Consider the following 56507-nt stretch of genomic DNA (forward strand, 5'->3'; position numbering starts at 1 on the left):
GGCGACGACGTCGCCAACCCGGCGCCGCAATCCGAAGCGCCAAGCCAGAAACCGTCTGCGCTGCGCCATGCCGGCGGCCTCGGTGCGGTCGATGCGCTCGCCGAACGCCTGCGTGGCGCCGGCTTCGACCCGGTCGCCATCGAGGCCGCGCCTGGCCTCTATTGCGAAGGCGCCGCCATCTACCTCACCGATGGCCGCAGCGCCACCGACCGCGCCGAGGCGGACGGCCATCGCGATACGATCCTGTTCGACCTGCTGCTCGACTCCGCGGGCGCCACCCGCATCGCGCTGGCGCGCGCCGACCAGTGCGGCGACGCCGCCTGGCAGGCCGCGGTCGGCTTGTTCCAGGCCGCCGGCTTTGCCGTCACGCGCCTGGATGACGTGCCCGGCATGGCCGTGATGCGCACCGTGGCGATGCTGGCCAATGAAGCCGCCGACGCCGTCAACCAGGGCGTGTGCAGCGCCCGCGCCGTCGACATCGCGATGCAAAAGGGCGTCAACTATCCACGCGGCCCGCTGGCCTGGGCCGATAGCATGGGCTTGCGCCAGGTCGTCACCGTGCTGGCCAACCTGGCCGCCACCTATGGCGAAGACCGCTACCGCGTGTCGCCGCTGCTGCGCCGCAAGCTGGCGTTTGATCCGCAGGGAGCGCGTTTCCATGCACGTTGATCCACAACGGCTGGCCGAACTGGCCGGCCGCACGATGTACGAACGCGATCCGGCCAGCCAGGGCCTGGGCATGCAGCTGCTCGAGATCCGCCCCGGCTATGCGCGCATGTCGATGAAGGTGAGGGGCGACATGCTCAACGGCCACGCCAGCTGCCACGGCGGCTACATCTTCATGCTGGCCGACAGCGCCTTCGCCTTCGCCTGCAACTCGCACAACTTCAATACCGTCGGCGCCGGCTGCACCATCGATTACCTCGCGCCGGGCCGTCCTGGCGACGTGCTGGTGGCCGAGGCGGTGGAGCAGGCGCTGCAGGGCAAGACCGGCGTCTACGACGTCGCCGTGACGGACCAGGACGGGCGCACGATCGCGCTGTTCCGCGGAAAGTCGCACCGCGTCGCCGGTACCCTGGTGCCGATGGACGCGTGAATCGCTACTAGAAAGGAGATCGAGATGGTCCAACGTATTCCCGCCGATGGCGAGCTGGAACCGATCGAACGCGCCAGCCGCGACGAGCTGCAGGCGCTTCAGCTGCAGCGCCTGCAATGGACGCTCAAGCACGCCTATGAGAACGTGCCGCACTACCGCGCCGCATTCGACGAAGCAGGGGTACACCCGAGCGACCTGAAGACGCTGGCCGACCTGGCGAAATTCCCGTTCACCGAGAAAAAGACGCTGCGCGACAACTACCCGTTCGGCCTGTTCGCCGTGCCGCGCGAAGAGGTGGTGCGCGTGCACGCGTCGTCCGGCACCACCGGCAAGCCGACCGTGGTCGGCTACACACAAAACGATATCGACACCTGGGCCAACGTCGTGGCGCGCTCGATCCGCGCTGCGGGCGGGCGCCGCGGCAACCTGGTGCACATCTCCTACGGCTATGGCCTGTTCACCGGCGGCCTGGGCGCCCACTATGGCGCCGAACGCCTGGGCTGCACCGTGATCCCGATGTCGGGCGGCCAGACCGAGAAGCAGGTGCAGCTGATCTGCGACTTCAAGCCATCGATCATCATGGTCACGCCCTCGTACATGCTCAATATCATCGAGGAGTTCGCGCGCCAGGGCATCGATCCTGCAAGCTCGTCGCTGAAGGTCGGCATCTTCGGCGCCGAGCCGTGGACCGACGCGATGCGGCGCGAGATCGAGACGCGCGCCGGCATCGACGCGGTCGACATCTACGGCCTGTCCGAAGTGATGGGGCCGGGCGTGGCCAGCGAATGCATCGAGAGCAAGGACGGCCCCGTGATCTGGGAAGACCATTTTTATCCCGAGATCATCGACCCCGACACCGGCGAAGTGCTGCCGGACGGCGAAGAAGGCGAACTGGTATTCACCTCGCTCACCAAGGAAGCGCTGCCGATCATCCGCTACCGCACGCGCGACCTGACCCGTTTGCTGCCGCCGACCTCGCGCGCGATGCGCCGCATGGGCCGCATCACGGGCCGCTCGGACGATATGCTGATCATCCGCGGCGTGAACGTGTTCCCGAGCCAGATCGAGGAATTGATCCTCAAGATGCCGGCGCTGGCGCCGCAGTACCAGCTGGTGGTGGCGCGCGACGGCCACCTCGACACGCTCGAAGTGCTGGGTGAATTGCGTGACACCTCGTTACCGCCAGACAGCGTGGATGCGCTGTGCCGCGACCTCCAGCACTGCATCAAGACCTATGTCGGCGTGACCACCCGCGTGACCCTGCTGCCGCCGCAAGGCATCGAGCGTACGCTCACCGGCAAGGCCCGGCGCGTGGTCGACCGTCGCCCAAGATAATGACAAACGCAATAACTGGAGATTTTCATGATCGACGCCTTCATCGTTGACGCCGTCCGCACCCCCTTCGGCCGCTACGGCGGCGCCTTGTCCAGCATCCGCGCCGACGATCTTGCCGCGCTGCCGATCGCGGCGCTGATGGCCCGCAACGAGAACGTCGACTGGACGGCGGTCGACGACCTGTTCTACGGCTGCGCCAACCAGGCCGGCGAAGACAACCGCAACGTCGGCCGCATGGCCGCGCTGCTGGCCGGCCTGCCGCAAGACGTGCCGGCCAACACCATCAATCGCCTGTGCGGCTCGGGCATGGATGCCGTGGGCACCGCCGCGCGCGCTATCAAGGCCGGCGAAGCGCAACTCGTGATCGCCGGTGGTGTCGAAAGCATGACCCGCGCGCCGTTCGTGATGGGCAAGGCCGACAGCGCGTTCTCGCGCGCGGCGAAGATCGAAGATACGACCCTGGGCTGGCGCTTCGTCAATCCGGCGATGAAGGCAAAGTACGGCATCGACTCGATGCCCGAAACCGCCGAGAACGTGGCGCGCGAGTTCGGCATCGCCCGCGCCGACCAGGATGCCTTCGCGCTGCGCAGCCAGCAGCGCTGGGCGCGCGCGAACGAAGGGGGATTCTTCAAGGACGAGATCGTGCCGGTGACCGTTCATGGCAAGAAAGGTGAGTCTCGTGTAGTGGATACCGACGAGCAGCCGCGCCCGGACACCAGCATCGAGGCCTTGACCAAGTTGAAAGGCGTGGTCACGCCGGATGGCTCGGTCAGCGCCGGCAACGCCTCGAGCCTGAACGACGGCGCCTGTGCGCTATTGCTGGCGTCCGGCGAAGCCGCCGCCCGCTTCGGCTTGAGCCCGCGCGCACGCGTGGTCGGCATGGCCACCGTCGGCCTGGCGCCGCGCATCATGGGCTACGGCCCGGCGCCGGCCGTGAAGAAGCTGCTGGCCCAGACCGGCCTCACGCTCGAGCAGATGGACGTGATCGAGTTGAACGAAGCCTTCGCCGCCCAGGGCCTGGCCGTCACGCGCGACCTCGGCCTGGCGGACGACGACGCCCGCGTCAACCCGAACGGCGGCGCGATCGCCATCGGCCACCCGCTGGGCGCTTCTGGCGCGCGCCTGGTGATGACGGGGGTGAACCAGTTGCACCGCACGGGAGGGCGTTACGCCTTGTGCACGATGTGCATCGGCGTCGGCCAGGGCATCGCCCTGATCGTGGAACGGGTCTAATCGATGGTAAAGGTCTACGAGATCGACGGCGTGCGGCCGGTCGTGCATCCGACCGCCTACGTGCACCCGTCGGCGGTGCTGATTGGCGATGTGATCGTCGGCCCGCGGTGCTATATCGGCCCCTGCGCCAGCCTGCGCGGCGATTTCGGCCGCCTGGTCCTGGAAGAGGGCGCCAACCTGCAGGACACCTGCGTGATGCACGGCTTCCCGGGCGAAGATACCGTGGTCGAAGTCGACGGCCACATCGGCCACGGCGCCGTGCTGCATGGCTGCCGCGTCAAGCGCAACGCCATGGTCGGCATGAATGCCGTCGTGATGGACAAGGCGGTGGTCGGTGAGGAATCGATCGTGGCCGCGATGAGTTTCGTGAAGGCGGGCATGGTGATCCCGCCACGCTCGATGGTGATGGGCGCGCCGGCCAAGGTGATGCGTGAACTCACCGATGAAGACGTGCGATGGAAAAGCTTCGGCACCCGCCAGTACCAGGAACTGGCCGTGCGCTCGCTGCACACCATGCGTGAGGTCGAGGCGGATACCGAAATGGAGCCGGACCGGCAACGCATCGCATTCGACGCCGACGGCATGCACAAGCCGAAAGCCTGAAGAGACAAACGAGGAGACAGAACATGGGTGACATCCCGACACTACAAAGCCTGATCGCCGGCCGCTGGCACGGCCAGGAAGCGCACACCGCGCTGCACAGCGCCCTCGACAACGCGCTGATCTATCACACGCATCTTGAACCAATCGATTTCGACGAAGCCTTGAGCTTCGCCCGCAAGACCGGCATCAAGAGCTTGATGAGCCAGGACTTCCAGAAGCGCGCGCAATGCCTGAAGGCGCTGGCGCTGTACCTCATGGAGCGCAAGGAAGAACTGTACGAGATCTCGCACCTGACCGGCGCCACGCGCCAGGACAGCTGGGTCGACGTCGAGGGCGGCATCGGCACCCTGTTCGCGTACGCCAGCATGGGCTCGCGCGAGTTGCCGTCGTCGAACGTGCTGCACGAAGGCCCGGCCATGGCGCTGGGCAAGCGCGGCGGCTTCGCCGGCACCCACATCCTGGTGCCGCGCGGCGGCGTGGCGGTGCACATCAACGCCTTCAACTTCCCGATCTGGGGCCTGCTCGAGAAATTCGCGCCGAGCTTCCTGGCGGCCATGCCCTGCATCGCCAAGCCGGCCACCGCCACCAGTTACCTGACCCATGCCGTGGTCAGGATGATGACGGAGTCGAACCTGCTGCCGGCTGGCGCGCTGCAGCTCGTGATCGGCAGCACCGGCGACCTGCTCGATCGCCTGGGTGGTTTCGATGCCGTCACCTTCACCGGCTCGGCCGACACCGCCGCCAAGCTGCGTTCGAACCAGCACCTGATCCGCGCATCGGTGCCGTTCACGGCCGAAGCCGACTCGCTCAACTGCGCGATCCTGGCGCCGGACGTCACGCCCGACGATCCGGAGTTCGACCTGTTCGTGAAGGAAGTGGCGCGCGAGATGACCGGCAAGGCCGGCCAGAAGTGCACCGCGATCCGCCGCGTGATCGTGCCGGAAACGCTGGTCGATGCGGTCGGCGAACGCCTGCGCGAACGCCTGGCCAAGACCACGGTCGGTAATCCGAAAGTGGAGGGTGTGCGCATGGGCGCGCTGGCCTCGATGGACCAGCACCGCGACGTGAGCGAGCGGGTCGAGCTGCTCGCGCGCGGCAACGAGGTCCTGTTCAGTGCGCGCGACGGCTTCAATCCGGTCGGCGACAATGTCGCCAGCGGCGCCTTCTTCTCGCCCACCTTGCTGCTGTGCCGTAATGCGATGGACAGCGACGCCGTGCACGACGTGGAAGCCTTCGGCCCGGTCAGCACCCTGATGACCTACCGCGACATCGACGAGGCATTGGAACTGGCCGCGCGCGGCAAGGGCAGCCTGGTGACGACGCTCGCCACCAAAGACCCGTCGATCGCCGCCTACGCCGTGCCGGTGGCGGCGGCCTCGCATGGCCGCGTGCTGATCCTGGACCGCGAAGCAGCCGTGGACAGCACCGGCCACGGCTCGCCGCTGCCGCAACTGAAACACGGCGGCCCGGGCCGTGCCGGTGGCGGTGAAGAGCTGGGCGGCATCCGCGCCGTCAAGCACTTCCTGCAGCGTGCCGCGGTGCAGGGTTCGCCGACCATGCTCGGCGCCGTCACGGGCGAATACGTGCGCGGCGGCGCCGTCAAGGAAAGCGAGATCCACCCGTTCCGCCGCTACTTCGAAGACCTGGAGATGGGCCATTCGCTGCTGACCCACCGCCGTACGGTGAGCGAAGCCGACATCGTCAATTTCGGCGGCGTCTCGGGCGACTACTTCTACATGCACTTCGACGAGATCGCAGCGAAGGACACGCAGTTCGGCCAGCGCATCGCGCACGGCTACTTCGTGCTGTCGGCGGCGGCCGGCCTGTTCGTGTCACCGGCGCCGGGGCCGGTGCTGGCCAACTACGGCCTGGACAACCTGCGCTTCGTGGCGCCGGTGGCGATCGGCGACACCATCCGCGCGCGCCTGACCTGCAAGCGCAAGGTCGACCGCAACCGCGCGGACGAGCAGGGCAGGGGGCAGGGCGTGGTGGCGTGGGACGTGCAGGTGACGAACCAGCGCGACGAGCTGGTGGCGAGCTATGACATCCTGACGCTGGTGTTGAAGCGAGATTAGTTCTCGCCCTGCAACAGGGAACTTAACTCAATGTGATCAGTCTAAATATGCTCTTGACGGAATAGTCTCTGGACGGAATAATGTCCGGACGGTGGGAAGTAGAATACACCGATGCGCTAGAGGTATGGTGGGCAGGTTTGACGGAGTCTGAACAGGAATCCGTCGACGTATCGGTTCGGCTTCTTGAGGAAAAAGGACCAAACCTTGGCTTCCCTCATAGTTCAGGAATCCAGGGCTCCCGGCATTTGCATATGCGCGAGCTTCGAGTGCAGCACGAAGGACGCCCATACCGGATCCTGTATGCGTTTGATCCTCGCCGATGTGCCATTCTTCTCATTGGCGGCGACAAGACGGGTGACAACCGATGGTACGAAGGCTACGTGCCATTGGCGGACAAGCTATACGACGCACATATCGGAACTCTGAAGAAGGAAGGACAAAGCGATGGCTAAGAAATTCAACGAACTGCGTGCTGGAATGTCGCCTGAAGCGCAGGCGCGAGCCGCTGCACGTGCGGAAGCCATGTTGGTCGAGATGCAGCTTCAAGAACTACGTAAGTCCAGGAATGTGACGCAGGTTGAAGTTGCTAGGGCGATGAGTGTAGAGCAAGCAGCAGTCTCAAAACTGGAGCGCAGGGACGATATGTATGTCAGCACGCTGCGTGATTATGTCAAGGCACTGGGCGGCGAGTTGAAGTTGGTCGCGTCGTTTCCCGATGCCGAGATCCAGCTTCATTCGTTTGAGCCAGCCCGCTGACATCAGAATCAATCGAGCCGGCGGGCGTAGCGGTCGTGGACGTGTTGGCTGATGAAAGTTGACAGGCCGCGGCCCTCTGCGGCCAACTGGCACATGCTGGCGATATTCGAGGCGCCTGCGCTGCCAATGGTATAGACATACCGAACACCACCTGTGAACTCGACAGTGATCGAATCCGCCCCGATCTGATAAGCGAGGACACCCGATTGCCCGCTGCGATTGGCATAACGCTGCATGACCTGCTCCAGAAGTGAACATGGACCCGAGATGGGTCCATGTCTTTTTTCTACAAGAACAAAAATCAGGACCGCGTGCGCTGCAGCCGCAGCAGGCCTTCCGGCGTGCGGATCGCGCGCAAGTCGTCGTAGTCCGGCACGCCGGTCACTTTCGTCTCGAGCGGCTCGTGGTGGGTGGCGGTGACGACGATGCTGTCCATCCCGGCCGCCTCGGCCGATTGCAGGCCGGCCAGCGTATCCTCGAACACCAGGCAGTCCTGCGGGCGCATGCCCAGCTTTTCGGCGCCCAGCAGGAAGGGATCTGGCGCCGGCTTGCCGCGCTGGACGTCCTCGGCGGCCACCATCACGGGCGGCGTCGGGAGCCCGGCCGCGGCAATGCGCGCCTCGGCCAGCGCGCGCGGGGCCGAGGTGACGATGGCCCAGCGATCGGCTGGCAGGGTGGCCAGGAAAGCCGCCACGCCGGCGATCGCCTCGATGCCTTCCACGTCTTCGATCTCGGCCAGCGTGATGCGCTGCGCTTCGGCTTCCACGTCGATATCGGGCAGGCCGACGCCGCGCACCGTGTCGATGCTGCGCTTGCCGTGGATGGTGGGCAGGAAGACGTCGACGTCCAGGCCATGGCTGCGCGCCCAGGCGGCCCAGACCCGCTCGGCGGCGATGATCGAAGTGAGGATGGTGCCATCCATGTCGAACAGGAAGGCGGCGTAGTCGCGGGTGGGGAGGGCGGTCATTGAATCGTTGCTGTAGAAGGGTGAACAGAGGGAGATGGACCTTGGACGAAGGCCCAGATACGTCGTTCCCGCGCAGGCGGGAACCCAAGTGCTGCTGGCGTCGTCGTAACGCGAAAAACCTGGGTTCCCGCCTCCGCGGGAACGACGTGCGAGATTACTCGGCCAGCTGCTGGCGCACGCGCACGATCGCCGCGCGCACCTGGTTCGGCGCGGTGCCGCCCACGTGGTCGCGCGCCGCCACCGAACCCTCGAGGGTCAGCACCTCGAACACGTCCTGCCCGATCAGCGGCGAGAAGCCCTGCAGCGTTTCGAGCGACATCTCGGACAGGTCGCAGCCCGCCTGGTCGCAGGCGCGCACCGCATGCGCCACGGCTTCGTGGGCGTCGCGGAATGGCAGGCCCTTTTTGACCAAGTAGTCGGCCAGGTCGGTCGCGGTGGCATAGCCTTGCAGCGCCGCGGCGCGCATGTTCTCGGCCTTGACCGTGATGCCCGAGGCCATGTCGGTGAAGATGCGCAGCGTATCAAGCACCGTATCGACCGTGTCGAACAGCGGTTCCTTGTCTTCCTGGTTGTCCTTGTTGTAGGCCAGCGGCTGGCCTTTCATCAGGGTCAGGAGGCCCGTCAGGTGGCCATACACACGGCCGGTCTTGCCGCGCGCCAGTTCCGGCACGTCCGGGTTCTTCTTTTGCGGCATGATCGACGAGCCGGTGCAGAAGCGGTCGGCGATGTCGATGAAGCCGATGCGCGGGCTGATCCACATCACCAGCTCTTCCGAGAAGCGCGAGACGTGCATCATCAGGATCGAGGCGGCTGCGGTGAATTCGATCGCGAAATCGCGGTCGGACACGGCGTCGAGCGAGTTGTGGCAGACATCGTCGAAGCCCAGGGTCTTGGCCACGCGCAGGCGATCGATCGGGAAGGTGGTGCCGGCCAGGGCGGCGGCGCCCAGCGGCAGGCGGTTGACGCGGCGGCGCGCATCCTGCATGCGCTCGGCGTCGCGGCCGAACATCTCGACATAGGCCAGCATGTGGTGGCCGAAGGTGATCGGCTGCGCCACCTGCAGGTGGGTGAAGCCTGGCATGATCGTGTCGGCGTGGCGTTCCGCCAGATCCGTCAGTGCGCCGCGCAGGCCGTTCAGCAGGGCCAGAATGTCGTCGATGGCGGCGCGCACGTACAGGCGGATGTCGGTGGCGACCTGGTCGTTGCGCGAGCGGCCGGTGTGCAGGCGCTTTCCGGCGTCGCCGACCAGTTCGGTCAGGCGTTTCTCGATGTTCAGGTGCACGTCTTCCAGGTCGAGCAGCCATTCGAAGCTGCCGGCGTCGATCTCGGACCGGATTTGCGTCATGCCGCGTTCGATCTCCGCACGGTCGTGCTCGTTGATGATGCCCTGGGCCGCCAGCATCTCGGCGTGCGCCAGCGAGCCCTGGATGTCGTATTGCGCCAGGCGTTTGTCGAAGAACACGGACGCGGTATAACGCTTGACGAGATCGGACACGGGTTCGGAGAAGCGGGCCGACCAGGCTTCGGCTTTTTTGGAGAATTGTTCGGTCATGGTGGAATTCCGGTTGGGGATTCGACGATTATAAACCGCGCCGCCTCTACGTCTTCCGGTGGGCAGATTACTGCGAGAAAGCTAGCGAAAAAAAAGCTCCCTGCAGAGCTCAATCGAAACCAATACAGAGGCCAAACGGCGCTAGAATGGTTTTTTTGCCAGCTCTGCAAGCCCAATGATTACGAACGATTCCAGCTTCCAGGTCAGTACTGACCAGTCCCGGCTCGATATCCCGATGATCTACCGCTTCCTCAGTGAGCAGTCGACCTGGGCCGTGGGCATTTCCCGTCCGATCGTCGAGCGCGCCATCGAGAATTCGCTGTGCTTCGGCGGCTACCTCGACGGCCGCCAGATCGCCTTTGCGCGTGTGATCACCGACTACGCCACCTTCGCCAACCTGGTGGACGTGTTCGTCGTGCCCGAGTACCGCGGGAACGGCTACGGCAAGCAATTGATCGGCGTGGTGCTGGGCCACCCCAGCCTGCAGAAACTGCGCCGCTTCACGCTGGCCACCAAGGACTCGCACGGCTTGTACGAGCGCTTCGGTTTTACTCCACCGTTGCGTCCAGAGACATTGATGGAACGTTACTTTCCCAACATCTATCTATCCTGAGCGTACTCAACATGGCGACGTGAATCTGGAATCACGCTTACTCTGATGGCTCATCAGAGGAAGCCCTATGTTCCGATTCGTCGTCCATGCCGTAATCACGTTGGCATTGCTGGCGAGCAGTGCCAGCAATGCCGCTGACAAAGAACCAGTACCGCCGAAAGGCTCGCTCGTCATCATCGGCGGCGCCCTGCGCGCCGATAACGATGCCGTGTGGGAACGTATCGTCCAGCTCGCGGGCGGCAAAGGCGCCCGCGTGGCCGTGTTCGCCTCCGCCTCGGCCAGTCCCGAACGGGCCGGCAATTATCTCGTTGAGCGCCTGAACCGCCATGGCGCCGACGCCTTCTTCGTCCCGGTCGCCGAGCGCCTGGATGGCGCCGACGGGCGCGCCGCGGCCGACGATCCCAAGCTGGCCGAGGCCGTGCGCACGGCCGGCGGCGCCTATTTCTCGGGCGGCGACCAGGGGCGCATCACGGGCGTCCTGCGCCGGCCCGACGGCGGCAACACGCGCGTGCTCGACGCCCTGTGGGACATGTACCGGCGCGGCGGCGTGATCGCCGGCTCGAGCGCCGGCGCTGCCATCATGAGCAGCACCATGTTCGGCCATCCGCGCTCGATCCTGTCCACGCTCCAGCATGGCGTCGACGACGGCCGCCAGATCACGCGCGGCCTGGGCTTCATCGGCGACGACGTCTTCATCGACCAGCACCTGCTGGTGCGCGGACGCTTCGCGCGCATGCTGCCGGCCATGCTGGCCAAGGGCTACAAGATCGGCCTCGGGATCGACGAGAACACGGCGATGGTGGTGGGGCCGAAGCGCGACGTCGAGGTGATCGGCTACCGTGGCGCGCTGCTGGTCGACCTGAGCGAGGCCGCCACCCGCGACGGCAGTTTCAATCTCGCCAACGGGCGCCTGAGTTACCTCGACAATGGCGACCGCTTCAACCTGGCCACCAAGATCTTCACCCCTGCGCCCGAGAAGGCGCACGGCAAGGTCGATGCCAAGAAGCCGTACTGGCGCGGCCCGCTGTTCTCGGCCGACATCCTCGGCAACGGCACGGTGGTCGACCTGATGGCCAAGCTGATCGACAGCGACCAGGTCGACGCGATTGGCCTGTCGCTGGACAGCCCCAACGCCGAGCGGCCCGACCTGGGCTTCGAGTTCAAGCTCAGTCGCGTGGGGGAGAGCGTGGGTTACCAGTCGGCGTTCAGCGAAGCCTATTCGGTCTATAACGTGCGGCTCGATATCCGGCCGATCGTTGTGCAAAGGCCGCTGTATCAATACCGATAAGTCAGTATCGATGAGCTTAGAATAATGCGATCTTCTTATTGCCGAGGAATCGCGATGCGCAGTCTCCTGATCCAGTGTCTTGCCGCCCTGCTGCTGGGCGTGACGTTCCTGCCGGCGGTGCAGGCCGCCCAGCCGGCCACGGTCCGTCTCGACTACACCCACAGCGGCAATGCACTCTCCGACCAATACGCCATCGAGCGCGTAGCGATCGAACCGCTGCCCTGGCCGGGAAACATGGCGCGCAACCTCGACGACACCAACCGTGGCCAGAACCGGGTCGAGGTGGTCGATGCCAAGACCGGCGACCTGTTGTACTCGCGCGGCTTCTCGACCGTGTTCGGCGAATGGCGCACCACCGAGGAAGCGAACCGCATCAGCCGCTCGTTCCAGGAATCGGTGCGCTTCCCGCAGTTCGAGCAGCCGGTGCGGGTACGCATCCTCAAGCGCGACGAGCGCAACGGGTTCTCGGTGGCCTGGAGCATCGAGGTCGATCCGAATGCCCAGGACGTCATCCGGCGCCAGCCGCCGGCCCTGGCAAAACCGATCGCGATCCATTCCAGCGGACCGTCGCCCGACAAGGTCGACCTCCTGATCCTGGGCGATGGCTATACGCAGAAGGACATGAAGAAGTTCGAGCAGGATGCGCGCCGCCTGACGAAGCATCTGTTTACGGTGTCGCCATTCCGCGAGCGCGCGAAGGATTTCAATGTGTGGGCGATGGCGGTGCCGACCGAGCAATCCGGCATCAGCCGGCCGTCGACCGGCGTGCATAATCCGTCCGCGTTGGGCACGCGCTACGACATCTTCGGCAGCGAACGCTATGTGCTCACGCTCGACAACCGCGCGCTGCGCGACATCGCCCAGCACGCGCCGTATGAATTCATGGAGATCCTGGTGAACAACGAGACCTATGGCGGCGGCGGCATCTTCGGCCAGTTCAGCACCGCGGCGGCGGGCAACGATTGGGCCGACTACCTGTTCGTGCACGAATTCGGCCACCACTTCGCCGGCCTGGCCGATGAGTACTACACCTCACCCGTTGCTTACCAGTCGGCCAGCGGCCGCATGGAACCGTGGGAGCCGAACGTCACCGCGCTACGCGACCCCGCTAGGCTCAAATGGAAGCGCCATGTGAAGGACGGCACGCGGTTGCCGACGCCGTGGCCCAAGGCGCAGTACGAGGAAGAGTCGCGCGCCTACCAGAAGAAGCGCGCCGCACTGCGCGCCGGGAATCGCCCGGAATCCGAGATGAGCGCCTTGTTCCATGAAGACCTGCAGCGTACGAACGCATTGTTCGCGCAGCAGCCGCACCGGCACACGATCGGCGCCTTCGAAGGCGCCAACTACGAGGCCAGCGGCTACTACCGGCCGGCGATGCAATGCCTGATGTTCGACCGCAGCGACAAGTTCTGCCCGGTATGCCAGGACGGCATCGGCGACATCATCGACCTCTATGCAGGCGCTGTTCAGCGGTAATCTTTGCTTACAACTCTGACAATTTGACTGTGGGCTGTCTAACAGACCCGGCGCTGCGATCGGCTTATTCTGGAATCACTGAAGAACAACAACGACTGCACAGGCAACCCGATCTGTGCAGAGACCAACCAGAAAAGGAAACACATCATGAACAAACTGATCGCTACCCTCATCGCCGGCCTGATGGCTACCGCTGCTCACGCTCAAACCACCGCGCCGACCACCACCGCGGCAGACAACCGCATCGTCAAGGCGGAAGCCAATGCCGAGAAAGACGTGATCAAGGCAGAGCAGAAAGAAATCAAGACCGCCGTCAAAGCGGACGAGAAAGTGAACAAGACCATGGCCAAGGCTGTCGAGACCAAGTCGAAAGCCCACGCCAACCTGGTCGAGTCGCACACTGACGCAGCCGCGAAAGTGGCCAAAGCCGATCCGGAAGACCGCGCCAAGGCGATGGCCAAGGCTGAAGAGAAAGTGGCCGACGCCAATCTGAAAGCCGAGAAGAAAATGATCAAGGCCGACGAAAAAGTGCTGAAGGCACAAGTCGATGCGGCAGCCGACAAGGCCACCGCTGCCGCCAAGACCGAGCAGGTGCGTGCTGAAGCACAAGCTGACGTGCACAAGGCTGCTGCCCGTAACTAAGCACCAGGCTTGAAACAAAAAATGCCGGCTCGCGCCGGCATTTTTGTTTCTGAACGTTGAAAGCGGTCGGGATTACGAAGCGTCGGCCGCCCGCATCGCCAAATCCTGCGCCTTCAGCCTCGCCGACAACGCCTTGCCCTTGCGCGCCCGCTTGCCAAAGTGCGGCTCCAGTCCCGACGCAAACAGTTCCACCGTCCGCGCCTTGCCCTCAGCCCAAGTACCAACCACGTTCACACCCTTCTGGTTGATCGGCTGCGCCGCCAGCATCTTCTCTTTCGGCTCCAGCTCCATCAGAATCACACCGCGACCGCCATTGGTCAGCACCTTCATCTCGTCGATGCCGAACACCAGCACGCGGCCCTTTTCCGACAGGCAGGCGATCGCGCCGGCAGTGTCAGTGACGACCCGCGGCGGCAATGGCGTCGCGCCTTCGTTCAGGGTGATGAACGACTTGCCACCCTTCAGGCGGCTGACCATATCGCCGGCCTTGGTAATGAACCCGAACGCATCCGAGGTCGAGATCAACAGGCGCGTCTCCGGATTGCCCGCGAAGTAGTGCAAAATCCGCACACCGCCCGACAAATCGACCAAGGTGGTAATCGGCACGCCGTCGCCGCGCGCGCCAGGCAGCGCGTTCACCGGCACCGAATACACCTTGCCGTTGTCGCCAATGCCCAGCAGGTGATCCACCGTGCGGCACTCGAAGGCCTTATACAGCGAGTCGCCGGCCTTGAACGTGAACTGCGCCGGATCGTGTCCGATGCCGGTACGCGCGCGCACCCAGCCTTTTTCCGACACGATCACGGTCACCGGCTCGTCGATGACCTTCTGCTCGGCCACCGCGCGCTGCGCTTCCTCGATGATGGTGCGGCGGTCGTCGCCGTACTGCTTGGCGTCTGCTTCGATTTCGCGGATGATCAAACGCTTCATCGACGATGGGTTCTCCAGGATGTCCTCGAGCTTCTCTTTATCGCTGCGCAGTTCGGCCAGCTCCTGCTGGATCTTGATCGCTTCCAGGCGCGCCAGCTGGCGCAGGCGGATCTCGAGGATGTCCTCGGCCTGGCGCTCGCTCAGGCGGAATTCCTCGATCAGCGCCGCCTTCGGCTCATCCGAATTGCGGATGATGGCGATCACCTTGTCGATGTTCAGCAGGACGGTCTCGCGGCCTTCCAGGATATGGATGCGGTCGTTGACCTTGCCCAGCTTGAATTCGGTGCGGCGCCTGACGGTCGTGAATCGATAATCGATCCATTCCTGGATGATCGTGCCCAGGCCTTTCTGGCGCGGACGGCCGTCGCCGCCGATCATCACCATATTGATCGGCGCCGAGCTCTCGAGCGAGGTATGCGCGAGCAGCATCAGCATGAATTCGTTCTGGTCGACATTCTTCGACTTCGGCTCGAACACCAGGCGCACCGCGGCTTCGCGGCCCGATTCGTCGCGCACCGCGTCGAGCGCGCCCAGGATCGTGTTCTTCAGCGCCAGCTGTTCCGGCAGCAGCGCCTTCTTGCCGGCCTTGACCTTCGGATTCGTCAGTTCTTCGATTTCTTCCAGCACGCGCTGCGACGAGCAGCCCGGCGGCAGTTCGTACACCACCGCCTGCCACTGGCCGCGCGCCAGCTCTTCGATCTTCCAGCGCGCGCGCACCTTCATCGAGCCGCGGCCGACCGCATACATGTCGGCGATCGTCGATGCCGGGGTGATGATCTGGCCGCCGCCCGGGAAGTCCGGACCGGGGATGAAGGTCATCAGCTCGGCGTGGGTGATCTTGGGATTGCGGATCATCGCCACCGCCGCCGCCGCGACCTCGCGCAGATTGTGCGAGGGGATCTCGGTGGCCAGGCCGACCGCGATGCCCGAGGCGCCGTTGAGCAGCACCATCGGCAGGCGCGCCGGCAGCGTGCGCGGTTCGGTGGTCGAACCGTCGTAGTTCGGTTGCGAGTCGACCGTGCCCATGTCGATCTCGTCCATCAGCAGGCGCGAGATCGGGGTCAGGCGGGCTTCGGTATATCGCATTGCCGCGGCGCCGTCGCCGTCGCGCGAGCCGAAGTTACCCTGGCCGTCGATCAGCGGATAGCGCAGCGAAAAGTCCTGCGCCATGCGCACCAGCGCGTCGTACACCGACTGGTCGCCGTGCGGGTGCAGTTTACCGAGCACGTCGCCGACCACTGCGGCCGACTTGCGCGGCTTGGCGGTCGGGCCCAGGCCCAGTTCGTTCATCGCGTACAGGATGCGGCGCTGGACCGGCTTCTGGCCGTCCGACACGTCCGGCAGCGCGCGGCCCTTGACCACCGAGACGGCGTAGTCGAGGTAGGCGCGCTCGGCGAAGGTGGACAGGGTGAGCGTCTCGACGTCCGAGGGCTCGTGTTGTTGTTCAAAGAGACTTGGTTGATTCGTCATGATGTGTGTTCGATGTTCTGCGGGGGCGCTTGGGTGTGCGGAGAAACTTGGGTCCCCGCCTGCGCGGGGACGACGTGTTCGGGCCACTGGCCGAAAGACCGTCGTTCCCGCGCAGGCGGGAACCCAAGTTCAGCTAACAAACCACTAACCTCATCAGATATCCGCCTCCGTCTCATTGCCGTGTTCCTCGATCCAGGCGCGGCGCGCCGCGGCTTCGCCTTTGCCCATCAGCATATTGAAGCGCGATGCCGATTCGGCGTGGTCGTACTGGCCGAAGGCCACCGGCAGCAGGCGGCGGGTGTCCGGGTTCATGGTGGTTTCCCACAGCTGCTCGGCGTTCATCTCGCCCAGGCCCTTGAAGCGCGAGATGCTCCACACGCCTTCCTTCAGGCCTTCTTTCTTGAGCTTGTCCTCGATCGCCAGCAGTTCGCCGTCGTCCAGCGCATACAGCTTCTGGATCGGCTTCTTGCCGCGCGCCGGCACGTCGACCCGGTACAACGGCGGACGCGCGATGCAGATATTGCCGTTGCCGAACAGGGCAGGGAAGTGCTTGAAGAACAAGGTCAGCAGCAGCACCTGGATGTGCGAACCGTCGACGTCCGCATCCGACAGGATGCAGATCTTGCCGTAGCGCAGACCAGACAGGTCGGGCGAGTCGCCGACGCCGTGCGGATCGACGCCGATCGCCACCGAGATATCGTGGATTTCGTTATTGGCGAACAGGCGGTCGCGGTCGGTTTCCCAGGAGTTGAGCACCTTGCCGCGCAGCGGCAGGATGGCCTGGAATTCCTTGTCGCGGCCCATCTTGGCCGAGCCGCCGGCCGAGTCGCCCTCGACCAGGAACAGCTCGTTGCGCGTGATGTCGGTCGATTCGCAATCGGTCAGCTTGCCCGGCAACACCGCCACGCCGGACGATTTCTTCTTCTCGACTTTTTGCAGCGAACGCAGGCGCGACTGGGCCTGCTTGATGACGAGTTCGGCCAGCTTCTTGCCGTATTCGACGTGCTGGTTCAGCCACAGTTCGAGCGGCGGTTTGGTAAACGTCGACACCAGCTTGAGCGCATCGCGCGAATTCAGGCGTTCCTTGGTCTGGCCCTGGAATTGCGGGTCCAGCACCTTGGCCGACAGCACGAACGAGACGCGCGCGAACACGTCCTCGGGCAGCAGCTTGACGCCTTTCGGCAGCAGGCCGTGCAGCTCGACGAAGTTCTTCACCGCGCCGAACAGGCCGTCGCGCAGGCCGGCTTCGTGGGTGCCGCCGCTCACGGTCGGGATCAGGTTGACGTAGGACTCGCGCACCACGCCGCCTTCCTCGGTCCAGGCCACGACCCAGTCGGCGCCTTCGCCCTCGGCGAAGCTGTCGTCGCCCGCGGCGGCGAACTGCGCGCCTTCGAACAGCGGGATCAGGGTCTCGCCGCTGGAACTTTGGGCCAGCGCTTCGTTCAGGTAGCCGCGCAGGCCTTCGTCGTAGCGCCAGGTCTGGACGTCGCCGGTCTTGCCGTTGGTGAGCGTGACCGTCACGCCCGGCAGCAGCACCGCCTTCGAGCGCAGCAGGCGCTGCAGGTCGCCCAGCGGGATGTTCGGGGAATCGAAATATTGTCCGTCCGGCCAGGCGGTGACGCGGGTGCCGTTCTTCTTGCCGCCACGTTCGGCAGGGCTGGAAGTGAGCGGCTCGATCACGTCGCCATTGGCAAATACCAGCTTGTGCTGGCCGTTGCCCTGGTCGTCGCGCCGCCACACCTCGATCTCGAGGCGCTTCGACAGCGCATTGGTGACCGAGACGCCGACCCCGTGCAGGCCGCCCGAGAAGGCGTAGGCGCCGCCCGAGCCCTTGTCGAACTTGCCGCCGGCGTGCAGGCGGGTGAACACGATCTCGACCGTGGACACGCCTTCTTCCGGGTGGATACCGACCGGGATGCCGCGGCCGTCGTCCTCGACCGTGATCGAACCGTCCGGGTTCAGGGTCACGCCAATGTTCTTGCAGTGACCGCCCAGCGCTTCGTCGGAGGCGTTGTCGATCACCTCCTGGATGATATGGAGCGGATTCTCCGTCCGGGTGTACATGCCCGGACGCTGTTTCACAGGTTCGAGTCCCTTGAGGACGCGGATGGATGATTCGCTGTAGTCTGGAGCGGGTTTCTTGGAGGCCATCTTGAAGATTGATTGTCGAATGCTCCGGCATTCTAACTTGTCGGGAGGAAAAGGTTGGGCTTTTTTACTGTTTAAATATACAGTAGTTTGCGCTGTGACGTGCTTTTCGCTTCGCACGTTTGTGCTAGATTAAGCCAGATAATCACGGCAATGCCAGGGAGGGGCGTTACCGATGCACTTGTCCAGCTATCCGTTTACCATTCGCCTGATCGGGTTTACCCCGGCTGAAAGCGCGCGGCTCGACGCCCTGCTGGCGCGGGCGCCGGGCGTGGGGCCGTCGTATTCTTGCCTGCATGACGATAGTTTGCAAGAGCCGGACCTGTATATCGCCAACGGCGACAGCCCCACCGCGCTGACCCGGCTCGGCTGCCTGCCGCCGGGATCGCTGCAGCCGGCGCTCGTGATCGGCAACCCCGGCGCCGAGCCCTGGCGCACCCTGGCGCGGCCGGTCGACTCGCTGCAACTGTATGAAGCCCTGGCCGAACTGCTCGATAACCGGGTCCAGGTGCTGGTGCAGCAGAGCACCCGCACCGTCCGGCGCGTGCTGGCCGAACGCCGCCGCCGTCCGCGCCTGGCGCCGGACTGCGAAACGCCGGCATTCTACACGCGCCAGCGTCGTGGTCCGGTAGATGGGGCCGTCCTGATCGTCGACAAGGAATGCCAGCTGCGTAACCAGGTGGCGCGCGTGCTCGGCCCGCGCCGGGTGCCGGTGGAATGGACCGACAGCCTGTGCGCGGCGGTGCGCCTGTGCGACGAAACGAAGGTAGCGCTGGTGTTGATCAACACGGCGGCGGTCGGCATCGAACCGTATGAGGTGTGCAGCTCGATCAAGTCGCAGGACGGAGCGCAGCGCACGCCGGTGGTGTTCCTGGTCGAGCAATCCTTTTACTACGACAGCGTGCGTGCGCGCCGCGCCGGGGCGCGCGGCCTGCTCACGACGCCGGTCGCCGGCCGCCACTGGATGCTGACCTTTCAGAAGCTGCTGGATCTCCCGGTGTAGGGAAGACGCGACGTTTTGTAACAACTTTATATCGTGCGAAGCAATGGGGAAGTTATATTAATAACCATGGCTGAAGACGATCAAATCAAGCGCAAGGACGATCCAACCGCGGACATCGACGAGCGCCGCGAAACGCGCGTGCGCGTGCCCGATCGCCGTGCGAGCGGCGGCCAGACCGCGCGCGGGCCGGCGCGCTACCTGCGCGATGGCGACAATGCCGTCGCCCTGGCAGGCCGGGTCATTACCTCACGTTTCCGTTCGCTGCGCGAACGCTTCAACCGCGATTTCATGCAGCGCACGCTGCACATCGGCGTCTCGGCCCGTATCTTTCACCCCGCCACTGGCGCCAAGGGGCTGCTCAGCAAGAACCTGCAGTATCTCGAGGAATCGATCGCCCAGTGGGTGATGTCGCGCGACGTGCTGGTGTTCATGATTCCCACCGTCAATACCAACGGCCTGCTACACCCCAGCAATATCACCCTGCGCCACTATGCGCGCCACCTCGACGGCCTGGTGCTGCAGGGCGGGGCCGACGTGGCGCCGCAAACCTATTCCGAAACCCCGACCAAGCCCGAGTGGAGCGGCGACCGCGCGCGTGACGTCTACGAGCTCGAACTGCTGCACGAATTCGTCGACGCCGGCAAACCGGTGCTGGGCGTGTGCCGCGGTTGCCAGCTGATCAACGTCGCCTTCGGCGGCACCCTGCACCAGGACGTCGCCACCGACATGCCCGAGGCCCTGCCGCACGTGCACGATGTGTATGACGCGCACCGCCACGCCATCGTCTTCCCCAAGGGTTCGTCGCTGGGCCGCATGTTCCCCAAGGTCGAGCGGGCCATGGTGAACTCGATCCACCACCAGGCGGTCAAGGATCTGGGCCGCGACATCCGCATCGAAGCCATGTCCGAGCCCGATGGCATCATCGAGGCGATCCGCTACCAGCGCGCCAACTTCGTCATGGGCTTGCAGTGGCACCCTGAATTCCACCGCGCCGGCGGCGTCGACCTGCTCGATTGCACGCCGGTACTCGATGAATTCCTGCGCGCGGCGCGCGAAACCCGGCTGTAATTTCTCCCAATAATTGCCTCAAAGAATCAGCTTTCGTCCGACCTCAGCCGCCCCACGATTCGCTTGCCGAAAACGCTTGCTTTCGCCGCGTGACGCGTGAATAATGAAATGAGAATCATTCGCATCTCGTTGCAATTCACGTTACATCGTTGCGGACCGCAACCGCTATTCGGCTATTTTGGAGACGCTTGCATGACCATATCCACCCCACACACGACGCCGTCGGAACCGCGCAGCCAGGACGCGTTGCTGGTCGCTTCGCTGTTGCACCTGATGTCGAACTACACGACGCGCGGTGATGGCGAGCAGCCGTGCATCAAGCTGGCGTCGGTGATCGAGCGCCACCTCTGTGCGTTGTCGCGCCTGCCGAATCTCGATCCGGTCCTGCGCGCCACCTGCGAACAGCTGGCCGACCAGTGGGCAGTCGTGGTCGACGCCAAGCTGCCGCCGCCGGCGCCAACCCGCCAGCCCTTGCTGGCCCGCTTCATGAAAGGCGGCTGGGCCAGCAAGGCTGCCCCGCTGGCCGGCTAACGCGCCTGCAGTAGCTGCCGCAGACCATCGTCACGGCCCGGGATGCGTTCCAGCGCCGGATAGCGCAAGCCCCCATCGTAGGCGATCGTGACCGCGCGCTTCTGCCGATCCAGCTCGATGGTGAGCACGATGCCGGCCGGATCGCGGCGCGACACCGCCGCAGCCAGGCGCTCGATGCTGAACGGCTCGCCTCCCACTTCCACCAGCGTGGCGCCCGGCGCCAGCCCGGCCTTGAAGGCGGGGCTGTTCCAGCCGACCGAGCGCACCACACCTTTGCCGTTCACGCCGATCCCGAGGCCGTAGCTGAAGTCGGGAACTCCTTCGCCCTGCAGGGCGCGCTCGACGTAGCGGCTCGGCGTCGGCTTGTAGACCAGCCGGTAGCCGGCGCGTTCCAGGCCGTCGAGCAGGCCGGCGTCACTGTTGCCGTGCACGCGCTGTTCCAGGTAGCCGCGCCAGTCGAAGGGCGCGAGCTTGGATAAGGTGGCGCAGACGTCGTCGAAGGTGTAGTCCTTGCTGGTCTTTCCTTGCACGGCGAAGAACCTGGCGGCGAAGTCGTCCATGCCGAATTTACCCTGGCTGCGTTCGCGCAGGATGCCGTCGATGTCCAGCCACAGCAACACACCTTCGGCGTAGTAATCCTTGCGGCGCTGCCAGTCGGTCCAGCTGACGCCGGCGCCGCCCGGCATCGTGATCGAATCGAGCGCGCTGTCGCCGAGCGCCTTCCAGGCGCGGCCCGGCCGGTTCGCCATCGCGGCCGCGTCCAGGGCCAGCGCGTCGAGCGTGTCCTGGAAACCGCGCAGGCCCGAGCGTGCGCCGATCACCCGCCCCCAGAATTCGGACTGTCCCTCGTACACCCACAGCAGCGTGCTTTGCATGGGCACGTTGGGTGTGGGCGTGCGATGGTCCGCGGGCTGGGCGAACTTGCCATTCCAGGCATGGATGTATTCGTGGGCAAACAGGTCGATTTCCGCGGCCGAGGCATCGCGGTTGGCCAGGAAGTCCGGCGGCAGCGTGACTTCGGCGGAGCGGATGTGTTCCAGGCCGCCCGGTCCCGGCAAGCGGTCCGTCAGCGGCACCAGGTAATCGAAGTGGGGGAAGGGCGCCTTGCCGAATACCCTGGCGGTCTGTTCGACGATGGCGCGCAGCGGCGCGTCCATCGCCCCCGCGCCGGCAAGCTGCGCGGCCTCACCGGCGAAATAGGTCACGCGCACCGGGACCGGCCCGGCGGCCACGGTGCGTTGCTCCACATGGGGCGCGGCCAGCACGGGCGAGTCGAGCAGCAGGTCGAGCGGCGTCGGCGCGAAGGTGATGGTCGAGCCGGCGCGGCGCTGCTCCACCAGCGAGGTCCCCGCCACCAATCCCTCGGGCAGGGTCAGCGAGGCCGCCACCGGGATGCGGCTGGCAAACCATCCGGCCGGATACAGGATCACGTTCTGCCACTGCAGGTTGATCATGTCCGAGGCGATGTGGCTCATGTGGCCGAGCGGCGCCAGGAACTGGAACTCCAGCGCCAGCTCGCGCACGCCGGCCGGTACCTGCACGTGGAAGGCATGCGCGTCGAGGGGATCGCGGCGCCATGCCAGGCGCTGCCCGCCGCCCTGGATCGCCAGGCCGGCCATACGCTGGACCTGGATCGTCGGGCCGTGGCTACCGCCGTCCCACTTCGGATACAGCAGGGTCAGGCGGCCCGCCGACTGCACCGGCACGCGCTGCTTGACGCGGACGATACGCTGCGCGGTGTCGCTGGCATCGACCTCGAGCTGCAAGGTGCCGGAGAAGGCGCGGTCGCGCGGCAGGGGGATGGTCGAGGCGGGCGCACTCCACGGGGCCGCAGTCGACAGAGGACTGGAACACAGCAGGGCGGGAAGCAGAAGCAGGGTGGCGGTCAGTTTAACCATGTGGGCATGAATAATGAAAAACTGCAGGTAAGCAATCTTTCATTATCATGCAATTTGGATACCGAATGTAGGGGAAATTGTCAGCTCGTGCGGCCGCCACGGAAGTGCTGGATCGCCGCATTGACCATGCCCTCGACACTGCCTTCGCGTTCCACATGGCGGCGCAGGATGGTCGCGTCGCTGCCGTCGTGCACCGCCGCCGCCAGGTGTTTCAAGGCGTCCACGCTGCCCAGCGCCTCGGCATGCGGCAGCATGGTGTCGAGCGTCGCCAGGATGTCTTCGCGCATCGGCACATTCTCGTAGGTCTTCGGATGCGTGATGCTGCCGTCCAGGCCGAAGCGGCAGGCCTGGAAGCGGTTGTAGTTGTAGACCAGGTAATCGTCTTCCACCGGTGCTTCTTCTTTCCGCTCCAGCAGGTGCCGGCACAGCGCCTGCAGGTAACCGGCCAGCGCCGCCGCCCGCTCCACCGTGAGCGGCGTATCGCACACGCGCAGCTCGATGGTGCCGTATTCCGGCTTGGGCCTCAGGTCCCAGTAAAAATCCTTCATGCTCTTGATGATGTTGGTGCGTTCCATCTTGGCGAAGTAGACGTCGGTGAACTCCTGCCAGGAGAGCGTGAACGGCGCGCGGCCGCTCATCGGGAAGGCGAACACCGAATTCAGGCGCGCCGATTCGAACAGGCTGTCGTGGCCCTGGACATAGGGCGACGACGCCGACAGGGCGATGAAGTGCGGCAGGTAGCGGTTGAGCGCGTGCAGCAGGTAGAGCGCATCGTCGCCGTTGGCGCAGCCGATGTGCACGTGCTGGCCGAACACCGTGAACTGCTTGGCCAGGTAGCCGTACAGCTGCGACAGGTATTCGTAGCGCGGCTTGGCCGAGATGCGCTGGTCGGACCAGTGCTGGAACGGGTGCGTGCCGCCGCCGGCGATGCCGATATTGAGCACGTCGCTGGCCGCCACCAGGGTGTCGCGGATTTCGGTCAGCTCGGCCAGCAGCGGCGCGTAGGCCGTGTGCACGCTCGAGTTAATCTCGATCATGCTCTCGGTGATCTCCGGCGTGACGTTGCCCGGGAAAGGTTTGCGCTTCAGCAGGTGCATCAGGTCGGGACTGGCCGCGGTCAGGTTGAAATCCGACAGGCTGACCAGTTGCAGCTCCAGCTCGACCCCGAAGGTGAGCGGCTGCGAGGGGGTGAAGGCTTCAAGCGGCATGGGGCGACTCCGGTGCTTCGCGCGCCCAGATCAGCGCACGCTGGATGATGATCGGGCCGAAGACTTCGAGCAGCATCGTCACGGCCGCCATCGCATACAGTTCTTCGACCACTTTCAGGCCCGCATAGCGCGCGTGCTCGAGCAGCAGGATCACGAACACGGCCAGCGGCGCCAGCCCGAGGCCGGTGAGCGCGCCCTTGCGCCAGGTGACGCCCGACAGGTGGGCAAACGCCGTCACGCCCGCCACCTTCGCGAACATGCGCGCCAGCACCACGCTGATGGCGAGCAGGGCGCCGGCGGCGACCAGGCGCCAGTCGAGGGTCGAGGCGGCGTACACGAACAGCAGCACGGTCAGCACTTCGCCCAGGGCGCCGAAGTTGCGCTGGGTCTGGGTAAAGGCCACGCGCCGGTAGCGCACCGTCAGTCCGAAGGCCAGCGCCGCCACCACCGGCGTCAGGCCGGCGCTGTCGCACACGGCCACCAGCAAAATGATGGCTAATGCGAACGCGACGGTGGCGTCCTGCTGCTGATTGCCGATTGCGCGCAGCAGCGCCGGCACGATCACGCCGAAGATGGCCCCGGTCAGGATCGAGCCGGCCAGCATCACCAGGCTTTGCCACAGCGCTTCGCCGACGGCGTCATAGGTGCGGAACAGCCAGATGCCGATGATGGCGTTGAAGGCGAACACCGACAGCACGCAGTTCAGGGCCGACAGGTGCAGCACCCGCTCCGTCATCTGGCCCGAGCTTTTCTGTTCGTTGACGACCCGCACCACGGTGGCGGGCGAGGTGGCCATCGACAGCGCCGCCATCAGGAGGGCCGTCAGGCTGCCGACGCCGAAGGCGCTGGCGACGAAATAGACGAGGATGAAGGTCAGCGCCGCCTCGACCAGGCCGGCCACGCCGATCCAGGGATTGTTGACCAGCCAGCGCAGGTTGATGCGGTTGCCCAGTTCGAACAGGATCAGGCCGAAGGCGACGTTGGCCAGCAGCGAGACCGGCCCCATGTCGGGGGCGGGCAGGGCGCCGATCTGGGTGCTGCCGAGCGCGAAGCCGACCAGGCCATAGAAGCTGATGCGCGGCAGGCCGGTCCAGCGCTGGCCGAATTCGCCGGCCAGCCAGGCCAGTGCAATCGCCAGCGGCCACGCGAGACTAGTCAACAAGGACAGCAGGTCTGGCATTCGTTTTCCCCTCTGTTTTTATGCGTCTTGTAAGTGGTGCGCTTGCCGCCCGACGCTTGGATTCTACAAGCGGACGGCGCACGCACGATTGTCCTGGCTCGCCCGTCCACGCGCCTTGTGTTGAGGCACGGCGAGCGGCGGGCGAGTGGCTAGATCATAGCGATTCCAGCACGGCCGTCCGTGTCCGCACTAACACAGTGCGTAATTACATTGCTGGAAATAAATTGTTGCCTCGAAGACGTCGTACCCGCGAAGGCGGGTACCCAAGCGTGCTTGCACCGTGACTACGTTTGATAAAGCCGGCTGCGCAAAAGACTTGGGTACCCGCCTGCGCGGGTACGACGTGCATGCGCTAACAGGAATGGATGCCGCGCCTACTTACTGAGCAGCCGCATCGCCCGTTCCAGCCCTTCGAGCGTGATCGGAAACATGCGGTTGTTCATGATCTGGCGAATGAGGGCGATCGATTGCCGGTATTGCCACAGATGTTCCGGCTCCGGATTGAGCCAGGCAAACTTGGGAAAGGTCGAGACGAAGCGCGCCAGCCAGGCCGCGCCCGGCTCTTCGTTGTTGTACTCGACCGAGCCGCCCGGCGCCATCACCTCGTAGGGGCTCATGGTGGCGTCGCCCACGAAGATCACCCGCGTATCGGCCGGATATTTGCGCAGCACGTCCCAGGTGTCGAAGCGCTCACTGTGGCGGCGGCGGTTGTTCTTCCACAGGTAGTCGTAGACGCAGTTGTGAAAGTAATAGAACTCCATGTTCTTGAATTCGCTGCTGGCGGCCGAGAACAGTTCTTCGGTGCGCTCGATGTGGTCGTCCATCGAACCGCCCACGTCGAGCAGCATCACCACCTTGATCCGGTTCTTGCGCTCGGGCCGCATGCGGATGTCGAGCCAGCCGGCATTGCTGGCGGTGGCGCGGATGGTGTCGTCCAGCGCCAGCTCGTCCGCCGCGCCTTGCCGCGCGAAGCGGCGCAGGCGGCGCAACGCGACTTTTAAATTACGCGTGCCCAGTTCGCGCTCGTCGTCGTAGTCGCGGAAAGTGCGCTGTTCCCATACCTTGACCGCACTGCGGTTGCGGCCCGTGCCGCCGATACGGATGCCCTCGGGGTTGGTGCCGTCATGGCCGAAGGGCGAGGTGCCGCCGGTGCCGATCCACTTGCTGCCGCCGGCGTGGCGTTCCTTCTGCTCTTTCAATAATTCCTGCAGGCGCTGCTGCAGCTTGTCGTAGCCGAATTTTTCCAGCTGCGCCTTCTGTTCCGGCGTCAGCTCGCGCTCGAAGCGCTTGATCAGCCATTCCAACGGGATCTCGGCCTTTTCGTCGAACACCGCATCGACCCCCTTGAACCACAGGCCGAACACGCGATCGAACTTGTCGAAGTGCGCCTCGTCCTTCACCAGCGTCAGGCGCGCGAGGTAATAGAACTCGTCGAGCGAGGGCAGGATCACCTGGCGCTGCAGGGCCTCGAGCAGGGTCAGGAATTCGCGGATCGAGACCGGGACCTTGGCCTCGCGCAGGGCGCGGAAGAAGTCGATCAGCATGGCCTAGCTCCCGGCGTGATGCGCCAGACGCGCCTCCAGGTGCGCCTTCACGCGCGGCCATTCGCCCTGCAGGATGCTGTACATGACGGTGTCGCGCGCCTGCCCGTTGCGGCGCGCGGCGTGATGCCGCAGCACGCCATCCTTGTGCGCGCCGAGGCGTTCGATGGCCGCTTGCGAGGCGAAGTTCTCGCCATCGGTGCGCAGGCCCACCACCGCGCAGCCGAGCGTGTCGAAGGCGTGCCGCATCAGCATCAGCTTGCAGCTCGTGTTGACGTGGCTGCGCTGCGCGCGCCTGGCATACCAGGTGTAGCCGATCTCGACCCGGTCGACGTCCGGCACGATGTCGTGGTAGCTGGTGCTGCCGATGACAGCGCCGCTGGCCGCCTCGACCACGGCCCAGGCCCGGCGGTTGGCCATGCCGAGGGCGGTATCAATATAGGCGCCGGCGTCGTGCGGCGCCGGCACGCTGGTCACGACCAGGTTCCACAGCTCGCCATCGCTGGCCGCCGCGCGCAAGCCGTCGGCGTGGTGCGGGCCCAAGGGCTCCAGGCGCACGCCGTTCAGCTCCAGGGTGATGGGCGCGACCGTGATCATCGCCGGTTCCTCGCCATGGCCATCAGGCGGTCGAACAGCGCGATGTCCTGTTCGTTCTTGAGCAGGGCGCCGTGCAGCGGCGGGGCCTCGTTCTCGGCGCGCAGCGCGTCGGCCGGCACGTCCTCGGCCAGCAGCAGCTTGAGCCAGTCGAGGAATTCCGAGGTCGACGGCTTCTTCTTGATGCCGGGGACGTCACGCAGTGCATAGAAGCTTTGCAGCGCGGCCGCCAGCAGATCCTGCTTGAGCGTCGGGAAGTGCACGCCCACGATGTCGGCCATCGTCTCGCGGTCCGGGAACTGGATGTAATGGAAGAAGCAGCGGCGCAGGAAGGCGTCGGGCAGTTCCTTTTCGTTGTTGGAGGTGATGATCACCAGCGGGCGGTGTTTGGCCACCACCATCTCGCGCGTCTCGTAGACGTAGAACTCCATGCGGTCGAGTTCGCGCAGCAGGTCGTTCGGGAACTCGATGTCGGCCTTGTCGACTTCGTCGATCAGCAGCACGACTGGCTCGGGCGACGTAAACGCCTGCCACAGCACACCTTTCACGATGTAGTTCTGGATGTCGCGCACGCGCTCGTCGCCCAGCTGCGAATCGCGCAAGCGCGAGACGGCGTCGTATTCGTACAGGCCCTGCTGGGCCTTGGTGGTCGACTTCACGTGCCACTGCAAGAGCGGCATGTTCAGCGCGGCCGCGACCTCCTCGGCCAGCATGGTCTTGCCGGTGCCCGGCTCGCCCTTGATCAGGAGCGGGCGGCCCAGCGTGAGCGCGGCGTTGACGGCCAGTTTCAGGTCGGGAGTGGCGACGTAATTGTCGCTGCCTTCGAAGCGGGGAGAAGCATGCATGGCGGGTGACGGAAGAAAACGAAGAAGGTTGGGCGAGTATATGACAAAAATACCGCCCACCCGCCGCCCGGGCGCGGGACGCCGGTTTGTAGACTGGTGTCAAGTCTTCAGATAGAATCGGCCGGTTGGTAAGCCTTTGCTAAGTTTTTGTGCGGTTGCGATTTTCGACATATAACTAACGAGACGCCCATGAAAAAAACTCTGGTACCACTGGCGCTGGCGCTGTTTGCCGGCGCCGCCGGCAGCGCATCCGCCGCGGAAGTGGTCGGTAATCCCCAGGCGGCCACCGCCAAGATCGAGATGTGCATCGGCTGCCACGCCATCCCCGGCGGCTACAAGACGGCATTCCCCGAGGTCTACCGCGTGCCGATGATCGGCGGCCAGTCGGCCAAGTACATCGAATCCGCACTCAAGGCCTATCGCAAGGGCGATCGCAAGCATCCGTCCATGACCGGCATCGCGCGCTCGATGAGCGACCAGGACATCGCCGACGTGGCGGCCTATTATTCCCAGCAATCGTCGGTCCAAGCGACCGCCAAGCGATGAGGACCGCCATGAAGAACACGATGCTCCTGCTGGTCCTCGGCGCTGTGTCTCTAGGCGCGGCCGCCAACGACGTCAAGCGCGGCGAAGCCCTGGCCCAGAAATACAACTGCGCTTCCTGCCACGGCGCCGACTTCAACAAGGCGATCGATCCAACCTATCCGAAGCTGGCCGGCCAGCACGCCGACTATCTGACGCATGCGCTGCGCGCCTACAAGCGCGGGGCCGGCGCCAATGGCCGCGTCAACCCGATCATGGCCGCCATCGTGCAGCCGCTGTCGAACCAGGACATGTCCGACCTCGGCGCCTATCTGGCCAGCCTGCCGTCGCAGCTGGTGGTCAAGAAGTAGGGCTGTCGTTACGCGGCTGCGCGGCAACTGGTAACATGCGATCCCCTCTGCTGCAGTGCAGCGAGGGGATTGTCATCCTTGCCGCTGGAGCCGCCGTGCCGTCCCTTACCCCCGCTTACCTGAAGATCAACCTGCTGGCCGGCCTGACCGTCGCGCTGGCCCTGGTGCCCGAAGCGATCGCCTTCGCCCTGGTCGCGCACCTGTCCCCGCTCACCGGCCTGTATGCGGCAGTGATCGTCGCCTTCATCACGTCGTGCTTCGGAGGCCGGCCCGGCATGATCTCGGCCGCCGCCGGTTCGCTGGCGGTGGTGATGGTGGCGCTGGTGGTCCAGCATGGCGCGCAATACCTGCTGGCCGCGGTGGTGCTGATGGGCGTGCTGCAACTGCTGTTCGCCGCCGCGCGCCTGGGTAAATTCATCCGCATGGTGCCGCATCCGGTGATGCTCGGCTTCGTCAACGGCCTGGCGCTGGTGATCTTCCTGGCCCAGTTCAATCACTTCAAGGAGCCGGGCCCGGATGGCGCGGTAGAGTGGATGGCCGGCCCCGAACTGGCGGTCATGGCCGGCATCATCGTCGTCACGATGGCGGTGATCTACCTGACCCCGCGCCTGACCAAAGCGGTGCCGTCGACGCTGGTCGGCATCCTGGTGGCCAGCATCGGCTGCGCGCTGCTTGGCATCGAGACCAAGACCGTGGGCGACCTCGGGTCGATCGCCGGCGGCCTGCCGGGTTTCGCGCTGCCCGACGTGCCATGGAACCTGGAGACGCTGCGCATCGTCTTTCCCTATTCGCTGGTGCTGGCCGGCGTCGGCCTGATCGAGTCGCTGCTCACGCTCACCCTGATCGACGAGATCACCGACACCCGCGGCCAGCCGAACCGCGAGTCGCTGGCGCTGGGCGCCGCCAACGTCGCGGCCGGCCTGTTCGGCGGCATGGGCGGCTGCGCGCTGATCGGCCAGAGCATGATCAATGTGAACAGCGGCGCGACCGGGCGCCTGTCGGGCATCGCGGCCGCGCTGTTCCTGCTCGCGTTCATCCTGTTCGGGTCCAGCTGGATCGAGGCGATCCCGCTGGCGGCGCTGGTCGGCGTGATGTTCGTGGTGTGCGAAAAGACCTTCGAGTGGGGCACGTTCCGCCTGGTTGGAAAAGTGCCGCGCGCCGACCTGTTCGTGATCGTGCTGGTGGCGGGCATCACCCTCGTCTACGACCTGGCGCTGGCGGTGATCGCCGGCGTGATCGTGTCGGCGCTGGTGTTCGCCTGGCAGCATGCCAAGCAAGTACGGGCCGCCGTCTCGCACGACGCGCAGGGCTGGAAGGTGTATGCGCTGGAAGGCACGCTGTTCTTCGCCTCGGTGACGCCGTTCCAGGCGCTGTTCACCCCGAAAGACGATCCGCAGGACGTCATCGTCGACTTCCTGCATGCGCGGGTGGTCGACCACTCGGCGATCCAGGCGATCGACGCGCTGGCCGAGCGCTACCGCCTGCTGGGCAAGCGCCTGCACCTGCGCCACCTGAGCCCGGACTGCCGCGAGCTGCTGGACAAGGCGCGCGGCATGGTCGAGGTAAACCTGGTTGAAGACCCGCGCTACCGGGTCGCGGACGACAAGCTGGGGTGAGTCGAAGGAAGGATCACGCGAATGCGCGCCGGCGCACGCATTCGATATAGGCCTCGGTATCCGGCGGCACGCCGTTGCGTTGCGAGGCCCAGATCATCTCGCCGAGGCATTCCATGATCTCGTGGTGGGCGTCGTGCTGGCCGCGCCGGGCCACCAGGGCGTCATGGGCGGCGCGGATGCCGCGCGGCTGGTCGATCGAGATCTGCTCGGCGATCGACAGGTGCATCGACAGATGCAGGAAGGGATTCGCCTTGCCGCCTTCGACCGAATAGTCGGCCGCGATCGCCGCCTCGACGTCCTCGAACTGCTCGTGATATTCGGGATGCTGGACGATCCAGTCGGCCGCGATCGCGTCCATCGGGGTCAGGATCTCGCCATTGCGGTGCTTGCGATAGGCTTCGCAGAAGAAGCGGCGCACGTCGTGCGAGGACGGAGTGAACATGTCGAATGCGGCAGGAAGGGAAGGGAGCCGGCATTGTAGCGCGATGCCGGCCTGCCGTCACAGCGCCATGTCCGTGCCTGTGCCTTGGTACTGTTCGCTCATCGCCTTGCAATCTTTGGGCAGGGCGACGCTGGCCGGCTTGCCCAGTGTTTCCTCGTGCAGCAGGACCAGGTTGGCGGCAAAGCAGGCGCGTGCCGGCGTGTCGGACGCCGCCAGCAGCTTGGCGCCGTCGATCTTGTCCAGGAAGTAATCGACCACCGGGCGTGGCCAATCGCTGCGTTCCTTGAAACGCGCTTCCAGTTCGGCGCGGGCCTGCGGGTCGCCGGCGCGCAATTGGGCCAGATAGAGCCACAGGGCGCCATTGCGGCCTGTGTGCCCCTCGCCCAGGCTTGCACGCAGGAGCGTGGCCGCCTGTTCCGGCTTGCCCTGCACCAGTATCCGTACGCCCAGCGACAGGCTCGCCTCGCGGTGGCCCAGCGCTGCCGCCCGCTCCAGGTAGCCGATCGCGGCCGCCGGATCCTTGAGCGTGCTGCGCTCGGAATTCGCCATGCCCGCCATCGTGTACCAGGCGTCGGCATTGCCGGCTTCGGCCTCCTGGCGCATCCAGGGCCTGACCTCGCGCCGCGAATCGAAGGGCTGGCCGCCGAGGTAGGACACGTACAGCTTGCCCTGGCTCATGGCGAACAGCACGCGGTGCGCGCGCAGGAAGTCGACGCCCAGCAGCACGTCGACGCTCAGCTGGCTGTCGATCACGTCGAACTCGGGATCGTGCACGGTGGCGTCGCCGATCTTGAAGGTATCCGCCCTGGCGATCCAGGCGCCCACCGACTGTTTGCCGACGCCGTGGGCATTGGCCACGCGCTGCGCGCGCGGGCCATCGAGGTCGATGCCGGCGCGATGCGCCGCGCGCCTGGTGATGGTGGTGACCGATGCGCCGCTATCGATCATGGCGGTCAGCCGCGTGCCGTTGATGTGGACGGAAAACTGCGGGTTCGCCGTCAGCTCGTCGTGCTGGCGGAACGGGATCACGCTCGCGTTCTTGTCCCAATAGGCCAGCCAGGTGCTGGCGCAGCGTTGAGGGCGAAAGAAGCGCAGCTCCTTGGTGGCCAGCGAGAATTCGAGGTCGCCCTGCAGCAGAAAGGCGGCGCCGACGATGGCGTCGAACGGCGGCGTGAACGAGGTTTCGCCGACCACCGACAGGTACAGGTCGCGGGCGCGCACCGGCCCGACGACCAACTCCGCCACCCTGGCCTCGTACAGCCGCGACTTGCCGGCCACGCCCTGGACGTAGCGGCCGGTGGGCCGCTGGGTCAGGCCATGGCGATCCACCCCGGTGCGGGTCAGGTAAGTGACCCCGGCGCCGGTATCGGGCAGCATGGTGGCGCGCTTGCCATTGATCTCGCCGGTCATCGTCAGCCCCAGGCCCGAGCCGGCATAGTGCAGCGGCACCTGCGCTACCTGCAGGAACTGGCATGCGGTTTGCGCCGAGGCATGCAAAGGCAGGAGAAAGAGAAGGGGGACGAGAAATGCGCGCAGCGGTGGGACGATGAAAGTCATGCGCCCATTCTACCGGCTGGGGTTGCTTTCAAGGCAATGCTCTGCGCATGAAGTGATGCGCTGGAAGGAAATCTGGCGGAAACGGCGGCGCTGGCCGCCGTTTTCCGTCAATACAATTACTTGTTGGGCGCCAGCACCAGCGATTCCGGTCCTGCCGGACTGGCCCCGCTGGCCGCTGCGACCATATCCTGAGCCGGCTTGGCCCCTTGCGACCTGCCATGCGGCTGGCGCAGGTAGCGCGCGCTGTGGCGCCGCTCACCCTGCTGGCCCCTGGCCGGCCAGGTGACGAAGCGCGACAGTTCCTGCAGGGCGCGCTGGTAGACGTCGCGCTTGAACTCGATCACGACATCCAGCGGCACCCAATAGTCGTGCCAGCGCCAGGCATCGAATTCCGGGTGGTCGGTCAGGCGCAGATTGACTTCGTTGTCGCGCGCAACCATGCGCAACAGGAACCAGATCTGCTTCTGGCCCCGGTAATGGCCGCGGATCTCGCGCTTGATGAAGTGGTCGGGCACCTCGTAGCGCAGCCAGTCGCGGGTTCGCCCCATGATCTTAACGTGCTCCTGGCGCAGGCCGATTTCTTCTTCGAGCTCGCGGTACATTGCCTGTTCTGGCGTCTCTCCGTACTTGATACCCCCTTGCGGGAATTGCCATGAGTGCTCGCGCACCCGCTTGCCCCACCAGACCTCGTTGTTAGCGTTCAGCAGGATGATGCCGACGTTGGGCCGAAACCCTTCACGGTCGAGCATAAGTGCACCTCGATACTTTCTGCCGGCGGATCGTCCCTTATGTTTTTACCTACAAATTCTGTACGCCCGTGGGGTGTCGGCGCCGTTTGTACGGCACATGCTGCTGGTTCCGGACCCTGTTTGTAGAAAGATTGGACGCATCAGCCGGCTAATCCTTTAAAATTAGGTCGATTATAACCCTCTCTTTTTAAAAAGAATTCACTGATATGCGCGCCTCACGATTTTTTATTTCAACTCTTAAAGAAGCGCCTTCCGATGCCGAGATCGTCAGCCACAAGCTGATGATGCGCGCCGGGATGATCAAGCGCCTGGGTTCCGGCATTTATACCTATATGCCGGTCGGGTTGCGCGTCATCCGCAAGGTCGAAGCGATTGTCCGTGAAGAAATGAACCGTGCGGGCGCGATTGAACTCCTGATGCCGCTGGTGCAGCCGGCCGAACTGTGGCAAGAGACGGGCCGCTGGGACAAGATGGGTGACGAGTTGATGCGCGTCAAGGACCGTCACGGCCGCGATTTCGCGATCCAGCCGACCTCCGAAGAAGTGGTCACCGACGTCGTGCGCAGCGAAATCAAGTCGTACCGCCAGTTGCCGGTCAACTTCTACCACATCCAGACCAAGTTCCGCGACGAGCGCCGTCCGCGCTTCGGCCTGATGCGCGGCCGCGAATTCACCATGAAGGACGCCTATTCCTTCGACCGCGACCTGGAAGGCATGCAGAAGTCCTACCAGACCATGTTCGACGCCTATACCCGGATCTTCAACCGCTTCGGCCTGAAGTTCCGCGCGGTGGCGGCCGACAACGGCGCCATCGGCGGCACCGGTTCGCATGAATTCCACGTCATCGCCAGCACCGGCGAAGACGCGCTGGTGTACTGCCCCGACTCGGACTACGCGGCCAATATGGAAGCGGCCGAAGCCGTCGCCACCGGCACCCGCGGCGCAGCGACCCAGGCGCTGGCCAAGACCCCGACCCCAGGCAAGACCAAGTGCGAAAGCGTGGCCGAGCTCTTGAATTTGCCGTTGGCGCAGACCGTCAAGACTATCGCCCTGACCGTCGAGAGCGAAGAAGGCAAGAAGAGCTTCTGGGTGCTGCTGCTGCGCGGCGACCATGAACTCAACGAGATCAAGGTCTCGAAAGTGGCGGGCCTGAAGGACTTCCGCTTCTCGACCGAGGCCGAGATCCTCGAGGTGTTCGGCACCGTGCCGGGCTACCTGGGTCCGATCAATACCAAATTGCCGGTCAACGTCGTGGCCGACCGCACGGTCGCCAACATGGCCGACTTCGTGTGCGGCGCCAACGAGGCCGACTTCCACTACACGGGCGCCAACTGGGGCCGCGATGTGCCAGAACCGCTCGTGGCCGACCTGCGTAATGTGGTCGAGGGCGACGCTTCGCCGGACGGCAAGGGCGTGCTGGCGATCGAGCGCGGCATCGAAGTGGGCCACGTGTTCCAGCTCGGCACCGCTTACTCGGAAGCGATGGGCGCGACCTTCCTCGACGAAGGTGGCCGTCCCGCGCCGCTGCAGATGGGCTGCTACGGCATCGGCGTGACCCGCATCCTGGGCGCGGCGATCGAGCAGAACTTCGACGACAAGGGCATCGTATGGCCTGACTCGATCGCCCCGTTCGAGCTGGTGCTGTGCCCGATGGGCCTGGACCGCAGCGAGATGGTGAAAGAAGCCACCGAACAGCTGTACGCCGAGCTGCAGGCGGCCGGCATCGACGTGATCGTCGACGACCGCGGCCTGCGTCCGGGCGCGATGTTCGCCGACTGGGAACTGATCGGCGTGCCGCACCGCGTCGTGATCGGCGAGCGCGGCCTGAAGGAAGGCAACCTGGAATACCAGGGCCGCCGCGACGAAGCGGCGAGCGCCGTGGCCGTGGCGGACATGGTCGCCTTCATCAAGGGCAAGCTGGGCAAGTGATGCGCCTGCGTCTCGCCTCCTGGACTGGAGGCGCCGTGCTCGCGTGCGCCTTCGGACTGGGTGGGGGCGAGGCGTTCGCCGGCAACCAGAAGGAAGAAGCGCTGTCGGATTCGGTGCGCCTGGCCCTGGCCAACGCCATCGCCGACGCGCGTCCGCCGCGGCCGGCTTTCCGCACCGAGGCGGCGCGGGCGCGCTACCAGGCCTGGCTGGACGCCATGTCGGGCCGGCTCGTCAAGCGCCTGCCCGACGCCCAGACCCGCACCGAATTCCTCGAGACGGTCTGGTACGAATCGACCCGCGCCGGCCTCGATCCGGGGCTGGTGCTGGGCCTGATCCAGGTCGAATCGGCCTATCGCAAGTACGCGATCTCGATCGCCGGCGCGCGCGGCTATATGCAGGTGATGCCGTTCTGGACCAAGGTGATCGGCGACGGCGACCGCCGCCGCCTGTTCCATATGCAGACCAATCTGCGCTACGGCTGCGCGATCCTGCGCATGTATATCGACATGGAGCGCGGCGACCTGTACCTGGCGCTGGGCCGCTACAACGGCAGCCGGGGCAAGCCCAAGTACCCGAACGCGGTGCTGGCGGCGTGGAAGAATTGGGAATTCAAGCACGGTATCTAAACCGGGCATGCTGTACAAAACCCCAACATTTCAGTTCACCAACGTGTCACGTTAGCAGTGTAGACTTTCCGCTTTCCCAAGCAGAGGACTGCATGCGACCGACCACTCTTGCCTCCGCCGCGCTGCTGGCGGCACTCGCCGGCTGCGCGACAACGCCGCCCGATTCGACCCAATCCACCGCCGCACAAGGCGCCGTCGCGGCCAATGCCGTCGACCAGCGCGCGAAGAACGTCATCTTCTTCCTCGGCGACGGCATGGGCATCAACACCCTGACCGCGGCGCGCATCTTCGCCGCTGGCGAAGACGGTGAGCTGGCGATCGACAAGATGCCCGAGTCGGCCTTCGTGAAGACCTTCTCGAACGATGCGCAAGTCACCGACAGCGCCGCTTCGATGGCCGCCTACATGACCGGCGTGAAGCACAATAACGGCGTGGTCTCGATGTCCTTCGGCACCCGCTCGGTTGCACCTGGCAAGGACGCCAACGGCAACAACCTGGTGAGCCGCTGTGAAAATGGCCAGGCCGCCGTCACCCTGCTCGAACTGGCCAAGCGCCGCGGCATGGCGGTCGGCGTGGTCACCAACACCAGCGTCACCGACGCCACCCCGGCCTCGACCTATGCCCACGCCTGCCACCGCAAGCTGGAAACCGATATCGCCGCCAGCCTGGTGCCGGGCGGCGCCGGCTACAACAAGGCGCTCGGCGACCGTGGCCTGGACGTGCTGTTCGGCGGCGGCGCCCAGAACTTCACCCCGTTCGCACGCGGCGGCAAGCGTGCCGACAACCGCGACCTGCTGGCCGAACTGCAGGCCAGGGGCTTGCGCGTGGTGAACGACACCGCGCAATTCGCGGCCTTGCAACCGGGCCAGCCGGCGGTCGGCCTGTTCGCGCCGAACCACATGGACTTCGATGCCACTCGCGACCCGGCGCGCCAGCCGGCCCTGCCGGCAATGGCGACCAAGGCGATCGAGCTGCTGGCGCCGAACAAGAACGGCTTCTTCCTGATGGTCGAGGGCGGCCTGATCGACCACGCGCTGCACGCGACCCTGGGCAAGCGCGCGCTGCAAGAAACGGTGAGCTACAACGCGGCGCTGCAGGCGGCGATCGAGCGCATGGAAACGCTCGATCCGGGACTGAAAAACACCCTGATCGTCGCCACCGCCGACCATGACCACACCCTGATCCTGAACGGCTACGCGGCCCGCACCGGCAAGACCACGCCCACCAACCCCGGCGTGATCGGCCTGGTGCGCAACGCCGACGGCACCCCTAGCCTGGACGGCAAGGGCCAGCCTTACACCATTATCGGCTTCGGCACCGGCGAGCAGCGCCACGCGGGCGACCGCACGGTGCACCTGACGGACGAAGTCGTGACGCGCGACGACTACCACCAGGAAGCGGTGGTGCGCACCCGCACGGGCGCCGAGACCCACGGCGGCAGCGACGTCTACCTGGGCGCGACCGGCGCCAACGCCGAACTGTTCCGCGGGACCATCGACAACACCCGCGTGTTCAACCTGATCAAGACCGCCGCCGGCCTGTAAGCCGCGACCAGGAGCCCTCATGACTTTCAAACGTATTACTCCGCTGCTGCTGGCCGCCTGCTGCGCCGCCGCCTTTTCGACTCCGGCCGCCGCCCAGCAAAAGGCGAAGAACATCATCTTCTTCCTGGGCGACGGCATGGGCCCGACCACGATCACCGCTGCCCGCATCTATCGCGGCGGCGAGGACAGCCTGCTGCACTTCGAGCGCCTGATGGAGCGCACCGCGCGCATCAAGACCTATTCGCTCGACTACCAGACCACCGACAGCGCGCCGTCGATGGGCGCCTACATGACCGGCGTGAAGATGAACAACGACGTCATCTCGCAGGCCGGGGCGCGACCGATCGATCCAACCAAGGAGGGCGTCGACATGTGCGGCGCCAATAACGGCACGCCGGCCGTGACGATCCTGGAACTGGCCAAGGCCCAGGGCAAGGCGACCGGCGCCATCACCACCACCGAACTGACCCACGCCACGCCGGCATCGACCTTCGCGCATACCTGCAGCCGCGACGCGGCCTACACGATCGCGCAGCAGATCGTGCCCGGCGGCGCCGGCTACAACCTGGCGCTGGGCGACGGCGTCGACGTGCTGATGGGAGGAGGGCGCAACCACTTCACGCCGGTTGACCCCGCCACCAATCCGAAGGGCCGCCCCGACGGGCGCGACCTGATGGCCGAATTCGCCGGCGCCGGCTACTACGTGGCCGGCACCCGCGCCGGCATGATGTCGGCCCAGCCGGGCCGCAAGTTCGTGGGCATCTTCAGCGCCACCAGCCACCTCGATTACTCGTACCAGCGCCGTCCGGAACAGCCGACCCTGGCCGAGATGACCGGCAAGGCGATCGACCTGCTGTCGAAGAATCCGAACGGTTTCTTCTTGATGGTCGAAGGCGGCAAGATCGACCACGCCCTGCACGACACCCGCGCCAAGCATGCGCTGGAAGAGACGGTGGCCTTCGACGATGCCCTGCAACTGGCGATCGAGCGCATGCGCGCCATCGATCCGGGCCTGCAGAACACGCTGATCGTGCTGACCGCCGACCATGACCACACGATGCAGATCAACGGCTATCCGAAACGCGGCAATCCGATCACCGACATCGTGCGCGACTATGCGTCTGGCGAGCCGAAGAAGGATGCGGACGGCAAGACCTTCACCACCCTGGTGTTCGGCAACGGCCCGAACCGCCCGGATGCGCGCGCCGACGTCGACAGCGTGGTGGCGCAGAGCGACGATTACCATCAGGAAACCGGCGTGCACAAGTCATCGGAAACCCATGGCGGTGGCGACGTCAAACTGTATGCGACCGGGGCCGGATCGGCGCCGTTCAAGGGAACGATCGAGAATATCCAGGTGTTCCACCTGATGAAAGCGGCGGCCGGTTTGTAATGGATCCGGATCGGTGCGCCGCATCGATCCGATAGGTTATTAACCTGCTGCCACTATTATTTACAGCTGAATAACAAAAAGCCCCGGGTTTGAAACCGGGGCTTTTTTTAAGCTTGAAGCTTATTGAAATAGCGCGCTGGCTTATTTCAGGTGATCCGAAATGAGCTTGGTCATTTCGAACATCGAGACTTGTGCCTTGCCGCCGAAAACCGCTTTCAGCTTGTCGTCGGCATTGATCATGCGGCGATTCGCTGCGTCTTGCAGGTCTTTCGACTTGATGTAATCCCAGACCTTCTTGGTCACTTCGGTGCGCGGCAGCGGCTTGTCGCCAACGACGGCAGCCAGCGTGGCGGACGGGGTCATGGCTTTCATGAAAGCAGCATTTGGCTTGCGCGCGGCTGCCGGCTTATCGGCCGACTTCGCTGCTGGTGCTGCCTTTTTTGCTGCCGGCTTGGCCGCTGCAGCAGGCTTGGCAGCGTCTTTTTTTGCTGGCGCTGCAGTGGTTTTTTTGGCTGTTGCCATCTTCGAGCCTCCTAAAACGAACACGTGGAAAAGTGCGTAATTTATCGCACGCCTATATTGGTAGCGTTTTACAGAACGTGCAAGTCTTTTTCAAAACTTTTTCACTCATAAAACCCGCCAAATGGGCGTTATCGCACACAACAACGCATGAGAACGAAAAAACGCTGACAAGCGTCGAAAAAAAACCGCGCAAAGCGATACTTTGCGCGGTGTTCGCCGATTGGCATGCGGATTAACGCATGCCAGGCATCATGCCCTTCATCCCGCGCATCATCTTCATCAGACCGCCGCCTTTGAGCTTTTTCATCATGGTCTGCATCTGGTCGTACTGGTTCAGCATGCGGTTCACTTCCTGCACCTGCACGCCGGCGCCGGCCGCGATGCGGCGCTTGCGGTTGGCCTTGATCAGCTCGGGTTTGGCGCGCTCGAGCGGGGTCATCGAGTCGATGATGCCCACCATGCGCTGCACGGATTTCTCGGCCTGGCCCATATTGGCGCCGGCCGCCGCCTGCTGGAACTGGGCCGGCAGTTTGTCCATCAGGCCGGCCATGCCGCCCATTTTCTTCATTTGCGTCAGTTGCGCCTTGAAGTCGTTCATGTCGAAGCGGCCGCCGACCTTGATCTTGTTGGCCAGTTCGGCCGCCGCCTCGGCGTCGACGCCCTTGCGCGCTTCTTCGACCAGCGCCAGGATGTCGCCCATGCCCAGCACGCGGTTGGCCATGCGGGTGGGATCGAAGGCTTCGAGGCCATCGAGTTTTTCGGACACGCCGGCGAACTTGATCGGTTTGCCGGTCACGTGACGCACCGACAGCGCCGCACCGCCGCGCGAATCGCCATCGAGCTTGGTCAGTACGATGCCGGTCAGGGGCAGGGCGTCGTTGAAGGCCTTGGCGGTGTTGATCGCATCCTGGCCCAGCATGGCGTCGACCACGAACAGGGTCTCGACCGGATTGACGGCGCCGTGCACGGCGGCGATTTCCTGCATCATCGCCTCGTCGATGCCCAGGCGGCCGGCGGTGTCGATGATCAGGACGTCGTGGTAATGCTTCTTGGCCCAGTCCAGCGCGGCGCGGGCGATGTCGACTGGCTTGTCGCTGGCGGTGGACGGGAAGAAGTCGGCGCCGACCTGCTTGGTGACGGACTCCAGCTGGGCGATCGCGGCGGGACGATAGACGTCGGCCGAGACGGTCAGGACTTTCTTCTTCTTTTGTTCCTTGAGGTACTTGGCCAGCTTACCCGTGGTGGTGGTCTTACCCACACCCTGCAGGCCGGCCATCAGGATGATCGCAGGTGGCTGCTGGGCGAAGGAGAGCTGGGTGGCTTCGGGGCCGAGGTCGGCGCCCATCAGGGCGGCCAGCTCTTTCTGCACCACGCCGACCAGGGCCTGGCCGGGCGACAGCGAGCCGACGACTTCTTCGCCCAGGGCCTTCTCTTTGACCTTGGCGATGAATTCGCGCACCGCCGGCAGCGCCACGTCCGCCTCGAGCAGGGCCATGCGCACTTCGCGCAGCATTTCCGCGGTGTTCGCCTCGGTCAGGCGGGCCTCGCCGCGCATGGTCTTGACGACCTTGGCAAGGCGTTGGGTGAGGTTATCTAGCATGTCTACCTAATATAGAAAGAAGCGCAATTCGGACTTGGCGCAGGTTCGCCAACGCGTCATTTTACCTTGCGCCGCCGCTGCCCTGCATACCCCATCGCGCCGAACCCGGCCTGTCCCGGCCATTTTTCGCCAACGCCGTCGCCTTTTGGCATAACGCAAACACGACCCACGGCTGCCATGTTGTATTGCCTACTCGCCTTTCCGGCAAGCATGAATCTTAAAAATCGAGGTCAGGAGAAACGTTATGAGGCAAATGTTATGCAAGACATTGATCGCATTGGTGCTCGGGGCCGTGGGTGGGACCGCCGCGGCCCAGGACGTCGTGCGGCTGGGGAACCTGAAGCTGGCGCATTTCGGCGCGGTGTCCTATATCAAGGAAATCGCGCCGGGCTGCGGCATCCGGGTCGAGGAAAAGATGTTCGCCAAGGGGCTGGACATCATGCAAGCCATCATCGCCGGCGAACTGGACGTGGGCGCCACCGCGTCCGAGGCCGCGATCCAGGGCCGCGCCGGCGGGGCCCCGGTGGTGGTGGTGGCCGGCTTCGCGCGCGGCGGGGCGCGGCTGGTGGCGCGGCCCGAACTGAAGATATCGTCGGTCTCCCAGCTCAAGGGAAAAAAAGTGGGCGTCACCCGCGGCGGCATCCAGGAAGTGCTGCTGATGGCCGAACTGGCGCGCAACAAGCTGAGCGCCGACACCACCGGCCGCAAGGACGTGCAGCTGGTGTACCTGTCCTATGCGGAGCTGAACCAGGCGCTGCTGGGCCGGCACATCGACGCCATGATGCAATCCGAGCCGCAATCGTCGCAGGCGATCAATATGGGCTTCGGGGTGGAAGTCATGAAACCCTACGGGACGGCGATCGGCGAGCCGGTGCGCACCATGGTCATGACCGAGAGGTTCTACCGCGAGCGCCGGCCGCTGGCCGAGAAGTTCATGCGCTGCTTCGTCCAGGCCACGCGCACCTTCATCGACCGGCCCGACATCGCCGAACACTATGTGCGCCAGTCGATGTTCAAGGGCCAGATCACGGTGGCCGACTTCCGCGCGGCGATGGCCAATTCGCCGTACTCCTACGACATCACGCCCCAGCACATCCAGGTCACGACCGACGTCATGGCGCAGACCGGGGTGGGGCGCATGGCGCGTCCGCCGCTGGCCAGCGACTGGGTCCGTACCGACCTGCTGGCTTCGGCCAAGAAAAGCCTGAACATCAAGTAGGGGAGCATCGATCATGGAACGCATTGAACGACGCAAGACGATCCGCAAAAAGCGGCTCCGATGGAACGACGCCGCCACCGGCCTGGTGGTGCCGGTGCTGGCGATCGCACTCTGGCAATGGGTGGCGGCCAGCGGCCTGGTCGACCGCCAGGTGCTGCCGGCGCCGCTGGACGTGTGGCGCAAGTGGGTCGACTACCTGCTGCCGCTTGAACCATTCGCGCAGTACACCGGCGGCGGCTGGCTCGGATGGGCGCTGTCGGGCGAGCTGCCGGTCGACGTCATCGCCAGCCTGTACCGGGTGGTGGTGGGCTTCGCCATCGGCGCCGGGCTGGCGCTGCCGCTCGGGCTGGCGATGGGGGCGAGCCAGCGCGTGCACGCCTGGATGAATCCCCTGGTGCAGGTGCTGCGGCCGATCCCGCCGATCGCCTACATCCCGCTGGCGATGCTGTGGTTCGGGCTCGGCAATCCGCCGGCGGTGTTCCTGATCGCGATCGGGGCCTTCTTTCCGGTCCTGATGAACACGATCGCCGGCGTGCGCCAGGTCGACGGCATCTATCTGCGCGCGGCGCACAACCTCGGCGCCGGCAAGCTGACGATGTTCCTGCGCGTGATCCTGCCGGCGGCGGTGCCCTACATCCTGTCCGGCGTGCGGATCGGGATCGGCACCGCCTTCATCGTCGTGATCGTGGCCGAGATGATCGCCGTGAACAGCGGCCTGGGTTTCCGCATCTCGGAGGCGCGCGAGTACTTCTGGTCCGACAAGGTCATCGCCGGGATGATCAGCATCGGGGTGCTGGGCCTCCTGATCGACATCGGCGTGAATCGATTGAACAACCATTTGCTGCGCTGGCACCGCGGCCTGGAGCATTGACATGAACGATATCCATATCCGTATCGAGGGCGTCAATAAAGTGTTCGGCGCCGAAGACCATGAAGTGGTGGCCTTGCAGGACATCGATCTGGCGCTCGAGCGTGGGCAGTTCACCTGCCTGCTCGGCCCATCGGGCTGCGGCAAGTCGACCCTGCTGGGTGCGGTGGCCGGCTTCGCGCCGCCGTCCTCCGGGGAGATCCTGGTCGACGGCCGCCCGGTCACCGGGCCGGGGCCGCAGCGCGGCATGGTGTTCCAGGAATACGCGCTGTTTCCCTGGATGACGGTCGAGCAGAACATCCGCTTCGGCCTCGAGATCAAGCGCATGCGCGGGCCCGAGATCGACCGCCGGGTGGACGAGCTGCTCAAGCTCTTGTCGCTGGCCGACTTTCGCACCCGCTATCCGAAGGACCTGTCCGGCGGCATGCGCCAGCGGGTGGCGATCGCGCGCGTGCTGGCGCTCGATTCGCCGATCCTGCTGATGGACGAGCCCTTCGGCGCGCTCGACGCGCTCACCCGGCGCAACCTGCAGGACGAACTGCTGCGTCTGTGGGCCGAACTCAAAAAGACGATCCTGTTCGTCACCCACAGCATCGAGGAGGCAATCTACCTGGCCGACCGCATCGTCGTGATGACCTACCGGCCGGGAACGATCAAGCGCGATCTCCTGGTCGACATCGCGCGCCCGCGCGACCCGGCGGCGCCGGAATTCAACCTGCTCAAGCGCGAGCTGGGGCTGATGGTGATGGAAGAGCAGGCGCGGCATCACAACGATGAGTTGCGGATGGCGGCGGTGGATTGAACGTACGCCACATATATATATGTGGCGGCGCCATCGGCGGAAGGGGGGGGGCTTCCACCTGGGGCCTTACCCCCGCCGTTCGCCGATGGTGTAGACTCCTGTTATGCAGAATTCCCTTTTTCTTGCCGCTGCCTTCCTGTACGCGGTATGCGCCCTGCTGCCGACACGGCTGGGCGCCGTCATCTCGGGCGTGACCGCCGGGGCCTGGGCCCTGCATGGCGTCGCGCTCGGCATGGACGTGATGGTGCCGGGACGGTTGCGGGTCGGCTTCGCCATCATGATTTCCAGCGCCTTGTGGGTGTCGGTGCTCGCCTACTGGTTCGAGAACCGCAACTTCGCCCTCGACAGCCTGCGCCGCCTGGTGATGCCGTTCGCGGCGGCGGCCACCCTGTTGCCGCTGCTGTTCCCGGGCACCCTGACGCCGCTGGCCGGCAAGACCGCCGCCTTCGGCTGGCATATCGCGGTCGCGGTGCTGGCCTACAGCACCCTGACCATCGCCGCTTTCCACGCCGTGCTGATGGCGCTGCAAGAGACGCGGCTGCATACCCGCACCGCCGGCGGCGGCTGGTTTGGCTCCGCGCTCGACCAGCTCCCGGCCTTGCTCACCATGGAAAAACTGTTATTCCGTGTGATCTGGATCGGCTTCATCCTGCTCAGCCTGACGGTATTGTCGGGCTTCGTGTTCTCCGAACAGGTGTTCGGCCGGCCGCTGCTGCTCGACCACAAGAGCGTGTTCGCGCTGCTCTCGTGGGCGCTGTTCGCGGCGTTGCTGGCCGGGCGCAGGTGGCAGGGCTGGCGCGGCAAGACCGCGCTGCGCTTCACGCTGGCAGGCTTCGCCACCCTGGCGCTGGCCTACGTCGGTAGCCGCTTCGTGCTCGAAGTCGTCCTGCACCGGGGAGTCTACTGATGCGTATCCTGTTCTGGATTGGTCTCATTGTCCTTATCGTGTTCGCCGTGCGCAGCAAGCTGCGCGCGATGGCCAAGCGCCATGGGGTTCCGCCCGATACGGCGCGCGGCCCTGCCGCCCCCAGCGCCCAGATCGAGGCCATGGCCCAGTGCGCCCATTGCGGCATGTACTTCCCGGCGTCCGAATCGGTGAAGGCCGACGGCCAGGACTACTGCTCGCCGGGCCACGTGCGCCTGCCGCCGCCGTAGGGTGAATTCGCCCCTGTCGATGGGCGCGCGGGTCACCCTGTGGCGCTCGCTCCAGACCTTCACCGTCACCCGCATCGTCATCGCCCTGGTGCTGCTGCTGTACCTGGGCGTCGACCTGGAAAGCGGCACGCTGCGCCCCGACCCGGTCAACACCGAAACCTGCGTCTTTTATGTGCTGACGGCGGCGATGTTCGCGCTGGCGGCACGCTGGCAACGGCGCTTCTTGATCCAGCTCGGGCTGCAGATCGCGGTCGACCTGCTGGTGATTTCGCTGCTGTACCTGGCCGCCGGCGGCATGCGCAGCGGCCTGGGCATCCTGTATCTGTTTCCGCTGGCCGGCGCCGCGATCCTGGCGCCGCTGGTGCTGGCGCTGTTCTCGGCGGCGGTCGCGACCCTGTTCCTGCTCGGCCTGAACCTCTGGCAGCTGGTGATCGAGGGGCGCGACCCGCCCCTGATGCAGGCCGGCCTGTTCGGCGCCGCCTTCTTCGCCGGCGTGCTGATGGTCAACCGGCTGGCGGCGCGCCTGCTCAAGCAGGAAGAACTGGCGGCCCAGCGCGGCGCCGACCTGCGCATCCAGCAGGCGATCAACGAGATCGTGATCGCCGACGTCGGCGACGGCATCCTGGTGGTGGGGGAGGACGGCGCCGTCTTCACCGGCAATCCGGCGGCGCGCCGCATGCTGGGCTTGCAGGCCGACGCCGGTTTCCTGCTGCATGCCGTGCCGGCCTTCGAGCCGGTGGCGCTGGCCTTCGACGCCTGGCTGGCCGCGCCCGACAACGACAAGGGATTCGTCACCCTGAAACCCTATCGCGAAGGTGACGGCGCTGGCGATGGTGAGGCTGAAATTCGTGGCCGGCGCGACCAGCCGGTGCACCTCAAATTGCGCTTCGCGCGCGTGGCCGATGGCGGTGAGGCGGCCGGCCGCAGCGTGATCTTCATGCAGGACGTGAGCGCCATCGAAAACCAGGCGCAGCAACTCAAGCTGGCCTCGATGGGCCGCCTGACCGCCAGCATCGCGCACGAGGTGCGCAACCCACTGTCGGCGATCGGCCACGCCACCGAGCTGCTGGCCGAAGACCTGCACGGCCCGGCCGAGCTGCGCCTGCTGAAGATCGTGCGCGACAACGTGACGCGCGTGAACCGCATGGTCGAAGACATCCTGCAGCTGTCGCGCAAGGCCCAGCCGAATGGCGAACCGGTGGCGCTCGGCCCATTCCTGGACGAGCTGAAGGCCGAATTCTGCGAAATCCACGGCCTGGCCGGTGATATAGTCTATATAGGCGATCCGGGCGGCAGCGCGGTGCGTTTCGATCCGCTGCACCTGCACGAAGTCTTGCTCAACCTGCTGAACAACGCGGTGCGCTATGCCAGCCGCCAGCCGGCCAGCATCCGCATCTTCCCGGCGCGCGACGCCGCCGGCCGGCGCGAATTGCACGTGCAGGACGACGGCCCCGGCATCACGCCTGAAGTGCGCGACCACCTGTTCGAGCCCTTCTATACTACGTCGAGCAAGGGGACCGGCCTGGGACTCTACCTGGCGCGCGAACTGTGCCTGAACAACGATGCGAAACTCGATTATGAATACCGGTTCGACCCATCCGCGCTGGGGCCGCGCAAGGCCAGCGGCCGCTTTGTCATCACTTTCGCGCTCGAGTAAGCCATGAGCGCGCCCCGCATCCTGGTGCTCGACGACGAGGCCGACCTGCGCGAGCTGCTCGAGATCACCCTGCTCAAGATGGGCCTGGACGTCGACAGCGCCGCCACGTTGCGCCAGGCGCGCAGCCTGTTCGAGGAGCGCGACTACGCGCTGGTGCTGACCGATATGCGCCTGCCGGACGGCCTGGGGCTGGAACTGGTGCGCGAGATCGCCGCCTCGGGCAAGGGCACCCCGGTCGCCGTGATCACCGCCTACGGCAGCGCCGAGAACGCGGTGGTGGCGCTCAAGGCTGGCGCTTTCGACTACATCGCCAAGCCGGTGGCGCTCGACGCGCTGCGCGTGATGGTGCGCTCGGCCCTCAAGTTATCGGAAGGCGCCGCGGCGGCCGACGGTGGCGCGATTGCATCGCGCATGATCGGCCATTCGCCGGCGATGCAGTCGCTGCGGGCCCAGATCGCGCGCCTGGCGCGCTCGATGGCGCCGATCTCGATCACCGGCGAATCCGGCAGCGGCAAGGAGCTGGCGGCGCGCGAGATCCACGCCCAGAGTTCGCGTGCCGGTAAACCCTTCGTGGCGGTGAACTGCGGCGCGATCCCCGAAACCCTGATGGAGGCCGAGTTCTTCGGCTACCGCAAGGGCGCCTTCACCGGCGCGGCCGAGGAGCGTGACGGCTTCTTCCAGGCCGCCAACGGCGGCACCCTGATGCTGGACGAAGTGGCGGACCTGCCGCTGGCGATGCAGGTCAAGCTGCTGCGCGCGATCCAGGAGCGGCGCGTGCGCAAGATCGGCGCCACGAGCGAGGAACCGGTCGACGTGCGCATCATCAGCGCCACCCACCAGGACCTGGCGCGCTGCGTCGAGACGGGCAAGTTCAGGCAAGACCTGTTTTATCGCCTGAACGTGATCGAGCTGGCGCTGCCGCCGCTGCGCGAGCGGATGGACGACCTGGCCCTGCTGGCCGATGGCATCCTGAACCGCTTGGCCGGGCCGGGGCAGGCGTCGCTGGGGCCGGGCGTGCTGGAAGCCTTGAAGGCGTATTCCTTCCCCGGCAATGTGCGCGAGCTGGAGAACGTGCTGGAACGGGCACTGGCGTTTGCCAACGATGGCGCGATCCAGGTCGGGGACTTGTCGCTCAAGGCGGCGCGGCCGGTGGAGGCAGGGCGGAGCGAGACGACGACGCCGGTTGCGGCGCCGGCGCCGGTCCCGCCACCGGTGGAAGTGGTGCAGGCGCCGCCGCCCAGGCCGATGGCCGCCCCGGTCGCCCTCGGCCCCGCCGAACTGCCGAGCAACCTGCCCGAATATCTGGAGCAGGTCGAACGCGACATCATCGGACGCGCGCTGCAGCAGACCCAGTTCAACCGCACCCAGGCGGCGAGCCTGCTCGGGATCAGTGTGCGCCAGCTGCGCTACCAGATGCAGAAACTGGACATCTGCGCACCGGACGATTGAGCGTCCCACCGGCACAATCGGTTGCCGGGTCATGTTACTTTGCGGTAATTATTTTGGTGCATAATGCGCCTTGGCGGAGCATGGACGCCCCATTGTGATGGCTGTCCAGGCAGCAGTTTTGGTGCAGTTTTTCCTGATGTTAGTACTCGCTCACCGCGTGCTCCCCTTCTTTTGTGCAGCGTGGAAATGTCAAGACTGCGCACGCCAAAAAACAAAAAAAATGGCCATTTATTAGCTTGCCTCGATCGCAAGCGAGGTACTACAATTAGTCTCATATCAAAGCTCGGCACTAGATGTAGTGGTAGTGGATCGAAAGACACTAGGTTTCTGGCCAGCGGCGAGTTGTCCGCATGTTGTCCACAAGTTGCCCACAAATTTGTTCAGCGACTTGTCTATTAAGCACCTGCTGACAAGCTTTATTTAATTATTCTTACCCTGCTTCTCTGGTTTGCCAGCATCGGCCACCGGCTGGCGGGGATTTGTTTTGCTTTAATTTTGTTGACGGACCATGGCGCCAGCCGCCACCCGGTCCTCGTGTACAAAGGCGGTCCGACCGCTCATCCTGGAGGCTCAATGCAAACAGCACAGAACATCTCGATCAACCAACACGTCACCCCAGGATCGGCGTCGACCAGCCCAACCCCGGCCGAGATCGTCGCGCGCGGCGATTACCGCGTCATCCGCCGCAACGGCGCCGTCGTCGCTTTCGAGCCGAACAAGATCTCGGTCGCGATGACCAAGGCCTTCCTGGCCGTGGCCGGCGGCCAGGGCGCGGTCTCGGCGCGCATCCGCGAGCTGGTGGAACAGATGACCGGTAACGTCGTGGCCGCGCTGGTGCGCCGCCAGCCGAACGGCGGCACCTTCCACATCGAAGACGTGCAGGACCAGGTCGAGCTGTCGCTGATGCGTTCGGGCGAACACGACGTGGCGCGTGAATACGTGCTGTACCGCGCCAAGCGCATGGACGAGCGCCGCGCCGCCAAGGAAGCCCTAGGTGGCGCCCCGGTCGCCGCGCCGCAGATCCACGTGGTCGATGGCGGCGAGCGCCGCCTGCTGGACATCAACGACGTCCACGCCCTCGTGAACGCCGCCTGCTCGGGCCTGGAAAAGCACGTCGACGCCGACGCGATCGTCGCCGAGACCCTCAAGAACCTGTACGACGGCGTGCCGGTCGAAGAGCTGTACAAGTCCGCCATCCTGGCCGCCCGCGCGCTGATGGAAAAAGACCCTGCCTACAGCCAGGTGACCGCCCGCATCCTGCTGCACACCATCCGCAAGGAAGTCTTCGAACACGAAGTGCCGCAAGCCGGCGCCGCTGCCGAATACCTGACCTACTTCCCGCAATACATCGCCAAGGGCATCCACAACGAGCTGCTGGACGAAGAGCTGGGCAAGTACGACCTCGAGCGCCTGGCGAAAGCCATCGTCGCCGACCGCGACCTGCAGTTCGGCTACATCGGCCTGCAGACCCTGTACGACCGCTACTTCCTGCACGTGCGCGACGTGCGCATCGAAATGCCGCAGGCCTTCTACATGCGTGTCGCGATGGGCCTGGCCCTGCGCGAAGACGACCGCGAAGCGCGCGCCATCGAGTTCTACAACCTGCTGTCGTCGTTCGACTTCATGAGCTCGACCCCGACCCTGTTCAACTCGGGCACCCGCCGCTCGCAGCTGTCGTCGTGCTACCTGACCACCGTCGGCGACGACCTGGAAGGCATCTACGACGCCATCAAGGAGAACGCACTGCTGTCGAAGTTCGCCGGCGGCCTGGGCAACGACTGGACGCCAGTGCGCGCGCTGGGCTCGCGCATCAAGGGCACCAACGGCCGTTCGCAGGGCGTGGTCCCGTTCCTGAAAGTGGTCAACGACACCGCCGTGGCGGTGAACCAGGGCGGCAAGCGCAAGGGCGCGGTCTGCGCCTATCTGGAAACCTGGCACCTGGACATCGAAGAATTCCTGGACCTGCGCAAGAACACCGGCGACGACCGCCGCCGCACCCACGACATGAACACCGCGAACTGGATTCCCGACCTGTTCATGAAGCGCGTGATGGAAAAGGGCGCCTGGACCCTGTTCTCGCCATCCGAGACGCCAGACCTGCACGACCTGACCGGCAAGGCCTTCGAAAAAGCCTACCTGGCCTATGAAACCAAAGCGGCCAACGGCGAAATGGCGGTCTTCAAGAAGATCGAAGCCATGGACCTGTGGCGCAAGATGCTGTCGATGCTGTTCGAGACCGGCCACCCATGGATCACCTTCAAGGACCCATGCAATATCCGTTCGCCGCAGCAGCATGTGGGCGTGGTGCACTCGTCGAACCTGTGCACCGAGATCACCCTGAACACCAGCGCCGACGAAATCGCCGTCTGCAACCTGGGCTCGGTGAACCTGCCGCAGCACATGAAGGGCGATGGCCTGGACCACGTCAAGCTGCAGAAGACCATCCGCACCGCGATGCGCATGCTGGACAACGTCATCGACATCAACTACTACGCGGTGGAAAAGGCGCGCAACTCGAACCTGCGCCACCGTCCGGTGGGCATGGGCGTCATGGGTCACCAGGACTGCCTGCACATGATGCGCATCCCGTTCGCGTCGCAGCAAGCGATCCAGTTCGCCGACACCTCGATGGAAGCGGTCTGCTACTACGCCTACCTGGCGTCGACCGAACTGGCCGAGGAACGCGGCCGCTACGAGACCTACACCGGCTCGCTGTGGGACCGCGGCATCCTGCCGCAGGACTCGATCAAGCTGCTGGCCGAAGAACGCGGCGGCTACCTGGAGCAGGACACCAGCGAATCGATGGACTGGACCCCGGTGCGCGAGCGCATCAAAGAGTTCGGCATGCGTAACTCGAACTGCGTGGCGATCGCCCCGACCGCGACCATCTCGAACATCATCGGCGTGTCGGCCTGCATCGAACCGACCTTCCAGAACCTGTACGTGAAGTCGAACCTGTCGGGCGAATTCACCGAGATCAATTCGTACCTGGTGCGCGACCTGAAGGCGCGCGACCTGTGGGACGAAGTCATGATCGCCGACCTGAAGTACTTCGACGGTTCGCTCTCGAAGATCGACCGCGTGCCGCAAGACCTGCGCGACATCTACGCGACCGCCTTCGAAGTGGAACCGAAGTGGCTGGTGGAAGCCGCCTCGCGCCGCCAGAAGTGGATCGACCAGGCGCAGTCGCTGAACATCTACATGGCCGGCGCCTCGGGCAAGAAACTGGACGAGACCTACAAACTGGCGTGGCTGCGTGGCCTGAAGACCACCTACTACCTGCGCACCATCGCCGCGACCCACCTGGAAAAGTCGACCACCCGTACCGGCGCGCTGAACGCCGTGTCGGTCTCGGGCGGCCTGACCGGCGGTCACGCAGCACCGGCAGCCGCAGCGCCAGTCGCCGCCGCACCAGCCGCAGCGACTGCCGAAATGGATGAAGGCGCCGCCTGCTACCTGCGTCCAGGCGACGACGGTTTCGAGGAATGCGAAGCCTGCCAGTAATGCTGTAACCAGGTGCGGGCCGACCGAATGGTTCGCTCGCACCCGTAACCTCAAGACCGTCGTTCCCGCGCAGGCGGGAACCCAAGTTCGCCTATAGCACCGCAAACTTCAAGGTTCCCCTCGTCGGCCGACAATCATCATCAACACACACACGTGCCCTCACCGCGCCCAACGCGACAGGCCACCACAGAAGGAAATCACCATGCTCTCTTGGGACGACGAACCAACCAGCGCCCAACGCGCTCCACAAGCCGCCAATCCAGAAGGCGCTCCCGCCGCTGAAGTGGCAAAGCGCGTCAACGCCGACGACAAGCGCATCATCAACGGCTCGACCGACGTCAACCAGCTGGTGCCGTTCAAGTACAAATGGGCATGGGACAAATACCTGGCCGGCTGCGCGAACCACTGGATGCCGCAAGAAGTGAACATGCAGCGCGACATCGAGCTGTGGAAGAACCCGAACGGCCTGTCGGAAGACGAGCGCCGCCTGGTCAAGCGCAACCTGGGCTTCTTCGTGACCGCCGACTCGCTGGCCGCGAACAATATCGTGCTGGGCACCTACCGCCACATCACCGCTCCCGAGTGCCGCCAGTACCTGCTGCGCCAGGCCTTCGAAGAGGCGATCCACACCCATGCCTACCAGTACATCGTCGAATCGCTGGGCCTGGACGAAGGCGAGATCTTCAACGCCTACAACGAGATCGAGTCGATCCACGACAAGGACCAGTTCCTGATCCCGTTCATCGACGTCCTGACCAACCCGGAATTCAAGACCGGCACGACCGAGACCGACCAGCAGCTGCTCAAGTCGATCATCGTCTTCGCCTGCCTGATGGAAGGCCTGTTCTTCTACGTCGGCTTCACCCAGATCCTGGCGCTCGGCCGTCAAAATAAAATGACCGGCGCCGCCGAGCAGTACCAGTACATCCTGCGCGACGAATCGATGCACGTGAACTTCGGCATCGACCTGATCAACACGATCAAGATGGAAAACCCGCAGCTGTGGACCCCGGAATTCCGCGAAGAGATCAAGGCCCTGTTCCTGGAAGCGGTCGACCTGGAATACCGCTACGCCGAAGACACCATGCCACGCGGCGTGCTGGGCCTGAACGCCCCGATGTTCAAGGGCTACCTGCGCTTCATCGCCAACCGCCGTGCGGTGCAGATCGGTCTGGAGCCGCTGTTCCCGAACGAGGAGAATCCGTTCCCGTGGATGAGCGAGATGATCGATCTGAAGAAGGAACGTAACTTCTTCGAGACGCGTGTGACCGAGTACCAGACTGGCGGCACCCTGAGCTGGGATTGATTGCCATCGGCGTCGCCTGAATGACGAAACCCCGCAGCTGCGGGGTTTCTTTTTTTAAGCGGCTCAGGCGCCTTCAGTGCCGGCGACATCGACCAACCACGTCACGCCGAAGCGGTCCTTCAGCATGCCGTACAAGGGCGACCACTGGGCCGGCGCCAGCGGATGCACGATGCGGGCTTCCTGCGCCAAGCCCTCCCACAGCGCCCTGATCTCCTGTTCCGAACCGCCGCGCAGCGAGACGTAGAACGCGTTCTCTCCCTGGTGCCACGGCGTGCCGCTCGCCACGTCGAAGGCCATGATGCGAAAGCCGTTGGGGGCGACCACCTGGCCCCAGGCGATCCGCTCCGCATCCGCCGGGTCGGCGACGCGGCCAAACTGCGCATAGGTGACCTGCGCGATGTCGCCGCCGAACACGGACTGGTAATAGGCCAGCGCGGCGCGCGCCTGGCCCTGGAAGTTGAGGTGGGTGACTACCTGGACGGACATCGAAAACTCCTTGGTGGGGTGTGGAAGACGGGTGCTACTATAGCCATCCGTCCTGCCAGTTCTTGTCAGTAGAAGATGTCGCGTACCAATCGTTTATTTCGCCTCCTCGATGCCCTGCGCCGCCTGCCCACGCCGGTTACGGCGGCCCAGCTGGCGCAGGAAACCGGGGTGTCGGTGCGTTCGGTCTACCGCGACATCGAGACCCTGCGCGCGGGCGGCGCCGAGATCGGCGGCGAGCGCGGATTCGGCTACACGCTGGTCGAAGACGGCACGCTGCGTCCGCAGGCGTTCAGCCGCATCGAGATCGAGGCGCTCACCCTTGGCCTCGCCGAAGTGCGCGGCATGGGCGACCCGCAGCTCGTCGCGGCGGCGGAGGCGGTGCTGGCCAAGGTGGCCGCGACCCTGCCGTCGCTGGGCCAGCAGCATCTGCTGCATGCTGTGTCGCGGGTCCACCATTTCAGCGAGCGTTTCGCGCGCCTGCCCGACATGGCGCTGATCCGCGCCTGCTGCTGGCGCGAGGAAGCGCTCACGATCGACTACGTAGACCGCGATGGCGCCGCGACCAGCCGCACGATCTGGCCGCTCGCCATCGTCTACCTCGACCGCATGCTGGTGGTGCTGGCGCGCTGCTGCCTGCGCGACGACTTCCGGATGTTCCGCGCCGACCGCATCGCCTCGGTCGCGGCCACCGGCGCCAGCTTCAGGCCGCGCCGCGCGGCGCTGCTGCGCGACTATGGCGAGCGGCTGGCGATAGCTCGATGAATGAAATGCCTGTGCGGGGATAACTTGCCCTATGATGGCGATTTTTCACGCCTGACCAGGAGACAACCTTGCAAGCCAATACCCTGACGCTGCATGCCCTCATGCTCGCCAGCCTGGCGACGGTATCCGTCGCTCACGCCGCTTCCGCGCCGCAGATCACCGCCGGCCGCACCATCTTCCAGAACAACTGCGCCAGCTGCCACACGGTCGATGCGAAGCTGTCGCCGCTGGCCGGTCCCGGCATGTTCGGCGTCGTCGGCCGCAAGGCCGCCGGCGTGCCCGGCTTCGGTTATTCGGGCGCGCTGGCCAAGGCCGGCGCCGCGGGTCTGGTCTGGACCCGCGAAGAACTGGACGTCTTCCTGCTCGACCCGGCCAAGCGCGTGCCCGGCACCACGATGCCGGTCGGCCTGCCTGACCAGAAGATGCGCACCGCGCTGATCGACTACCTGGCCAGCCTGCAAGGCCCTGCTGGCGCCAAGGCTGCACCTGCCGCAGCCGCCAAGCCGGCGGACCGCGCCGGCTCCTGGGACGACACCCAGCCCGGCAAGGTCTTCCACATCAAGCCGACCGACCTGGCCAAACCGTTCGCCACCGACAGCGCCGGCAACAGCCCGCGCGTGCAGGCGCGTCCGAACGGCACGACCCCTAGCGTGATGCCGGGCTTCGAGGTGAGCGTGTTTGCCCAGGATGCCGACAAGCCGCGCGTGGCGCTGCGTGCGCCGAACGGCGACGTGTTCCTGGCCGCGACCGGTGCCGGTGAAGTGAAGGTGCTGCGCTCGAAGAACGGCGACAAGGCCGATACCGCCGAAGTGTTCGCCACCGGCCTGTCGCGTCCTTACGGCATGGCGTTCTGGCCTTCCGGCGCCAACCCGCAGTACCTGTACGTGGCCAACGTCAATTCGGTGGTGCGCATCCCCTACCGCAACGGCGACCTGAAGGCGCGCGCGCAAGCCGAGGTGGTGATCCCCGAGCTGTCCGAGACCAGCGGCGGCCATACCACCCGCACCCTGGTGTTCTCGAAGGACGACAAGACGATGCTGCTGTCGATCGGCTCGGCCACCAACGTCGCCGCCGACATCGGGCCGAAGCCACCGCTGCCGATCGCCGAGTGGGAAAAACGGCATGGCGTAGGCAGCTCGTGGGGCGTCGAGACTGACCGCGCCACCGTGATGGCCTTCGATCCGGACGGCAAGAACCGCCGCACCTATGCGACCGGCCTGCGCAACTGCGTCGGCCTGCTGGTGTATCCAGCCACCGGCGACGTGATGTGCAATGTGAACGAGCGCGACGCGCTGGGCGACAACCTGCCGCCGGACTACCTGACCCGCGTGAAGCAGGGCGGCTTCTACGGCTGGCCGTGGTACTACATCGGCGACAACGAAGACCCGCGCCTGAAGGGCATCCGTCCGGACCTGAAGGGCAAGACGATCACCCCCGACGTGCTGTTGCAGGCCCACTCGGCGCCGCTGGGCATGGTGGTCTACCATGCGCCGAAGGGCGCCAAGCACGCCTTCCCGAAGGAGTACGAGGGTGAGGTCTTCGTCGCGCTGCACGGCTCCTGGAACCGCGGCGTGCGCACCGGCTACAAGGTGGCGCGCGTGTTCATGAAGGATGGCGTGCCGACCGGGCAGTACCAGGACTTCATGAGCGGCATGGTGATCAGCGACCGCGACGTCTGGGGCCGCCCGGCCGCGGTCGAAGTGGCGGCCGACGGCGCCTTGCTGGTGGTGGACGATGCCGGCGGCATAGTGTGGCGTATCGTCCCTAAACGCTAGATCAGAACCGGCGCTTGCGCTAGGATGGGATCGACGCGGCGGTCGCTGCGTCGACCCACAATCTGGAGCGGCGCATGCGACACCCTGTCATTTTGCTGGCGGTTTTCCCTGCCCTCACCCTCGGGGCCTGTGCCTCGAGGCAGCCGGAACCCGTCGTCCTGCCGCCGCTGGTGCTGGCCGAGTATGTGCGGAATGCGCCACCGGACCCAGCCTGCGCCGGACTGATCGAACGCGCAGTTGCGCGCGACGGCCAGGGCGGGTTCAAGCTGGCCGGCATGCTCAACACGAATACCGATCCGAAGCAGGGGCACTCGAAGGGCCTGCTGATTCCTCTCGGTAGCCATCCGACCGGCTTGCTGACGCCCCAGCTGGATGGCACCTACCGCTCGCTGTTCGTCAACTGCGAAACGCGCCAGGCCTATGTATCAAAGCGTGGCGGCGTCATCGACATCACTTACTGGTACGGGCCCTTCGGCCTGTGAACCTTCAGGCTGCCAGCGGGGCGGCCTTGCGGCCGGCGGCGGCGTCCAGGCTCCAGGCGCCGGCGCCGAAGGCCACCACCTGCAGCAGGCCACCGGCCATCGCGACGTTCTTCAGCAGAT

Annotated in this window: 52 protein-coding genes (2 of these 52 only partly in view); 34 read left to right on the forward strand and 18 right to left on the reverse strand. The window is 65.2% G+C overall.

The features are described 5' to 3' along the window. The 8 genes from paaH to AC3A6F_RS14515 form a co-directional block, all read left to right on the forward strand. On the forward strand, positions 1-669 hold the end of the coding sequence (gene paaH / locus AC3A6F_RS14480; RefSeq protein ID WP_487681845.1) for a 3-hydroxyacyl-CoA dehydrogenase PaaH. 861 nt of this gene lie to the left of the window's left edge; only the last 669 of its 1530 coding nucleotides appear in the window; its start codon lies beyond the left edge, outside the window; the stop codon is at positions 667-669. Beyond that, positions 659-1096 (forward strand): hydroxyphenylacetyl-CoA thioesterase PaaI, encoded by a 438-nt coding sequence (gene paaI, locus AC3A6F_RS14485; protein ID WP_487681847.1) that lies wholly within the window; start codon positions 659-661, stop codon positions 1094-1096. The genes paaH and paaI overlap by 11 nt, the downstream gene beginning before the upstream one ends. A gap of 24 nt (positions 1097-1120) precedes the next feature. Then, positions 1121-2431 carry a phenylacetate--CoA ligase PaaK gene (gene paaK / locus AC3A6F_RS14490; protein WP_487681849.1) on the forward strand — a complete coding sequence of 437 codons (1311 nt, stop codon included), beginning with the start codon at positions 1121-1123 and terminating at the stop codon, positions 2429-2431. A gap of 27 nt (positions 2432-2458) precedes the next feature. Then, positions 2459-3664, forward strand: coding sequence for a 3-oxoadipyl-CoA thiolase (pcaF, locus tag AC3A6F_RS14495; protein WP_487681851.1), 1206 nt, complete (start codon positions 2459-2461; stop codon positions 3662-3664). Between the two features lie 3 nt (positions 3665-3667). Beyond that, complete coding sequence (paaY, locus tag AC3A6F_RS14500; RefSeq protein ID WP_487681853.1) at positions 3668-4267, forward strand: phenylacetic acid degradation protein PaaY; 600 nt, start codon at positions 3668-3670, stop codon at positions 4265-4267. 23 nt (positions 4268-4290) lie between these two features. Next, positions 4291-6342 (forward strand): phenylacetic acid degradation bifunctional protein PaaZ, encoded by a 2052-nt coding sequence (gene paaZ, locus AC3A6F_RS14505; RefSeq protein WP_487681855.1) that lies wholly within the window; start codon positions 4291-4293, stop codon positions 6340-6342. A gap of 80 nt (positions 6343-6422) precedes the next feature. After that, entirely contained in the window at positions 6423-6794 is a 372-nt protein-coding gene (locus tag AC3A6F_RS14510) for a type II toxin-antitoxin system RelE/ParE family toxin (protein ID WP_487681857.1), read from the forward strand. Beyond that, complete coding sequence (locus AC3A6F_RS14515; RefSeq protein WP_320474057.1) at positions 6787-7098, forward strand: helix-turn-helix domain-containing protein; 312 nt, start codon at positions 6787-6789, stop codon at positions 7096-7098. The genes AC3A6F_RS14510 and AC3A6F_RS14515 overlap by 8 nt, the downstream gene beginning before the upstream one ends. A gap of 8 nt (positions 7099-7106) precedes the next feature. On the opposite strand, the gene AC3A6F_RS14520 is transcribed toward AC3A6F_RS14515, so the two are convergent. The 3 genes from AC3A6F_RS14520 to argH all read right to left on the reverse strand — a co-directional run bounded on the left by AC3A6F_RS14520 (position 7107) and on the right by argH (position 9617). Then, a complete protein-coding gene (locus AC3A6F_RS14520) occupies positions 7107-7334 on the reverse strand; it encodes a hypothetical protein (protein ID WP_487681859.1) in 228 nt (75 codons plus the stop codon). A 65-nt stretch (positions 7335-7399) separates the two neighbouring features. Continuing rightward, positions 7400-8065, reverse strand: a complete 666-nt coding sequence (locus AC3A6F_RS14525; protein ID WP_487681861.1) for an HAD-IA family hydrolase — start codon at positions 8063-8065, stop codon at positions 7400-7402. A 154-nt stretch (positions 8066-8219) separates the two neighbouring features. Next, positions 8220-9617 (reverse strand): argininosuccinate lyase, encoded by a 1398-nt coding sequence (argH, locus tag AC3A6F_RS14530; RefSeq protein ID WP_487681863.1) that lies wholly within the window; start codon positions 9615-9617, stop codon positions 8220-8222. A 175-nt stretch (positions 9618-9792) separates the two neighbouring features. Between argH and AC3A6F_RS14535 the strand changes: the two genes are divergently transcribed. The 4 genes from AC3A6F_RS14535 (at position 9793) to AC3A6F_RS14550 (ending at position 13636) form a co-directional block, all read left to right on the forward strand. Next, positions 9793-10230, forward strand: a complete 438-nt coding sequence (locus AC3A6F_RS14535; RefSeq protein ID WP_487681865.1) for a GNAT family N-acetyltransferase — start codon at positions 9793-9795, stop codon at positions 10228-10230. Between the two features lie 67 nt (positions 10231-10297). After that, a complete protein-coding gene (locus AC3A6F_RS14540; RefSeq protein ID WP_487681867.1) occupies positions 10298-11518 on the forward strand; it encodes a cyanophycinase in 1221 nt (406 codons plus the stop codon). A 54-nt stretch (positions 11519-11572) separates the two neighbouring features. After that, positions 11573-12994, forward strand: a complete 1422-nt coding sequence (locus AC3A6F_RS14545; RefSeq protein WP_487681868.1) for an IgA Peptidase M64 — start codon at positions 11573-11575, stop codon at positions 12992-12994. Positions 12995-13141: 147 nt separating this feature from the next. Continuing rightward, a complete protein-coding gene (locus AC3A6F_RS14550; RefSeq protein WP_487681870.1) occupies positions 13142-13636 on the forward strand; it encodes a hypothetical protein in 495 nt (164 codons plus the stop codon). Positions 13637-13708: 72 nt separating this feature from the next. Here AC3A6F_RS14550 and parC read toward each other — a convergent pair whose 3' ends face one another. Together parC and AC3A6F_RS14560 are read right to left on the reverse strand one after the other, a co-directional pair. Beyond that, positions 13709-16036, reverse strand: coding sequence for a DNA topoisomerase IV subunit A (gene parC, locus AC3A6F_RS14555; protein ID WP_487681872.1), 2328 nt, complete (start codon positions 16034-16036; stop codon positions 13709-13711). 153 nt (positions 16037-16189) lie between these two features. Beyond that, on the reverse strand, positions 16190-18187 hold the full coding sequence (locus AC3A6F_RS14560; protein ID WP_487681874.1) for a DNA topoisomerase IV subunit B: 1998 nt from the start codon (positions 18185-18187) through the stop codon (positions 16190-16192). Between the two features lie 172 nt (positions 18188-18359). Between AC3A6F_RS14560 and AC3A6F_RS14565 the strand changes: the two genes are divergently transcribed. The 3 genes from AC3A6F_RS14565 to AC3A6F_RS14575 all read left to right on the forward strand — a co-directional run bounded on the left by AC3A6F_RS14565 (position 18360) and on the right by AC3A6F_RS14575 (position 20786). Next, the gene (locus AC3A6F_RS14565) at positions 18360-19187 is read left to right on the forward strand and encodes a response regulator (protein ID WP_487681876.1); all 828 of its coding nucleotides are present in this window, start codon (positions 18360-18362) and stop codon (positions 19185-19187) included. A gap of 66 nt (positions 19188-19253) precedes the next feature. Next, the gene (locus AC3A6F_RS14570) at positions 19254-20255 is read left to right on the forward strand and encodes a gamma-glutamyl-gamma-aminobutyrate hydrolase family protein (RefSeq protein ID WP_487681878.1); all 1002 of its coding nucleotides are present in this window, start codon (positions 19254-19256) and stop codon (positions 20253-20255) included. Positions 20256-20447: 192 nt separating this feature from the next. Further along, on the forward strand, positions 20448-20786 hold the full coding sequence (locus AC3A6F_RS14575; RefSeq protein WP_487681880.1) for a hypothetical protein: 339 nt from the start codon (positions 20448-20450) through the stop codon (positions 20784-20786). Here the strand turns inward: AC3A6F_RS14575 and AC3A6F_RS14580 are convergent. The 6 genes from AC3A6F_RS14580 to AC3A6F_RS14605 form a co-directional block, all read right to left on the reverse strand. Continuing rightward, entirely contained in the window at positions 20783-22684 is a 1902-nt protein-coding gene (locus AC3A6F_RS14580) for a M61 family metallopeptidase (RefSeq protein WP_487681882.1), read from the reverse strand. The two genes, AC3A6F_RS14575 and AC3A6F_RS14580, sit on opposite strands and share 4 nt — an antisense overlap. An 80-nt stretch (positions 22685-22764) precedes the next feature. Then, positions 22765-23892 carry a YbdK family carboxylate-amine ligase gene (locus AC3A6F_RS14585; RefSeq protein WP_487681884.1) on the reverse strand — a complete coding sequence of 376 codons (1128 nt, stop codon included), beginning with the start codon at positions 23890-23892 and terminating at the stop codon, positions 22765-22767. Continuing rightward, positions 23882-25072, reverse strand: a complete 1191-nt coding sequence (locus tag AC3A6F_RS14590) for a cation:proton antiporter (RefSeq protein ID WP_487681886.1) — start codon at positions 25070-25072, stop codon at positions 23882-23884. Before AC3A6F_RS14590 ends, AC3A6F_RS14585 begins: the two co-directional genes overlap by 11 nt. A 374-nt stretch (positions 25073-25446) precedes the next feature. Next, positions 25447-26616, reverse strand: coding sequence for a vWA domain-containing protein (locus tag AC3A6F_RS14595; RefSeq protein WP_487681888.1), 1170 nt, complete (start codon positions 26614-26616; stop codon positions 25447-25449). Positions 26617-26619: 3 nt separating this feature from the next. Then, positions 26620-27210 (reverse strand): GNAT family N-acetyltransferase, encoded by a 591-nt coding sequence (locus AC3A6F_RS14600; protein ID WP_487681890.1) that lies wholly within the window; start codon positions 27208-27210, stop codon positions 26620-26622. Further along, positions 27207-28052: an AAA family ATPase gene (locus AC3A6F_RS14605; protein WP_487681892.1), complete on the reverse strand. Its 846-nt coding sequence runs from the start codon at positions 28050-28052 to the stop codon at positions 27207-27209. The genes AC3A6F_RS14600 and AC3A6F_RS14605 overlap by 4 nt, the downstream gene beginning before the upstream one ends. Positions 28053-28241: 189 nt before the next feature. Between AC3A6F_RS14605 and AC3A6F_RS14610 the strand changes: the two genes are divergently transcribed. From AC3A6F_RS14610 to AC3A6F_RS14620, 3 genes are all read left to right on the forward strand, one after another. After that, a complete protein-coding gene (locus tag AC3A6F_RS14610; protein WP_487681894.1) occupies positions 28242-28598 on the forward strand; it encodes a c-type cytochrome in 357 nt (118 codons plus the stop codon). 8 nt (positions 28599-28606) lie between these two features. Next, positions 28607-28945 (forward strand): c-type cytochrome, encoded by a 339-nt coding sequence (locus tag AC3A6F_RS14615; RefSeq protein ID WP_487681896.1) that lies wholly within the window; start codon positions 28607-28609, stop codon positions 28943-28945. A 95-nt stretch (positions 28946-29040) separates the two neighbouring features. Next, on the forward strand, positions 29041-30561 hold the full coding sequence (locus tag AC3A6F_RS14620; RefSeq protein WP_487681898.1) for a SulP family inorganic anion transporter: 1521 nt from the start codon (positions 29041-29043) through the stop codon (positions 30559-30561). A gap of 13 nt (positions 30562-30574) precedes the next feature. On the opposite strand, the gene AC3A6F_RS14625 is transcribed toward AC3A6F_RS14620, so the two are convergent. The 3 genes from AC3A6F_RS14625 to AC3A6F_RS14635 all read right to left on the reverse strand — a co-directional run bounded on the left by AC3A6F_RS14625 (position 30575) and on the right by AC3A6F_RS14635 (position 33309). Next, entirely contained in the window at positions 30575-31003 is a 429-nt protein-coding gene (locus tag AC3A6F_RS14625) for a DUF1841 family protein (RefSeq protein WP_147933298.1), read from the reverse strand. Between the two features lie 57 nt (positions 31004-31060). Then, complete coding sequence (locus tag AC3A6F_RS14630; RefSeq protein WP_487681900.1) at positions 31061-32560, reverse strand: aspartyl protease family protein; 1500 nt, start codon at positions 32558-32560, stop codon at positions 31061-31063. 116 nt (positions 32561-32676) lie between these two features. Next, positions 32677-33309, reverse strand: coding sequence for an RNA pyrophosphohydrolase (locus AC3A6F_RS14635; RefSeq protein WP_487681902.1), 633 nt, complete (start codon positions 33307-33309; stop codon positions 32677-32679). Positions 33310-33515: 206 nt separating this feature from the next. Between AC3A6F_RS14635 and AC3A6F_RS14640 the strand changes: the two genes are divergently transcribed. From AC3A6F_RS14640 to AC3A6F_RS14655, 4 genes are all read left to right on the forward strand, one after another. Further along, the gene (locus AC3A6F_RS14640; protein WP_487681904.1) at positions 33516-35237 is read left to right on the forward strand and encodes a proline--tRNA ligase; all 1722 of its coding nucleotides are present in this window, start codon (positions 33516-33518) and stop codon (positions 35235-35237) included. Further along, positions 35237-35863 carry a lytic transglycosylase domain-containing protein gene (locus AC3A6F_RS14645; protein WP_487681906.1) on the forward strand — a complete coding sequence of 209 codons (627 nt, stop codon included), beginning with the start codon at positions 35237-35239 and terminating at the stop codon, positions 35861-35863. The genes AC3A6F_RS14640 and AC3A6F_RS14645 overlap by 1 nt, the downstream gene beginning before the upstream one ends. A gap of 92 nt (positions 35864-35955) precedes the next feature. Next, on the forward strand, positions 35956-37407 hold the full coding sequence (locus tag AC3A6F_RS14650; protein ID WP_487681908.1) for an alkaline phosphatase: 1452 nt from the start codon (positions 35956-35958) through the stop codon (positions 37405-37407). 19 nt (positions 37408-37426) lie between these two features. Continuing rightward, positions 37427-38800: an alkaline phosphatase gene (locus AC3A6F_RS14655; RefSeq protein ID WP_487681910.1), complete on the forward strand. Its 1374-nt coding sequence runs from the start codon at positions 37427-37429 to the stop codon at positions 38798-38800. A 141-nt stretch (positions 38801-38941) separates the two neighbouring features. On the opposite strand, the gene AC3A6F_RS14660 is transcribed toward AC3A6F_RS14655, so the two are convergent. Together AC3A6F_RS14660 and ffh are read right to left on the reverse strand one after the other, a co-directional pair. Further along, positions 38942-39322 (reverse strand): SWIB/MDM2 domain-containing protein, encoded by a 381-nt coding sequence (locus AC3A6F_RS14660; protein ID WP_109346291.1) that lies wholly within the window; start codon positions 39320-39322, stop codon positions 38942-38944. Positions 39323-39554: 232 nt separating this feature from the next. Then, a complete protein-coding gene (gene ffh / locus AC3A6F_RS14665; protein WP_487681912.1) occupies positions 39555-40922 on the reverse strand; it encodes a signal recognition particle protein in 1368 nt (455 codons plus the stop codon). Positions 40923-41166: 244 nt separating this feature from the next. On the opposite strand from ffh, the gene AC3A6F_RS14670 reads away from it, so the two are divergent. The 9 genes from AC3A6F_RS14670 to AC3A6F_RS14710 all read left to right on the forward strand — a co-directional run bounded on the left by AC3A6F_RS14670 (position 41167) and on the right by AC3A6F_RS14710 (position 52882). Beyond that, positions 41167-42141, forward strand: a complete 975-nt coding sequence (locus AC3A6F_RS14670; RefSeq protein WP_487681914.1) for an ABC transporter substrate-binding protein — start codon at positions 41167-41169, stop codon at positions 42139-42141. Positions 42142-42154: 13 nt separating this feature from the next. Further along, positions 42155-43012: an ABC transporter permease gene (locus tag AC3A6F_RS14675; RefSeq protein WP_487681916.1), complete on the forward strand. Its 858-nt coding sequence runs from the start codon at positions 42155-42157 to the stop codon at positions 43010-43012. 1 nt (position 43013) lies between these two features. Then, complete coding sequence (locus tag AC3A6F_RS14680) at positions 43014-43811, forward strand: ABC transporter ATP-binding protein (RefSeq protein ID WP_487681917.1); 798 nt, start codon at positions 43014-43016, stop codon at positions 43809-43811. A 103-nt stretch (positions 43812-43914) separates the two neighbouring features. Next, complete coding sequence (locus tag AC3A6F_RS14685; RefSeq protein ID WP_487681919.1) at positions 43915-44718, forward strand: cytochrome C assembly family protein; 804 nt, start codon at positions 43915-43917, stop codon at positions 44716-44718. After that, positions 44718-44966: a PP0621 family protein gene (locus tag AC3A6F_RS14690; RefSeq protein ID WP_487681921.1), complete on the forward strand. Its 249-nt coding sequence runs from the start codon at positions 44718-44720 to the stop codon at positions 44964-44966. The genes AC3A6F_RS14685 and AC3A6F_RS14690 overlap by 1 nt, the downstream gene beginning before the upstream one ends. Positions 44967-44985: 19 nt before the next feature. After that, a complete protein-coding gene (locus tag AC3A6F_RS14695; RefSeq protein ID WP_487682097.1) occupies positions 44986-46623 on the forward strand; it encodes a two-component system sensor histidine kinase NtrB in 1638 nt (545 codons plus the stop codon). A gap of 3 nt (positions 46624-46626) precedes the next feature. Beyond that, positions 46627-48072 (forward strand): sigma-54-dependent transcriptional regulator, encoded by a 1446-nt coding sequence (locus tag AC3A6F_RS14700; RefSeq protein WP_487681923.1) that lies wholly within the window; start codon positions 46627-46629, stop codon positions 48070-48072. A gap of 573 nt (positions 48073-48645) precedes the next feature. Continuing rightward, a complete protein-coding gene (locus AC3A6F_RS14705; protein WP_487681925.1) occupies positions 48646-51576 on the forward strand; it encodes a ribonucleoside-diphosphate reductase subunit alpha in 2931 nt (976 codons plus the stop codon). A gap of 202 nt (positions 51577-51778) precedes the next feature. Then, on the forward strand, positions 51779-52882 hold the full coding sequence (locus tag AC3A6F_RS14710; protein ID WP_147933311.1) for a ribonucleotide-diphosphate reductase subunit beta: 1104 nt from the start codon (positions 51779-51781) through the stop codon (positions 52880-52882). 63 nt (positions 52883-52945) lie between these two features. Here AC3A6F_RS14710 and AC3A6F_RS14715 read toward each other — a convergent pair whose 3' ends face one another. Beyond that, the gene (locus tag AC3A6F_RS14715) at positions 52946-53368 is read right to left on the reverse strand and encodes a VOC family protein (RefSeq protein ID WP_487681927.1); all 423 of its coding nucleotides are present in this window, start codon (positions 53366-53368) and stop codon (positions 52946-52948) included. Positions 53369-53443: 75 nt separating this feature from the next. Here AC3A6F_RS14715 and AC3A6F_RS14720 point away from each other — a divergent pair, with 75 nt between their 5' ends. The 3 genes from AC3A6F_RS14720 to AC3A6F_RS14730 all read left to right on the forward strand — a co-directional run bounded on the left by AC3A6F_RS14720 (position 53444) and on the right by AC3A6F_RS14730 (position 56387). Next, a complete protein-coding gene (locus AC3A6F_RS14720; RefSeq protein ID WP_487681929.1) occupies positions 53444-54130 on the forward strand; it encodes a helix-turn-helix transcriptional regulator in 687 nt (228 codons plus the stop codon). 68 nt (positions 54131-54198) lie between these two features. Further along, positions 54199-55905, forward strand: coding sequence for a PQQ-dependent sugar dehydrogenase (locus AC3A6F_RS14725; RefSeq protein ID WP_487681931.1), 1707 nt, complete (start codon positions 54199-54201; stop codon positions 55903-55905). Between the two features lie 74 nt (positions 55906-55979). Further along, positions 55980-56387, forward strand: a complete 408-nt coding sequence (locus tag AC3A6F_RS14730; RefSeq protein ID WP_487681933.1) for a hypothetical protein — start codon at positions 55980-55982, stop codon at positions 56385-56387. 4 nt (positions 56388-56391) lie between these two features. Here AC3A6F_RS14730 and AC3A6F_RS14735 read toward each other — a convergent pair whose 3' ends face one another. Continuing rightward, positions 56392-56507, reverse strand: the final stretch of a protein-coding gene (locus tag AC3A6F_RS14735) for a DoxX family protein (RefSeq protein WP_487681935.1). The gene runs 313 nt beyond the window's last position; 116 of the gene's 429 nt are visible here — the last part of the coding sequence; the start codon falls outside the window, past its right edge; its stop codon occupies positions 56392-56394.

This window comes from Massilia sp. Soil_C_3 (assembly GCF_057657035.1).

Coding starts and splice junctions, on each gene's coding strand:
- AC3A6F_RS14655 (WP_487681910.1), top strand. CDS start 37,427: ATGACTTTCAAACGTATTACTCCGCTGCTGCTGGCCGCCTGCTGCGCC.
- paaY (WP_487681853.1), top strand. CDS start 3,668: ATGGTAAAGGTCTACGAGATCGACGGCGTGCGGCCGGTCGTGCATCCG.
- AC3A6F_RS14695 (WP_487682097.1), top strand. CDS start 44,986: ATGGGCGCGCGGGTCACCCTGTGGCGCTCGCTCCAGACCTTCACCGTC.
- AC3A6F_RS14690 (WP_487681921.1), top strand. CDS start 44,718: ATGCGTATCCTGTTCTGGATTGGTCTCATTGTCCTTATCGTGTTCGCC.
- AC3A6F_RS14580 (WP_487681882.1), bottom strand. CDS start 22,684: ATGGTTAAACTGACCGCCACCCTGCTTCTGCTTCCCGCCCTGCTGTGT.
- AC3A6F_RS14560 (WP_487681874.1), bottom strand. CDS start 18,187: ATGGCCTCCAAGAAACCCGCTCCAGACTACAGCGAATCATCCATCCGC.
- ffh (WP_487681912.1), bottom strand. CDS start 40,922: ATGCTAGATAACCTCACCCAACGCCTTGCCAAGGTCGTCAAGACCATG.
- AC3A6F_RS14625 (WP_147933298.1), bottom strand. CDS start 31,003: ATGTTCACTCCGTCCTCGCACGACGTGCGCCGCTTCTTCTGCGAAGCC.
- AC3A6F_RS14535 (WP_487681865.1), top strand. CDS start 9,793: ATGATTACGAACGATTCCAGCTTCCAGGTCAGTACTGACCAGTCCCGG.
- AC3A6F_RS14570 (WP_487681878.1), top strand. CDS start 19,254: ATGGCTGAAGACGATCAAATCAAGCGCAAGGACGATCCAACCGCGGAC.
- AC3A6F_RS14720 (WP_487681929.1), top strand. CDS start 53,444: ATGTCGCGTACCAATCGTTTATTTCGCCTCCTCGATGCCCTGCGCCGC.
- AC3A6F_RS14590 (WP_487681886.1), bottom strand. CDS start 25,072: ATGCCAGACCTGCTGTCCTTGTTGACTAGTCTCGCGTGGCCGCTGGCG.
- paaK (WP_487681849.1), top strand. CDS start 1,121: ATGGTCCAACGTATTCCCGCCGATGGCGAGCTGGAACCGATCGAACGC.
- AC3A6F_RS14575 (WP_487681880.1), top strand. CDS start 20,448: ATGACCATATCCACCCCACACACGACGCCGTCGGAACCGCGCAGCCAG.
- AC3A6F_RS14520 (WP_487681859.1), bottom strand. CDS start 7,334: ATGCAGCGTTATGCCAATCGCAGCGGGCAATCGGGTGTCCTCGCTTAT.
- AC3A6F_RS14610 (WP_487681894.1), top strand. CDS start 28,242: ATGAAAAAAACTCTGGTACCACTGGCGCTGGCGCTGTTTGCCGGCGCC.
- AC3A6F_RS14710 (WP_147933311.1), top strand. CDS start 51,779: ATGCTCTCTTGGGACGACGAACCAACCAGCGCCCAACGCGCTCCACAA.
- AC3A6F_RS14640 (WP_487681904.1), top strand. CDS start 33,516: ATGCGCGCCTCACGATTTTTTATTTCAACTCTTAAAGAAGCGCCTTCC.
- AC3A6F_RS14675 (WP_487681916.1), top strand. CDS start 42,155: ATGGAACGCATTGAACGACGCAAGACGATCCGCAAAAAGCGGCTCCGA.
- AC3A6F_RS14615 (WP_487681896.1), top strand. CDS start 28,607: ATGAAGAACACGATGCTCCTGCTGGTCCTCGGCGCTGTGTCTCTAGGC.
- AC3A6F_RS14730 (WP_487681933.1), top strand. CDS start 55,980: ATGCGACACCCTGTCATTTTGCTGGCGGTTTTCCCTGCCCTCACCCTC.
- AC3A6F_RS14600 (WP_487681890.1), bottom strand. CDS start 27,210: ATGATCACGGTCGCGCCCATCACCCTGGAGCTGAACGGCGTGCGCCTG.
- argH (WP_487681863.1), bottom strand. CDS start 9,617: ATGACCGAACAATTCTCCAAAAAAGCCGAAGCCTGGTCGGCCCGCTTC.
- AC3A6F_RS14715 (WP_487681927.1), bottom strand. CDS start 53,368: ATGTCCGTCCAGGTAGTCACCCACCTCAACTTCCAGGGCCAGGCGCGC.
- AC3A6F_RS14595 (WP_487681888.1), bottom strand. CDS start 26,616: ATGCTGATCGACTTCTTCCGCGCCCTGCGCGAGGCCAAGGTCCCGGTC.
- AC3A6F_RS14565 (WP_487681876.1), top strand. CDS start 18,360: ATGCACTTGTCCAGCTATCCGTTTACCATTCGCCTGATCGGGTTTACC.
- AC3A6F_RS14645 (WP_487681906.1), top strand. CDS start 35,237: ATGCGCCTGCGTCTCGCCTCCTGGACTGGAGGCGCCGTGCTCGCGTGC.
- pcaF (WP_487681851.1), top strand. CDS start 2,459: ATGATCGACGCCTTCATCGTTGACGCCGTCCGCACCCCCTTCGGCCGC.
- AC3A6F_RS14700 (WP_487681923.1), top strand. CDS start 46,627: ATGAGCGCGCCCCGCATCCTGGTGCTCGACGACGAGGCCGACCTGCGC.
- AC3A6F_RS14550 (WP_487681870.1), top strand. CDS start 13,142: ATGAACAAACTGATCGCTACCCTCATCGCCGGCCTGATGGCTACCGCT.
- parC (WP_487681872.1), bottom strand. CDS start 16,036: ATGACGAATCAACCAAGTCTCTTTGAACAACAACACGAGCCCTCGGAC.
- AC3A6F_RS14525 (WP_487681861.1), bottom strand. CDS start 8,065: ATGACCGCCCTCCCCACCCGCGACTACGCCGCCTTCCTGTTCGACATG.
- paaZ (WP_487681855.1), top strand. CDS start 4,291: ATGGGTGACATCCCGACACTACAAAGCCTGATCGCCGGCCGCTGGCAC.
- AC3A6F_RS14705 (WP_487681925.1), top strand. CDS start 48,646: ATGCAAACAGCACAGAACATCTCGATCAACCAACACGTCACCCCAGGA.
- AC3A6F_RS14510 (WP_487681857.1), top strand. CDS start 6,423: ATGTCCGGACGGTGGGAAGTAGAATACACCGATGCGCTAGAGGTATGG.
- AC3A6F_RS14585 (WP_487681884.1), bottom strand. CDS start 23,892: ATGCCGCTTGAAGCCTTCACCCCCTCGCAGCCGCTCACCTTCGGGGTC.
- AC3A6F_RS14670 (WP_487681914.1), top strand. CDS start 41,167: ATGAGGCAAATGTTATGCAAGACATTGATCGCATTGGTGCTCGGGGCC.
- AC3A6F_RS14515 (WP_320474057.1), top strand. CDS start 6,787: ATGGCTAAGAAATTCAACGAACTGCGTGCTGGAATGTCGCCTGAAGCG.
- AC3A6F_RS14635 (WP_487681902.1), bottom strand. CDS start 33,309: ATGCTCGACCGTGAAGGGTTTCGGCCCAACGTCGGCATCATCCTGCTG.
- AC3A6F_RS14685 (WP_487681919.1), top strand. CDS start 43,915: ATGCAGAATTCCCTTTTTCTTGCCGCTGCCTTCCTGTACGCGGTATGC.
- AC3A6F_RS14680 (WP_487681917.1), top strand. CDS start 43,014: ATGAACGATATCCATATCCGTATCGAGGGCGTCAATAAAGTGTTCGGC.
- paaI (WP_487681847.1), top strand. CDS start 659: ATGCACGTTGATCCACAACGGCTGGCCGAACTGGCCGGCCGCACGATG.
- AC3A6F_RS14605 (WP_487681892.1), bottom strand. CDS start 28,052: ATGCATGCTTCTCCCCGCTTCGAAGGCAGCGACAATTACGTCGCCACT.
- AC3A6F_RS14540 (WP_487681867.1), top strand. CDS start 10,298: ATGTTCCGATTCGTCGTCCATGCCGTAATCACGTTGGCATTGCTGGCG.
- AC3A6F_RS14650 (WP_487681908.1), top strand. CDS start 35,956: ATGCGACCGACCACTCTTGCCTCCGCCGCGCTGCTGGCGGCACTCGCC.
- AC3A6F_RS14545 (WP_487681868.1), top strand. CDS start 11,573: ATGCGCAGTCTCCTGATCCAGTGTCTTGCCGCCCTGCTGCTGGGCGTG.
- AC3A6F_RS14660 (WP_109346291.1), bottom strand. CDS start 39,322: ATGGCAACAGCCAAAAAAACCACTGCAGCGCCAGCAAAAAAAGACGCT.
- AC3A6F_RS14630 (WP_487681900.1), bottom strand. CDS start 32,560: ATGACTTTCATCGTCCCACCGCTGCGCGCATTTCTCGTCCCCCTTCTC.